General features: G+C 63.8%; 56 protein-coding genes. 26 read left to right on the forward strand and 30 right to left on the reverse strand.

All coding sequences use genetic code 11. The features are described 5' to 3' along the window. Positions 1-128 precede the first annotated feature (128 nt). Positions 129-1,718 (forward strand): beta propeller repeat protein, encoded by a 1,590-nt coding sequence (locus ACQ4W4_RS25550; protein WP_436544335.1) that lies wholly within the window; start codon positions 129-131, stop codon positions 1,716-1,718. 90 nt (positions 1,719-1,808) lie between these two features. Here the strand turns inward: ACQ4W4_RS25550 and phaR are convergent, their stop codons facing one another. Together phaR and phaC are read right to left on the reverse strand one after the other, a co-directional pair. Next, entirely contained in the window at positions 1,809-2,372 is a 564-nt protein-coding gene (gene phaR / locus ACQ4W4_RS25555) for a polyhydroxyalkanoate synthesis repressor PhaR (protein ID WP_092709520.1), read from the reverse strand. A 224-nt stretch (positions 2,373-2,596) separates the two neighbouring features. After that, positions 2,597-4,321, reverse strand: coding sequence for a class I poly(R)-hydroxyalkanoic acid synthase (gene phaC / locus ACQ4W4_RS25560; protein ID WP_436544336.1), 1,725 nt, complete (start codon positions 4,319-4,321; stop codon positions 2,597-2,599). 117 nt (positions 4,322-4,438) lie between these two features. On the opposite strand from phaC, the gene ACQ4W4_RS25565 reads away from it, so the two are divergent. After that, positions 4,439-4,660 carry a hypothetical protein gene (locus tag ACQ4W4_RS25565; protein ID WP_307789224.1) on the forward strand — a complete coding sequence of 74 codons (222 nt, stop codon included), beginning with the start codon at positions 4,439-4,441 and terminating at the stop codon, positions 4,658-4,660. 16 nt (positions 4,661-4,676) lie between these two features. Here the strand turns inward: ACQ4W4_RS25565 and pgeF are convergent, their stop codons facing one another. Beyond that, on the reverse strand, positions 4,677-5,462 hold the full coding sequence (gene pgeF, locus ACQ4W4_RS25570; protein ID WP_436544337.1) for a peptidoglycan editing factor PgeF: 786 nt from the start codon (positions 5,460-5,462) through the stop codon (positions 4,677-4,679). Beyond that, the gene (locus ACQ4W4_RS25575; protein ID WP_034781141.1) at positions 5,462-6,487 is read right to left on the reverse strand and encodes an RluA family pseudouridine synthase; all 1,026 of its coding nucleotides are present in this window, start codon (positions 6,485-6,487) and stop codon (positions 5,462-5,464) included. Before ACQ4W4_RS25575 ends, pgeF begins: the two co-directional genes overlap by 1 nt. 89 nt (positions 6,488-6,576) lie before the next feature. On the opposite strand from ACQ4W4_RS25575, the gene ACQ4W4_RS25580 reads away from it, so the two are divergent. Further along, positions 6,577-7,380 carry an outer membrane protein assembly factor BamD gene (locus ACQ4W4_RS25580; protein ID WP_436544338.1) on the forward strand — a complete coding sequence of 268 codons (804 nt, stop codon included), beginning with the start codon at positions 6,577-6,579 and terminating at the stop codon, positions 7,378-7,380. A gap of 37 nt (positions 7,381-7,417) precedes the next feature. Here ACQ4W4_RS25580 and yaaA read toward each other — a convergent pair whose 3' ends face one another. Beyond that, positions 7,418-8,188 (reverse strand): peroxide stress protein YaaA, encoded by a 771-nt coding sequence (gene yaaA / locus ACQ4W4_RS25585; protein WP_436544339.1) that lies wholly within the window; start codon positions 8,186-8,188, stop codon positions 7,418-7,420. Positions 8,189-8,218: 30 nt separating this feature from the next. On the opposite strand from yaaA, the gene ACQ4W4_RS25590 reads away from it, so the two are divergent. From ACQ4W4_RS25590 to ACQ4W4_RS25600, 3 genes are all read left to right on the forward strand, one after another. Continuing rightward, the gene (locus tag ACQ4W4_RS25590) at positions 8,219-8,653 is read left to right on the forward strand and encodes a putative toxin-antitoxin system toxin component, PIN family (RefSeq protein ID WP_436544340.1); all 435 of its coding nucleotides are present in this window, start codon (positions 8,219-8,221) and stop codon (positions 8,651-8,653) included. A gap of 83 nt (positions 8,654-8,736) precedes the next feature. Continuing rightward, positions 8,737-9,915, forward strand: coding sequence for a pyridoxal phosphate-dependent aminotransferase (locus tag ACQ4W4_RS25595; protein WP_436544341.1), 1,179 nt, complete (start codon positions 8,737-8,739; stop codon positions 9,913-9,915). A 41-nt stretch (positions 9,916-9,956) separates the two neighbouring features. Next, positions 9,957-11,060 (forward strand): HD-GYP domain-containing protein, encoded by a 1,104-nt coding sequence (locus tag ACQ4W4_RS25600; protein WP_436544342.1) that lies wholly within the window; start codon positions 9,957-9,959, stop codon positions 11,058-11,060. 35 nt (positions 11,061-11,095) lie between these two features. Here ACQ4W4_RS25600 and ACQ4W4_RS25605 read toward each other — a convergent pair whose 3' ends face one another. Beyond that, complete coding sequence (locus tag ACQ4W4_RS25605; RefSeq protein WP_436544343.1) at positions 11,096-12,190, reverse strand: serine hydrolase domain-containing protein; 1,095 nt, start codon at positions 12,188-12,190, stop codon at positions 11,096-11,098. A 93-nt stretch (positions 12,191-12,283) separates the two neighbouring features. On the opposite strand from ACQ4W4_RS25605, the gene ACQ4W4_RS25610 reads away from it, so the two are divergent. Beyond that, positions 12,284-12,982: a nuclear transport factor 2 family protein gene (locus ACQ4W4_RS25610; protein WP_436544344.1), complete on the forward strand. Its 699-nt coding sequence runs from the start codon at positions 12,284-12,286 to the stop codon at positions 12,980-12,982. A 114-nt stretch (positions 12,983-13,096) separates the two neighbouring features. On the opposite strand, the gene ACQ4W4_RS25615 is transcribed toward ACQ4W4_RS25610, so the two are convergent. From ACQ4W4_RS25615 to ACQ4W4_RS25700, 18 genes are all read right to left on the reverse strand, one after another. Next, positions 13,097-13,987, reverse strand: a complete 891-nt coding sequence (locus ACQ4W4_RS25615; protein ID WP_436544345.1) for an alpha/beta hydrolase — start codon at positions 13,985-13,987, stop codon at positions 13,097-13,099. Between the two features lie 87 nt (positions 13,988-14,074). Further along, positions 14,075-14,506, reverse strand: coding sequence for a hypothetical protein (locus tag ACQ4W4_RS25620; protein WP_436544346.1), 432 nt, complete (start codon positions 14,504-14,506; stop codon positions 14,075-14,077). Then, the gene (locus ACQ4W4_RS25625) at positions 14,503-15,150 is read right to left on the reverse strand and encodes a hypothetical protein (protein WP_436544347.1); all 648 of its coding nucleotides are present in this window, start codon (positions 15,148-15,150) and stop codon (positions 14,503-14,505) included. The genes ACQ4W4_RS25620 and ACQ4W4_RS25625 overlap by 4 nt, the downstream gene beginning before the upstream one ends. Before the next feature lie 74 nt (positions 15,151-15,224). After that, positions 15,225-16,283 carry a tetratricopeptide repeat protein gene (locus ACQ4W4_RS25630; protein ID WP_436544348.1) on the reverse strand — a complete coding sequence of 353 codons (1,059 nt, stop codon included), beginning with the start codon at positions 16,281-16,283 and terminating at the stop codon, positions 15,225-15,227. 17 nt (positions 16,284-16,300) lie between these two features. Next, positions 16,301-17,203, reverse strand: coding sequence for an ExeA family protein (locus tag ACQ4W4_RS25635; RefSeq protein WP_436544349.1), 903 nt, complete (start codon positions 17,201-17,203; stop codon positions 16,301-16,303). Continuing rightward, entirely contained in the window at positions 17,204-18,973 is a 1,770-nt protein-coding gene (gene mshL, locus ACQ4W4_RS25640; protein WP_436544350.1) for a pilus (MSHA type) biogenesis protein MshL, read from the reverse strand. It lies immediately after the preceding gene. A gap of 43 nt (positions 18,974-19,016) precedes the next feature. Continuing rightward, entirely contained in the window at positions 19,017-19,376 is a 360-nt protein-coding gene (locus ACQ4W4_RS25645) for an MSHA biogenesis protein MshK (protein WP_436544351.1), read from the reverse strand. Then, the gene (locus ACQ4W4_RS25650; protein WP_436544352.1) at positions 19,361-20,068 is read right to left on the reverse strand and encodes a type II secretion system protein M; all 708 of its coding nucleotides are present in this window, start codon (positions 20,066-20,068) and stop codon (positions 19,361-19,363) included. Before ACQ4W4_RS25650 ends, ACQ4W4_RS25645 begins: the two co-directional genes overlap by 16 nt. Beyond that, on the reverse strand, positions 20,065-20,739 hold the full coding sequence (locus ACQ4W4_RS25655; RefSeq protein WP_436544353.1) for a PilN domain-containing protein: 675 nt from the start codon (positions 20,737-20,739) through the stop codon (positions 20,065-20,067). The genes ACQ4W4_RS25650 and ACQ4W4_RS25655 overlap by 4 nt, the downstream gene beginning before the upstream one ends. Further along, positions 20,736-21,668 (reverse strand): type IV pilus biogenesis protein PilM, encoded by a 933-nt coding sequence (gene pilM, locus ACQ4W4_RS25660; RefSeq protein WP_436544354.1) that lies wholly within the window; start codon positions 21,666-21,668, stop codon positions 20,736-20,738. Before pilM ends, ACQ4W4_RS25655 begins: the two co-directional genes overlap by 4 nt. A 139-nt stretch (positions 21,669-21,807) precedes the next feature. Next, entirely contained in the window at positions 21,808-22,242 is a 435-nt protein-coding gene (locus ACQ4W4_RS25665) for a pilus assembly PilX family protein (RefSeq protein WP_436544355.1), read from the reverse strand. After that, entirely contained in the window at positions 22,239-23,138 is a 900-nt protein-coding gene (locus tag ACQ4W4_RS25670; protein WP_436544356.1) for a prepilin-type N-terminal cleavage/methylation domain-containing protein, read from the reverse strand. Before ACQ4W4_RS25670 ends, ACQ4W4_RS25665 begins: the two co-directional genes overlap by 4 nt. Further along, positions 23,135-23,665 carry a type II secretion system protein gene (locus ACQ4W4_RS25675; RefSeq protein WP_436544357.1) on the reverse strand — a complete coding sequence of 177 codons (531 nt, stop codon included), beginning with the start codon at positions 23,663-23,665 and terminating at the stop codon, positions 23,135-23,137. The genes ACQ4W4_RS25670 and ACQ4W4_RS25675 overlap by 4 nt, the downstream gene beginning before the upstream one ends. Further along, a complete protein-coding gene (locus tag ACQ4W4_RS25680) occupies positions 23,652-24,206 on the reverse strand; it encodes a prepilin-type N-terminal cleavage/methylation domain-containing protein (RefSeq protein ID WP_436544358.1) in 555 nt (184 codons plus the stop codon). Before ACQ4W4_RS25680 ends, ACQ4W4_RS25675 begins: the two co-directional genes overlap by 14 nt. Before the next feature lie 129 nt (positions 24,207-24,335). Beyond that, a complete protein-coding gene (locus ACQ4W4_RS25685) occupies positions 24,336-24,818 on the reverse strand; it encodes a pilin (RefSeq protein WP_436544359.1) in 483 nt (160 codons plus the stop codon). 64 nt (positions 24,819-24,882) lie between these two features. Then, positions 24,883-25,392 (reverse strand): type II secretion system protein, encoded by a 510-nt coding sequence (locus ACQ4W4_RS25690; protein WP_436544360.1) that lies wholly within the window; start codon positions 25,390-25,392, stop codon positions 24,883-24,885. After that, positions 25,389-26,624: a type II secretion system F family protein gene (locus tag ACQ4W4_RS25695; protein WP_436544361.1), complete on the reverse strand. Its 1,236-nt coding sequence runs from the start codon at positions 26,622-26,624 to the stop codon at positions 25,389-25,391. The genes ACQ4W4_RS25690 and ACQ4W4_RS25695 overlap by 4 nt, the downstream gene beginning before the upstream one ends. Before the next feature lies 1 nt (position 26,625). Continuing rightward, positions 26,626-28,329 carry a GspE/PulE family protein gene (locus ACQ4W4_RS25700; protein ID WP_436544362.1) on the reverse strand — a complete coding sequence of 568 codons (1,704 nt, stop codon included), beginning with the start codon at positions 28,327-28,329 and terminating at the stop codon, positions 26,626-26,628. 213 nt (positions 28,330-28,542) lie between these two features. On the opposite strand from ACQ4W4_RS25700, the gene ACQ4W4_RS25705 reads away from it, so the two are divergent. From ACQ4W4_RS25705 to ACQ4W4_RS25795, 19 genes are all read left to right on the forward strand, one after another. Further along, a complete protein-coding gene (locus ACQ4W4_RS25705) occupies positions 28,543-29,271 on the forward strand; it encodes an ABC transporter ATP-binding protein (RefSeq protein ID WP_436544363.1) in 729 nt (242 codons plus the stop codon). Further along, on the forward strand, positions 29,268-30,653 hold the full coding sequence (locus ACQ4W4_RS25710) for an ExeA family protein (protein WP_436544364.1): 1,386 nt from the start codon (positions 29,268-29,270) through the stop codon (positions 30,651-30,653). Before ACQ4W4_RS25705 ends, ACQ4W4_RS25710 begins: the two co-directional genes overlap by 4 nt. Positions 30,654-30,760: 107 nt before the next feature. Beyond that, positions 30,761-32,710: a secretin GspD/PilQ domain-containing protein gene (locus ACQ4W4_RS25715; protein WP_436544365.1), complete on the forward strand. Its 1,950-nt coding sequence runs from the start codon at positions 30,761-30,763 to the stop codon at positions 32,708-32,710. Next, positions 32,707-34,113: a tetratricopeptide repeat protein gene (locus tag ACQ4W4_RS25720; RefSeq protein ID WP_436544366.1), complete on the forward strand. Its 1,407-nt coding sequence runs from the start codon at positions 32,707-32,709 to the stop codon at positions 34,111-34,113. Before ACQ4W4_RS25715 ends, ACQ4W4_RS25720 begins: the two co-directional genes overlap by 4 nt. Before the next feature lie 7 nt (positions 34,114-34,120). Beyond that, positions 34,121-35,824, forward strand: a complete 1,704-nt coding sequence (locus ACQ4W4_RS25725) for a GspE/PulE family protein (RefSeq protein WP_436544367.1) — start codon at positions 34,121-34,123, stop codon at positions 35,822-35,824. Further along, the gene (locus ACQ4W4_RS25730; RefSeq protein ID WP_436544368.1) at positions 35,824-37,029 is read left to right on the forward strand and encodes a type II secretion system F family protein; all 1,206 of its coding nucleotides are present in this window, start codon (positions 35,824-35,826) and stop codon (positions 37,027-37,029) included. Before ACQ4W4_RS25725 ends, ACQ4W4_RS25730 begins: the two co-directional genes overlap by 1 nt. 21 nt (positions 37,030-37,050) lie before the next feature. Then, positions 37,051-38,625 (forward strand): hypothetical protein, encoded by a 1,575-nt coding sequence (locus tag ACQ4W4_RS25735; RefSeq protein ID WP_436544369.1) that lies wholly within the window; start codon positions 37,051-37,053, stop codon positions 38,623-38,625. Beyond that, complete coding sequence (locus ACQ4W4_RS25740; protein ID WP_436544370.1) at positions 38,622-39,305, forward strand: hypothetical protein; 684 nt, start codon at positions 38,622-38,624, stop codon at positions 39,303-39,305. Before ACQ4W4_RS25735 ends, ACQ4W4_RS25740 begins: the two co-directional genes overlap by 4 nt. Continuing rightward, positions 39,302-39,742 carry a hypothetical protein gene (locus ACQ4W4_RS25745; protein WP_436544371.1) on the forward strand — a complete coding sequence of 147 codons (441 nt, stop codon included), beginning with the start codon at positions 39,302-39,304 and terminating at the stop codon, positions 39,740-39,742. Before ACQ4W4_RS25740 ends, ACQ4W4_RS25745 begins: the two co-directional genes overlap by 4 nt. Further along, the gene (locus ACQ4W4_RS25750; protein ID WP_436544372.1) at positions 39,739-40,452 is read left to right on the forward strand and encodes a hypothetical protein; all 714 of its coding nucleotides are present in this window, start codon (positions 39,739-39,741) and stop codon (positions 40,450-40,452) included. Before ACQ4W4_RS25745 ends, ACQ4W4_RS25750 begins: the two co-directional genes overlap by 4 nt. Further along, entirely contained in the window at positions 40,449-41,159 is a 711-nt protein-coding gene (locus ACQ4W4_RS25755; RefSeq protein WP_436544373.1) for a type II secretion system protein, read from the forward strand. Before ACQ4W4_RS25750 ends, ACQ4W4_RS25755 begins: the two co-directional genes overlap by 4 nt. Next, positions 41,159-41,938 (forward strand): ABC transporter permease subunit, encoded by a 780-nt coding sequence (locus tag ACQ4W4_RS25760; protein WP_436544374.1) that lies wholly within the window; start codon positions 41,159-41,161, stop codon positions 41,936-41,938. The genes ACQ4W4_RS25755 and ACQ4W4_RS25760 overlap by 1 nt, the downstream gene beginning before the upstream one ends. Next, positions 41,938-42,657 (forward strand): hypothetical protein, encoded by a 720-nt coding sequence (locus ACQ4W4_RS25765; RefSeq protein ID WP_436544375.1) that lies wholly within the window; start codon positions 41,938-41,940, stop codon positions 42,655-42,657. The genes ACQ4W4_RS25760 and ACQ4W4_RS25765 overlap by 1 nt, the downstream gene beginning before the upstream one ends. A gap of 88 nt (positions 42,658-42,745) precedes the next feature. Continuing rightward, positions 42,746-43,318, forward strand: coding sequence for a prepilin-type N-terminal cleavage/methylation domain-containing protein (locus ACQ4W4_RS25770; RefSeq protein WP_436544376.1), 573 nt, complete (start codon positions 42,746-42,748; stop codon positions 43,316-43,318). A 27-nt stretch (positions 43,319-43,345) separates the two neighbouring features. Beyond that, a complete protein-coding gene (locus tag ACQ4W4_RS25775; protein WP_436544377.1) occupies positions 43,346-43,711 on the forward strand; it encodes a YgiW/YdeI family stress tolerance OB fold protein in 366 nt (121 codons plus the stop codon). 406 nt (positions 43,712-44,117) lie between these two features. Next, complete coding sequence (locus ACQ4W4_RS25780; protein WP_436544378.1) at positions 44,118-46,415, forward strand: PAS domain-containing protein; 2,298 nt, start codon at positions 44,118-44,120, stop codon at positions 46,413-46,415. Beyond that, positions 46,405-48,585, forward strand: coding sequence for a hybrid sensor histidine kinase/response regulator (locus ACQ4W4_RS25785; protein WP_436544379.1), 2,181 nt, complete (start codon positions 46,405-46,407; stop codon positions 48,583-48,585). Before ACQ4W4_RS25780 ends, ACQ4W4_RS25785 begins: the two co-directional genes overlap by 11 nt. Beyond that, a complete protein-coding gene (locus ACQ4W4_RS25790) occupies positions 48,582-48,962 on the forward strand; it encodes a response regulator (RefSeq protein ID WP_436544380.1) in 381 nt (126 codons plus the stop codon). The genes ACQ4W4_RS25785 and ACQ4W4_RS25790 overlap by 4 nt, the downstream gene beginning before the upstream one ends. A gap of 23 nt (positions 48,963-48,985) precedes the next feature. Next, positions 48,986-49,507: a GGDEF domain-containing protein gene (locus ACQ4W4_RS25795; protein ID WP_436544381.1), complete on the forward strand. Its 522-nt coding sequence runs from the start codon at positions 48,986-48,988 to the stop codon at positions 49,505-49,507. Positions 49,508-49,593: 86 nt separating this feature from the next. Here the strand turns inward: ACQ4W4_RS25795 and ACQ4W4_RS25800 are convergent, their stop codons facing one another. The 6 genes from ACQ4W4_RS25800 to ACQ4W4_RS25825 all read right to left on the reverse strand — a co-directional run bounded on the left by ACQ4W4_RS25800 (position 49,594) and on the right by ACQ4W4_RS25825 (position 56,022). Continuing rightward, positions 49,594-50,049 carry a MaoC family dehydratase gene (locus tag ACQ4W4_RS25800; protein WP_070222902.1) on the reverse strand — a complete coding sequence of 152 codons (456 nt, stop codon included), beginning with the start codon at positions 50,047-50,049 and terminating at the stop codon, positions 49,594-49,596. After that, positions 50,042-50,530, reverse strand: a complete 489-nt coding sequence (locus ACQ4W4_RS25805; protein ID WP_436544382.1) for a MaoC family dehydratase — start codon at positions 50,528-50,530, stop codon at positions 50,042-50,044. The genes ACQ4W4_RS25800 and ACQ4W4_RS25805 overlap by 8 nt, the downstream gene beginning before the upstream one ends. Then, a complete protein-coding gene (locus tag ACQ4W4_RS25810; protein ID WP_436544383.1) occupies positions 50,527-51,672 on the reverse strand; it encodes an acyl-CoA dehydrogenase family protein in 1,146 nt (381 codons plus the stop codon). The genes ACQ4W4_RS25805 and ACQ4W4_RS25810 overlap by 4 nt, the downstream gene beginning before the upstream one ends. A gap of 16 nt (positions 51,673-51,688) precedes the next feature. Then, a complete protein-coding gene (locus ACQ4W4_RS25815) occupies positions 51,689-52,879 on the reverse strand; it encodes an acyl-CoA dehydrogenase family protein (RefSeq protein ID WP_436544384.1) in 1,191 nt (396 codons plus the stop codon). Positions 52,880-53,261: 382 nt separating this feature from the next. Continuing rightward, positions 53,262-54,059, reverse strand: coding sequence for an ankyrin repeat domain-containing protein (locus tag ACQ4W4_RS25820; protein ID WP_436544385.1), 798 nt, complete (start codon positions 54,057-54,059; stop codon positions 53,262-53,264). Between the two features lie 373 nt (positions 54,060-54,432). Next, the gene (locus ACQ4W4_RS25825) at positions 54,433-56,022 is read right to left on the reverse strand and encodes an aspartate:alanine exchanger family transporter (RefSeq protein WP_436544386.1); all 1,590 of its coding nucleotides are present in this window, start codon (positions 56,020-56,022) and stop codon (positions 54,433-54,435) included. Positions 56,023-56,152 lie beyond the last annotated feature (130 nt).

Genomic DNA, 56,152 nt, shown 5'->3' on the forward strand with positions numbered 1-56,152 from the left:
ACAGGTCGTCAGGAAGAAGGGCTTTGGCCATGGCGCGCCTCCCGAAAACAATGTCAGGTGGGTTTGACCAACTTCGGGGCCGTTTGTTTCTCTGGACGACGTTTTGTTAGGCGCTCTAAATCAATCTCATGTCCTTTTCCAATCTGAAAGCGCGACGCTCGGCTGTCGCGGCTTGCGGTTTGACCGTATTGCTGCTGAGCGGCTGCGCCGTCAACACCTCGGTGGTCGATCCACTGAAAATGAGCGCACAGTCGGGAGAAACCCCGGTGGTCGTCAGCATCACGTCGAATACCAAAGATATTTACGGTTTCAACATGATCAAGTTACGCCGTGTGGTGGCGGGCGAGCAGCGCAGTGATTTCAAGCTGGTGTCCGCAAACCTGGTGATGAAAAAGGTCGAGAGCGCGATGGCAGGCGATACTTCCCTGTTCATTGGCGCACTACCGCCTGGCGAGTATGAATTTATCGAATTGATCGACACCCGGGCCAACAAGCTCCTGCATGTGTATTCGACCATCGTGGGAAGCTTCAAGATCGAAGCGGGCAAATCGGCGGATCTGGGCCGACTGATTGTGACACGCGGCAATTTCGGCGTGCAGTACGGCCGCAGCGCCCAGGTGGCATCGAATGCGGAATTGATCCGGCGCTTTGCCCCCGACTACAGCGCCATGTTTGGCGCCGCCGCCAGCCTAGGCTGGAGCACCCCACGCCAAGCGCGGGACGATGTCGAGCAATTTGCTCGCGCCCACCCTGCCGGGGCCGAGTGCGCCACCGAAATGCCCGATGGCCGGGTGGCCGCCGCCAGCCGCATGGGCGCCGTCCTGATACGCTCGACGCAAGGGCGATGGAATATCATCAATGCGCCGTCGGTGGAGTCGCTGTCTTGCGTATTTCCCGTGGACCTGCCCAATGCCGAGCTGATCGCGGTAGGCGAATCGGGCTCCCTGCTACGCAAAGCGCGTGACAGCGACAAGCTGCTTCCTGTCGATGCAGGCAACCTGCCGCCCGGCAATCTGCTGCGCATCGGTGGCAACCCCAACGATGGCTGGTACGTGATGCATCGCAAGGAAGGCGAATTGAACATTTTCCATGCGAATCAACTGGACGCCGGCGACTGGCGATCCGTGTACCATATCACCCTGCCCGGATCGTGGCTGCATGGCCCAGGCTTATTGTGGACGTGGCAAGACGCGGACCGGATCGGCTATGCGCTGGAGAGCGGCTTGATCGGCGAACTCGATTACCGCACGGGCAAGTTGACCGAGCGCTTTAGTCCGCACAAGAAAAGCTTGACGCAGTTTATCCATCAAGCCAATGGCACGCAAAGCGTTCTGGTAGCGGCTGGTCTGGGAGGACGGTTTCCCGACGCCTATGTCTCACGGGATCGCGGCCAGAACTGGACGACTATCGTTTCGCCATTCAAAGTCCTGATGTCGCCCGTGGCGCCGCTCAATGACGGCCGCTTGCTGATGGAGGCCGGCATGTATAACGATGGTGCACTGCTGGTCAGCAGCGACGAAGGCAAAACCTGGGGGCCGTATGCGCCATACCGACTGCGCCACGCCCCATTGATTTTCCCTTCCGGCCTGGCGCTCAATATGATGGAAGATTTCAAGGGTAATGTCAGCATCTACAGTTCCATGGACAATGCCAGGACATGGAAGCTCGAGCACTCCAACCAGGATCTGCTCTCCACGCTGCAACAACTGAGGCAATAGCATTCAGCATCCGCGGCGGCGGCATGACAGCCGCAAAGCACAACGGCACAGGAGGTCCTGTGCCGTTGTGTGGCCCGCAATGACTGCGGCTTACTTTTTGTCCGTGGGAGGAACCGGCGGAACAAATGGGAAGGTGCCGAACAGGTTCTTGCTCTGGTTCTGCATCTGTTCCTGCATCTGCACGAACAGGCTCTTGCTCTGGTCGATGTAGTTGTTCATCATGCCTTGCATCATCGGACCCTGGACATTCATGAACTGGGTCCACATTTCCGGGCTGAATGGCTTGCCTTCGAAACTGCCGGCCGACGTGCCCGTGAACTTGTGCTGGATATCGGTGAACGCTTGCACGTTCTTTTCCAGGTAGGATCCCATCATGCCCTGCATGGCGTGGCCATAGTAGCGGATGATCTGCGACAACACGCTGCTCGAGAACATGGGCGCGCCGTTCGCTTCCTCTTCCAAAATGATTTGCAGCAAGATGCTGCGCGTCAAATCTTCATTGGATTTGGCATCGACGACGGTAAACACTTCATTGTCCAACACCAGCTGCTTGACGTCCGTCAAGGTGATGTAGGAACTGGTTTGCGTGTCGTACAGACGGCGGTTGGGATATTTTTTAATCAGGCGGTCTATACTTTTTTTTGCACTACTCATCACAAGTTCCACTTATTGCGCCGCAGCGCATACTGAGTTAATCCGAAAAAAAAGCGAACGTGGGTCCGCTTTCGCACCTGCCTACGTTTTCCATTATAGAGTGGAAAACGGCTCCATTGCACATCAGGGTAGTAGATTCCCGCATTTATTGCAACGCAACTAAAAGTAGATTCCTGACAAGACCGACGATTACGCCGGCCTTGCCTGGCAAATCGTTTTGTGAATTAATCTGCCCTGACTTTAACATACCGTCCCGGCGCCGGCTCGATCGCCGCGTGGCGCTTGTTGCCCGGCTTGGCTGGCGCCTTCACCTGGGCGCCGCCGTGTTCGGCCAGGAAGGCCGCCCATTCGGGCCACCAGCTGCCCACGTGCTCGGTCGCGCCGTCCATCCACTGCTCGGCCGTCAAGGGCTTGGCTTTCGCCGTGCGGGCGCCCTTGCCTGCGTCGTTGCTCCAGTAACTGCGCTTTTTCTTCGACGCCGGGTTGATCACGCCGGCGATGTGGCCCGAGGCGCCGAGGATAAAGCGGTTGGCTTTCGGTTTTTTCGGGTTCAGCAAGGCCGTGCTGGCATAGGCCGCGCCCCAGGGCACGATATGGTCTTCGCGCGAACCGTAGATGAAAGCGGGCGCGTCGATGCTGCTCAGGTCGACCGGCTCGCCTGCCACCGTCAGCTTGCCCGGCACTTTCAGGCTGTTTTCCAGGTAAGTGTTGCGCAGATACCAGCAGAACATGGGGCCCGGCAAACCGGTGCCGTCGCCATTCCAGTACAGCAAGTCGAACGCGGGCGGCTCCTTGCCCTTCAGGTAATTCGACTGCACATAGTTCCACACGAGGTCGTTCGGCCGCAGGCTGGAGAACGTGCTGCCCAGGTCGCGGCCCGTCATAAGGCCGCCCTTGGCCAGGGTCTGCTCGCGCAGCGCCACCTGCGGCTCGTCGATGAAGACGTCGAGCGCGCCCGCATCGCAAAAGTCGAGGAAGGTGGTCAGCAGGGTCAGGCTGGCGGCCGGACTCTCGCCGCGCGCCTGGAGCACGGCCAGCGCCGTCGAGACGATGGTGCCGCCCACGCAAAAGCCGAACATATTGAGCTTGTCCTGGCCGGAAATGTCCTGCGTCACCCGGATGGCTTCGATTACGCCTTGCTCGACGTAATCGTCCCACGTCAGGTGTTGCATGCTCATGTCCGGATTGCGCCAGGACATGAGGAACACGGTATTGCCCTGCTCCACCGCGTAGCGCACGAGCGAGTTTTCCGGCTGCAAGTCAAGGATATAGAATTTATTGATGCACGGAGGCACCATCAACAGCGGCCGCTGGTGTACCGTGGCCGTCGTCGGCGTGTACTGAATCAGCTGGAACAAGGCGTTCTCAAACACCACCGTGCCCGGCGTGGTGGCCACGTTGCGCCCCACTTCGAAGGCCGATTCGTCCGATTGCGAGATGCGGCCCTTCTGCATGTCGGCCAGCATATTGCTCAAGCCCTTGGCCAGGCTTTCGCCCTTGGTCTCGATCAGCGTTTGCTGGGCGTCAGGATTGGTGGCCAGAAAGTTGGCGGGCGACATGGCGTCGACGATTTGCTGCACGGCAAACGCAATTTTTTGCTTCTGGTGCGGCGTCGCTTCCACGGCGTCGGCCATGGCGCTGAGAAACTCGGCGTTGAGCAGGTAGGCGGCCGCGTTGAAGGCCGACAGGGGGCTGGCGTGCCAGGCGGGCGCGGCGAAGCGGCGGTCTTTCAGTTCCGGCGCCTTGCCGGCCATGAAGTCGGCCCACAAGCCCGTCAGTTTGGCCACGTAGGCATTTTTCAGTTGCTCGATCGCTTCCGGCTTGATGCTGGCGCCGGCATCCTGCAAAATGCCGGCAATCGGATTGCCCTGGGGCTGCGGTACCATGTTGAACCACGTCTTCCACTGCTCAGGATTGCTGATCTGCGCCATCCATTCCTTGGTCATCATTTGAGGATCGGGCATGTTCATAAAATGTAAGTCCATTCAAGAATTAAAACGTAGTCAAAAAATAAGTAATTACTTCCGGGCCACCTGCATGCAAACTCTTACTGACTGCCACTACTCATGATGCTCATGACCGCTGTTGCCTGGATCTATGTCGTCGGCCTCATGGCGCTGACGGAACCGTCCATCGTCGCCGGGGTGATGACCTTCGTGCTGTACTGCGTCATCCCGCTGTCCATCCTATTCTATCTGACGGGCTCGCGGCGACGCAAACGCAAGGCTGAGCTAAAAGCGCGCGCGCTTGCCTCAGCAGACGATAAAACAAAAACGGCAGACACATAAGTGTCTGCCGTGCAGATTATTTGCGCCAGATCAAACTGGCCTGTCGTCCCGTGACGCCGTCGCGCCGGTACGAGTAAAACTGCGCCGCATCGCTGACGGTGCAGTACTCGCCTCCCGCCACTTGCGCCACGCCGTCGCGCAGCAGCATGGTGCGCGCCAGCGCATAGATGTCGGCCAGATACTTGCCCGGCTTGCCGGCGATGGCGGCGAATGCATCCGACAACACTTGCCGCTCGGCATCATCGCGTGCGCCGTCGCGGAACGCCTGCAGCACGTCCTGCCCCACTTCGAATTGCTGCGGACCAATGGCCGGCCCCAGCCAGGCGAGGATGTCCGTCGCGCCCTGCGCCCGCATATTCTCCACCGTGCGCTGCAAGACGCCGTTGGCCAGGCCGCGCCAGCCCGCGTGGGCCGCGCCGACGACCAGCCCATCGGTCGAACAAAACAATACCGGCAGGCAATCGGCCGTCATCACCACGCACACGGCGCCAGACTGCGTTGCCACGCTGGCGTCGGCATCGGGCACGCAGCCGTCCAGCTTGCCGGCATCGGCCACGGCCACGCCATGCACCTGCGACAGCCAGGCCGGCTCGGCAGGCAGTACGGCGGCCAGACGCGCGCGGTTGGCCGCCACGTGCGCGGGCTCGTCGCCCACGTGCGTACCCAGGTTCAAGCCACCACCGCCCTGCCCGTCACCATACGGCCCCTGGCTGACGCCACCCGCGCGCACGGTCGCCAGCGCGCCCACGTTCGCGGGCAGGCCGGGCCAATGAGGAGTGATATAAGGCAAGGCAGCCGTCATCAGACCTGTTCCGGCTCGGGAATGCCGGCCGTGGCGATCAGTTGGGCGAAATCATCGGCCAGCGGCACGATCCACTCGCACGCTTCCAGGGTGCCCGGATGCACGAGACCCAGGCGGCGCGCCTGCAGCGCCTGGCGCGAGAAGACGGACACCAGGTGCTGCTTGCCGTACACATAATCACCGACCAGCGCAAAGCCCAGATGCTGCATGTGCACGCGGATCTGGTGCGTGCGGCCTGTTTCCAGGCGGCATTGCATCAGACTCACGGGACGGCGGTCGAGTTCGCCGCTGCCGATCAATTCATAGTGCGTGATGGCGGGCTTGGCCGTGAAGTTTTCCGAGACAGCCATCTTGACGCGGTCGCGCGGGTGGCGCGCGATCGACGCATCGATGGTGCCCGCCATTTTCGGCGTGCCCCACACGAGCGCGAAGTATTCGCGCTTGACGGTGCGCGCCTGCAACTGGCGCACCAAATCCGTTTGCGAGGCCAGGGTCTTGCCGACGACCATCAGGCCGCTGGTATCCTTGTCCAGGCGGTGCACGATGCCGGCACGCGGCACGCCGGCCAGTTGCGGGCAGTGGTGCAGCAAACCGTTGAGCAGGGTGCCCGACCAGTTGCCTGGGCCCGGATGCACGACCAGTCCGGCCGGTTTGTTGATGACGATGATATGCTCATCTTCGTGCACGATGTTCAATTCCATCGCTTCCGGCTTAAAAGCCTCGTCTTCCGGCGCGCTTTGCGGCAGAATGACGATCTTCTCGTCGCCATAGGCGGTCATGTTGCGTTTGGCAACTTTTCCATCGACGGTCACGAAACCGGCTTCCAGCCACAATTGCAAGCGGCTGCGCGAGTATTGCGGCACCAGCTGGGCGATGACTTTATCGAGGCGGTGGCCGCAGGCGTCCGGCGTCAGTTCCAATGTAATCGGGGCCATTTCCTCGAAGACGTCGTCGGCGGCAAAATCGCCGTCAAACGCCTCTTCGGCAGCATGGTCAGAAAGGGAGTCAAACGCGGGGTCAGCCAAATTAGGCTTCGGAGTTAATATCACAGCATTCCCATCGGCTATAATCAGCCTATTGTAAAATCTTGGTTAAAACCTTCTTGCAAAACGTCATGCAAAAAAAATTATCGTTGGTAGTCGCTTCAGTCGTTCTGCTCGGCATGTCCGCTTGCAGCTTGTTGCCTGAAAAAGTGGATGAGACCAAAAACTGGTCCGTTACGAAATTATACTCGGAGGCGCGTGAAGAAATGGCCGGGCAGCACTATGAAGCTGCAATCGGTCTGTTCCAGAAGCTGGAGGCTAACTATCCTTTCGGCAACTATGCTCTGCAAGCGCAGATGGAGATCGCTTACGCGTATTATAAGTCGGGAGACCAGGCGCAGGCATTGGCTGCCGTCGAACGCTTCATCAAGTTGCATCCGAACCACGCCAATGTAGACTATATGTACTACTTGCGGGGCCTGATCAGCTTTAACGATCAGATCAGCTTCCTGAACTTCCTGTACGAGCAAGACCCGACCGAGCGCGATCCGAAAGCCACGCGCGAAGCGTTTGCGGCCTTCAAGCAACTGGTCGACAAGTTCCCAAATAGCAAATATGCGCCCGATTCGCTGGCCCGCATGAACTATTTGATCGATGCCATGGCGAAATACGAAGTGCACGTGGCGCGCTATTACTACCGCCGCGGCGCCTACCTGGCCGCCGCCAACCGCGCGCAAACGACGGTCAAGGACTTTGCCGCCTCGCCCGCCATCGAAGAAGCGCTGTTCATCATGTACCGCTCGTACGACAAGCTGGGCTTGACCGACCTGCGCGACGATGCCTTGCGCGTGCTGACCAAAAACTATCCGAACACGGCATTCCTCAGCCCGGAAGGGGTGAACAAGGAACGCAAGTGGTGGAAGTTCTGGCAGTAAGCTGCAATAAAAAACCGGGCTAGCCCGGTTTTTTTACTTATACACCCACTTTGCGCCGGAACACCCAGCTGGTATCGTTCGACGCTTCCGGCACGAAACCGTAGCCGTCGATGTCGAACTGCTTGAGCTGCTCGGGGTCGCGGATGGCGTTGACGGCCGCATAGCGGGCCAGCATGCCGCGCGCACGCTTGGCATAGAACGAGATGATTTTATATTTGCCGTTCTTCCAGTCCTCGAACACGGGCGCGATGACGGGCACGTCCAGCTGGCGCGGCTTGACGGATTTGAAATATTCTTCGGAAGCAAGATTGACCAGCACCTTGGCGCCCTGCTCTTTGGCCGCGCGGTTCAGGCCGTTGGTGATGGTGTCGCCCCAGAATGCATACAAATCCTTGCCGCGCGTGGTCGACAGGCGCGTGCCCATTTCCAGGCGATGCGGGTGGATCAGGTCCAGCGGGCGCAGCAAGCCGTACAGGCCCGACAGGATGCGCACGCGCGACTGGGCATAATCGAGCTGGGCCGGCTGCAGGCTGCGCGCCTCGAAACCGGCATACACGTCGCCGTTGAAGGCCATGATGGCCTGGCGCGCGTCGTCCAGCTGCGGTGTCCAGGACGCGTAACGGGCCACGTTGAGGGCCGACAAGGCGTCGGAAATGCCCATCAGGCTGCCCACTTCGGCCGGCGAGAACTGGCGCATGCGGGCTATGAGCTGGGCGGAATGGTCGAGAAAATCGGGGGTGCTGTGCAACGTGGTCGTTGGCGGCGTCTCCAGGTCGAGACTCTTGGCGGGCGAAAGCACGATCAACATAAATTATCACTACAGAATAGAATTGCCGACATGATACCTGCTCCACAAAAACTCGTTCTCGACACCAACGTTTGCCTCGACCTGTTCGTCTTCAACGACCCGCGCTGGGCGGGCCTGCTGGCGGCCATGGAAAGCGGCGCCGTGCACGCCATCACGCGCGAAGATTGTCGCGCGGAATATCTGGTCGTCTTGCATTACAAGCACCTGCCGCTCGACGAGGCCAGCCGCGCCGTCGCCGCCGCCCGCTTCGACGCCCACATCCGCGTCGTGGCGCCGCCCGTGTCCGGCGTGCGCCTGCCCGTCTGCACGGACAAGGATGACCAGAAATTTCTCGAACTGGCGCGCGACGCCAACGCCGACATCCTCATCACCAAGGACAAGGCGCTGCTGAAACTGGCCCGCAAGACGGCCAAGGCCGGCATGTTCAAGATCATGGTGCCGGAAGGCTGGGCCTTGCCGGGCTGAGCTGTCAAAGCCCCGCACGCGACGGGGCGCGCTGCGCTAGAATGGGGAACGATTCCACTTTCCGCGCCGCGACCCTACCGTTCATGAACAGCCCGTCCCTGCCCCACCTGACTCCCACCCTGACCACCCGCTTGCCTCTGGTGGGCACTACCGTGTTTACCCGCATGTCCAGCCTGGCGGCCCAGCATGGCGCCGTCAACCTGGGCCAGGGCTTTCCCGACTTCGATTGCGACCCGGCCCTGGTCGAACGGGTCAGCGACGCCATGCGCGCCGGCCACAACCAGTATCCGATGATGACGGGCGCCGCGCCGCTGCGCGAAGCCATCGCCGCCAAGATCGCCAGCCAGTACGGCCACGGCTATGATGCGGGCACGGAAATCACCGTCACGGCCGGCGCCACGCAGGCGCTCACCACGGCGATCTTGTGCTGCGTGCACCCGGGCGACGAAGTCATCGTCATCGAACCGGCCTACGACAGCTACCTGCCCGCCATCGCCCTGGCCGGCGGCGTGCCCGTGCTGGTGGCCATGCAAGTGGGAAAGTCCGGCTACAGCGTGCCGTGGGACAAGCTCGCTGCCGCCGTCAGCTCAAAAACGCGCTTGATCATCATCAATACGCCGCACAATCCGACGGGCACGATCCTGCGTCCTGCCGACGTGGCCGCGCTGGCCGACATCGTGCGCGGCACGCAAATATTGATCCTGTCCGACGAGGTCTACGAGCACATGGTGTACGACGGCGTGCCGCACGCCTCGCTCGCGCGCAATCCGGAACTGGCGGCGCGCAGCTTCATCGTCTCCAGCTTCGGCAAGACGTATCACGTGACGGGCTGGAAAGTCGGCTATGTGGCGGCGCCCGCAGCCCTGACGGCGGAATTTCGCAAGGTGCACCAGTACAACGTCTTTACCGTCAACACACCGATGCAGCACGGTATCGCCGGCTACATGGCCGACCCGCAGCCCTACCTGGATTTGCCCGCGTTTTACCAGCGCAAGCGCGACCTGTTCCGCGACGGCCTGGCGGGCAGCCGCTTTACCCTGCTGCCGGCCGACGGCACGTATTTCCAGTGCGTGCGCTACGATGCCATTTCGCAAGAGACCGAAGCGCAGTTCGCCGAATGGCTGACGGCGGAAATCAAGGTGGCCGCCATTCCCGTGTCCGCGTTTTACGCGCAGGGCAAGGAGTCGGGCATCGTGCGCTTCTGCTTTGCCAAGCAAGACGAGACCTTGCGCCTGGCGCTGGAGCGCCTGCGCAGCATTTAACGACAGTATTTCTCCGCCCCGGCGGAGCAAAGGATGACAGCATGGTACAGCGTCGCATCGGCCCGGCCGACCTGGTTCCCGGCGAACCCCTGCCCTGGGATCTGTTTCTGGCTGACCACAGCGCCGGCCCGCAACTGCGCAAGGGGCAGATCATCACGGACGGTGCGCAGCTGGGACGGCTGATGCAACTGGGCCTGTATGTGGGCGCGCCGGAGCAGCCGTCCGTGTTGCGCTTGCTCAATGAAGCGGCGCAGCGCCTGGAACGCCTGCTGCTGGCCTTGCGCAGCGAAAGCAATGCCGAGCGCGACGTGCGCGACATCGCCCGCGAACTGCTGCGCGCGCTCGAACACGATGCCGACATCGCCCTGGCCAGCATCCTGCTCAACCAGATCGCCGGCAGCTACGCCGTGCGCCACTGCATCGAAACGGCCTTGCTGGCCATGCTGGTGGGGCGCAGCATGCACAAGTCCCACGATGAACTCTTGTTGATCGGCGCGGCCGCGCTGACGATGAATGTGGGCATGCTGCGCCACCACGACAGTTTCCAGGACCGGCGCGGTCCACTGAATGACGAAGAAATGCGCATCGTGCGCCAGCATCCGCAGGAAAGCACGGAGCTGTTGCGCTGCGCCGGCGTCGACGACGAGGAATGGCTGAGCTGCGTGCTTTTGCACCATGAAAACGACGACGGCAGCGGCTACCCGCAGGGGCGCACGGCCGACGAAATCCTGCAAAATGCCAAGCTGATCGGCCTGGCGGACCGCTATTGCGCGCGCGTCTCGGCGCGCAACTACCGGCGCTCCATCGTGCCCGACCAGGCGCTGCAACACATCTTCCTCGACCAGGGCGTGCCCGTCGACCCGCTGCTGGGGGAACGGTTCGTCAATCTGCTGGGCAAGTATCCGCCCGGCACCCTGGTACGCCTGCGCAGCGGCGAACTGGGCGTCGTCACGCAGCGGGGCGCCGGCCACGTGCATCCGCTCAGCGACCCGCTGGGCGCGCCGCTGGCCGCCGCCCAACTGGCGCAGATGACGCCGCGCGACACGGGCGACAGCCAGTTCGCCATCGTCTCGTCGCTGCATGAAGACGATGCGGGCGTGCACTTCAGCATGCGCAATGTGTGGGGCGACGAGGCGCGCTTGTAGCGCTGCTGGTGAATGAATGGCCGAGGTAGCCCTTGCTATTTCACAAGATTGCTACTCATTACTATCTCTCTTATTTTTATTTCAAAATAGTAATGAAGGCTACTTTCTTCGCTATACTGATTTTCCAGGACAACAACATCGACATCTTTTTCCGGAAAATACATTTTAATTGAAGCAAATCCCAGCCCTTTGCCGGAGTGACCTATGTATTTAACCGGCGTTTTGTCGCTGACATACACACCGTAGCCATAACCATGTTTTTCATCGCCGAAGGCGACATGCTGGCTGGATATATCATAACTCGTCATCAACTTGTAGGTTTCCGGCTTTAAAATCTTTCCCTGATGAAGTTTCTCATCCCAGATATTCAAATCTATTGCGTTTGAAACGATACCCCCTGCCGGTATGAAGTCAATCCAGCCATTCCTCTGAACGGGATGCTCCCTCAAGGTGAATACATTATTGGCATTGACATATCCCTTGATGACCTTATTGTCTTTATTTTCCTCATAGCAAAAGCTGTTGTGCATGCCCAGCTCCTGGAACAAGGCATTTGCCGCCTCGATAAACTTTTTCCCGCTGACTTTTTCAAAAATCCTGCCCAGCATTGAGTAAGTTGTCACGCCATATAAAAAATCCGTTCCGGGCTTGAAGCTGAGCGGCTTGTCAATCTCGGTTATTCCCGCCGAAAAGTTGAGCAACTGATGCACGGTCACTGTATCCGCCCAAGCCTGCGGCAAATCCGGCAGGTAGCGCCTGACGGGACTGTGCAAATCGATCTTGCCTTTTTCAACTTCCCTCAAAATCAATACAGCCGTCATCTGCTTGCTGTTCGACATGATCCTGAAATTATCGTCGATCCTTAACGGTACTTTATTTTCAATATCCGCATACCCAAGGACTTTTGCGTATGCCGTTTTCCCATTTTTGGTGATGAGAATGACGCCATTAAAACTTCGTGGATTTTTTTCCTGTACCAACTGATCAATTCTGGCAGAGTAGTCATCATCTCTCGCCGTACGGGAGTTGTCTCCAGCCCGCGCATGCGCGAACAGGGAGATTGTCAACAAAAGAGAGGACGCAAGTATCTGCGGCACAGTCATTTTTCCATCAGCAGCAGAAGTTTTCATGGGATATCTCGCGGGCTGGTTTACTATTTCCAGTAAGAATTGATGATAGTAACATTTGGCAGTGGGATGGATGTTGCGCCCACAGGCTTCGTCGTGAAAACCGCTGATGGCGCGTACGCCGTCCGGGCGGCGAGCCTGCGGCCGGGGCCGGTAAACTGCATTTCAATCCACCGATCAAGCGGCCTGTCGCAATGGTGTGCGGCAGCAAACGGCAACGCGATAGCATACGCGTGGATATCCTCGCCTGAGGCTGTCCAGCGGCCGGTGTTCGATTCTGACGATGCTGACAGGGATCGAATGCTGCTCAATGACCTCGATCAGGATGAAATACGCATGAAATTGACCCTTTCACATATTCTTTCTACCAGCCTGCTTTGCGCCTTGGGCGGGCTTGGTGGCGCGCATGCGGCTCCCGCTGACGCCGAACTGCTGGCCTTGGTGCAGCGCCATGCGCAGGCCCAGAACAGTTTTGATCAGGCCACCCTGAAAGCCACCACGGCCGAGAATTATGTGGAAATCTCGCCGGTCGGCGAGGTGGATACGCGTGAGAAAATGCTTTCCTTCTATGCGCCGGAGCAGAAGCGGCCAAGTCCTCAACTCCAGGTCGATGAACCGGCGGTGCGCCTGTTTGGCGATACCGCGCTCATCTCGGCACGGCTCTCCTACCGCCTCAATCAGGAAGGGGCGGCGCGGACCTTCGCCATGCGCGCTGGGTATGTTGCCCGGCTTGTCGATCATCAATGGCTGCTGGTCAGCGCGCAGTACACCGGCATCCGCCCGCCGAAGCAGTGAAACGGCATTCTTCAGGACGGATGCCGGGCGCAGGGGGCGGACACGGCCCCACCCCTGCGGCAGGCTCCGATGTCAATTTGTATCCCGGCATTCAATCGGCCTGCGCCGGACTCTTCATTTTGCGGACGTCAAATACGCCCGCAGGCCCTGCGTGAGCACAAAAGGAAACACGCTCGCGTGATCTTCATCCTCGAAGACGCGCAAACGGGTTTTCAAGCCGGGAAACTTGTGCGATTTCAACTTGCCGTCAAACTCGCGCAAGTCGGCCACCATGTCGGCGTCTTCCTCCGAACGCGAACGCTTCTTGCCCGCCGCCAGTTTTTCCAGGCCGCCGATGCCAAAGAACACGGACGCGGGCAAGTCCTTGTGGCTGGCGGCATACGCCTGCTCGCGGTCGAACATCACGCCGGCGTCGTACCACAGCGACGGGCTGCCAAGGATGTAGTGCTCGAAGGTACGCGGTTCGGTCAGCAGGAATTGCAGGCCCAGCAGGCTGCCGTAGGAATGGCCGATAAACACCTTGCGCTGCATGTTGACGCGGTAATGTTGCGAAATAAAAGGGAACACCTCGCCCGAGACGAACTGGCCATACGCCTTCGCTTCGCCGAACGCGGGCTGGCGCCCCGGCATGTCCGAGCGATAGTCATGCTTGCGCGGCGTGGTGGGCGTGTAGTCGCGGCGGCGGCTGTACACCCCGCCATCGCCATTGGCGTATGACAGTCCCACCACGATGACTTCTTCCATCCCTGCATGCTTGTTCAGGCGCTGCGCGATATTGCGCACGACGGGAAACGCATAATTGGCGTCGGTGACGAACAGCACCGGGTAACGCTTATTTCCCTGCCGATAGGAATCGGGCAAGGCGACATACAGCTGATAGTCGCGCTGCAAGGCTTGCGCGCGGATGTCGCGCACTTCCGTATTCTCAAGAACATAGCTGGCGGGGGCGGCCAGGGCACTGTTGCACAGACAGCAGAACGCAAAGAGCAGGCTAAACGATTTCAAATGGATTTCCTTCCTTATCACAGTAAGCATGCGACAGCCACATCAATGTCGCAGGGAATTTCGCAGGCGAGGTCGGCAACAATACCGTCAAAACTCGCCAGGCATGATCAAATCTTGCGGCAACGAAACAGGCACGATCGCCAGTAACGCAGGCGGAATAGATTGGGCGGCTTGCAGCTCATCTTCCGCCAGGCATTGATACTTGACGATGAAATGCGCTACATGGCTCAGATACTGCTCGATCAGATTACGATACGGCTCACTGACACGCTCCGGCTTCAACGCCAGCAGCGCCCCATGCGCGCGCTGAAGGAAGATCGGGATCATATAATAGTTCTTGCTCAAGAAAAGTCCCGTCACCTGGTTGACGTAGCACACCAGGGCATAAGTCGGACTGGCCATGCGGTAACACTGATCCGGGCAAAGGCGCGGCGAGTTGATATGTTCCTGGTATCGCTTGATTTCCTGACGGGCGTCTTTCGCACCTTCGCGTTCATTTCGCACGGCGTTTCCTTTCATGCGTATTCATGAGCAAGGTCTGCCACATGCAGGGGATGAAACGAGATAAGGTCGCCGTATTTGGCCGCCGGATGCTGCGGAGCATTCTCAATAGTGCCGGTGTACCAGCCTTCCTCTTCATCGATGCCAGTCACTAACACCCACATTCTTTCGCACTGGCCATCTTCGCGTGCACCATCTTCGGCGGCGAAAAGAAAAACCAGTTTCACGCACGAACCGATGGCAAGTTGCTCGCGCACTTCCGCAGGCGGAGGCTTGATATCTGTGAAATACTGGGCAAGCCAGATGGCGTCTTCCAGGTAATAGCCATGCTCCGAAAACGAGGGAAACGGATTGTCCTTGAAACGCTCCCAGTTTCCTGCGCCTGCATTCCATTGCGCGCTCCAGCCATAGGGCAAGTCATACAGGCGCGCCAGCAAATCATCGGCACCTATCATGTATGCCAGACTGACGATTTTAACGGAGCTCGATACCGTTGCGCCTGGCGCGCCATGGAATTGCCAATTCCCTTCGTAATCATGGGACACATGCACGACGGGAGCACCATTCAATACCTCGGTGGTCGTGAAGCAGGCAGTATTGGGGGCATCGGAGAATTTCCAGGCAGTGGTCATCTTGTTTGCGGGATCATCCGCTTCAGTCATGTGGTACTGATCCATCCCCCACTGCCTGCGATGTCGCTGGCGGGGGAGATGAAAGTGATGCGCTCGGCTAGCGCTTATTTGGTGGCAACCGCCGTCAGCTGCACCAGCTTGCGCTCGACAAACGCCTGCAGCTGCGGCGACAGAGTTTGCAAGCCCTTGGCGCGCACATATGCCTGGCGCGCCTGGGCCGGGTGATTGTCCGCTTGCAAGGCGATGCCGAGACCCATCCACCAGACGCTGTTGTCGGGCGCCGCCTGCAGGGCCAGCTGATAGTGTTCCGACGCTTCGCGGTAGCGCTGCTCGCGCTGCAGCACGCCGGCCAGGAAGGCGTGGTATTCGCCGCTGTCGGCGGCGTACGGCAAGCTGCGCATCAGCGTGTCGAGCGCGGCCGCGCCGCCGTTGGTTTTATCGAGCTGCAAACGGGCCAGCATCATCGCTTGCGCCGGCTGCTTCGGGTCCAGCGCCAGGCTCAGTTGCAACTGGCGGGCCGCCTCGTCGGGGCGCTGCGCTTCGAGCAGCAGGCGCACCAGGGTTTCGCGCGCGCCCTGGTGGCGCGGGTCGATCTGCAGGGTCTGCTGCAAACCGAGCAACGCTTCGGAGAGGCGGCCATCCTGCAACTGGGCCAGCGCGCGCCGGTATTCATTCTCCACGCGCTGCTGCGCAGTCACTTGCTTGCCGTCGATGAGGCGTTCGCTGGCGGCGGGCGCTGCCGTCCTTACAACGGGCGCAGCGGCAGGCTTGGCGGCTTTTTCCGTGGTGTGCCTTATTTCGGCTGGCCGGGCCTTGGCCGGAACCGGGGCCGGGGCAGCGTCCACGGCCTGGAACGCGGGTTCGGGTTCCGTCGCCGGGACAGTCGCTGCCGGCACTGGCACAGGTGCAATGGGAACAGACACAGGAACGGGAACCGGCGTGCTGGCCACGCTGACCAGCACGGGCGGCACGGGCGGGCGCTTCAGGTAGACCCAGCCCAGGGCGATGGCGGCGGCCGTCAAGCCGGCCGCGCCGCCGAAGACCAGCGCGCGCGGCAAGCTCCGCTCGCGTTCGGGCACGGAGCGGATGCCGGCCGCGTCGCCCCGTCCATCGGGGGTGCCGCGCGCATCGAGGTCTTGCAACATCTTGTTAATCAGGCTCATCTACAGGCTCATCTTCGTCATCGGTTCAATAAAGTCCAGCTCACGCCGCAGGCGGCGGCCAGCACGCCGGCGCCGGCCAGCCACGGCCAGGGCTTCCGCCAAAAGCGGGGCTTGCTGGCCAGGGTATCGCTGGCGGCCAGCGCCACGTGGCGGGCGCCCACTTGCTGCCGGCCTTCGCCATACGCCACCATCAGCGCCTTGTGCGCCATGATGTTGATCAGGCGCGGGATGCCGCCGGAAGCCTGGTACAGCTTGCGCACGCCGCCACGGCTGAACAGCCGCGCGCCATCGAAACCGGCCACGCGCAGACGGTGCGCAACATAGAAATCCACGTCGTCGCGCGACAAAGGTCCCAGGTGGTAGTGAAAGGTGATGCGCTGCGCCAGCTGGCGGATTTCCGGCAGGGCCAGCTTGACGTCGAGTTCGGGCTGGCCGAACAGCACGATTTGCAGCAGCTTGCGCTTTTCCGTTTCCAGGTTCGTCAGCAGGCGCAGCGCTTCCAGGCTGTCGACGGGAATCGCCTGCGCTTCGTCCAGGCACAGCAGCACGCGCTTGCCTTGCGCCGCCAGGTTGAGCAAGCGCAAGTTGATGGACTTGAGCAGCTGGTGCTGATCCGCATCTTTCTCCAGCAATACATCGAGGTCGTCCGCCAGCGCCAGGATCAGCGATCGGGGCGGCAGGTTCGGATTCGGGATATAGGCCGTGACGAAGTCCGGCCCCAACGATTGCATGAATTTGCGGCACAGAAAAGTCTTGCCGGTACCCACTTCGCCAGTGATCTTGATGAAGCCCTCGCCATTGCGCGCCGCCACCAGCAGGGTGTTGAGCGCCTTCTGCGACTGCGGGCCGTTGAAGAAGAAACTGGTATCGGGCGTGAGGCCGAACGGCGCCTCGCGCAAGCCGAAATGGGCCTGGTACATTTAGCGCCGCTCCGACGGCCGGCGCGGGTCGAGCGCCTCGATGCGCTTGCCCGAATCGAGCAAGTCCTCGTTCCAGCTGTTGGCGCCGTCGACGATGGTGGGCTTGATCAGCACCACCAGTTCGCGCTTCTGGATCACCTGCCCCGTGTTGCGGAACAGCGCGCCCAGCACGGGAATGTCGCCCGCGCCCGGCACTTGCGAGCGGTCCGACGTCGTCGCCTGGCGCATCAGCCCGCCAATCGCGACGATGCGCCCGTCCTGGCTGCGCACCATGCTGTCCATCTCGGACGTGCTGGAAGCGGCCAGCGGCAGCTTGAGCGAACCGGCGCTGCCCAGGTCCACTTCCTTGTTGACGGTGGTGACCTGGCTGACGGAAGGATGCACGTGCAGGATGATGTTGCCGTCGGCATCGATCTGCGGCGTCACGTCGAGCACCACGCCGGAAAAGAAGGGCTGCAGGGTCACGTTGGGGCTGGTGGTGGCGCCGCTGGAAGTGGTATTGGTGGTGGTCGACACGCCCGTCACGTAAAACTCGTCCGTGCCGATCTTCAGCACGGCCTTCTGGTTGTTCATGGTGGCGATGCGCGGGCTCGACAGCACGTGCACGGTGCCCTGCGATTCCAGGAAGGAAATCATGGCGGCGAAGTTGGCCGTCTGGAAAGCCAGGCCGAACATGGAGCCGGCCGCCGTGGCCGCCGAACTGAGGCCAAAGCCGCTGCTGGCCGTCAGACCGCTGCCGTTCGTCATGTTGGGCGGCTGGCCGCCGTTGAAGGGCAGCGGCGCCAGGGTGCCGCCCGGCTGGATGAAGCCCGTCGAGATGCGGTTCGTGTGGCCGCTCTTGATGGAAGCGAACGAAGCCCAGTTGATGCCCGTCTGGAAGTTGTCGTTGAGCTGCACTTCGAGGATTTTCGCTTCCAGGATGACTTGCCGGTCGACGGACAATTGCGTTGCCTTCAGGTACATGTCGACATTGCGCAGCTCTTCCGGCATGGCGCGGATGACGATCACGCCCGACTGCGGGCTGAGCACCACCTGCCGCCCGCCTTCGGTGCTGCCAACGATGGCTTCGAGCGACAGCTTCAGTTCGCGCCAGAAATCCGCGTTCGAGGTGGTGGTGAGGTTGCTGCTGTCTTCGCCCGGCACGAGGCCGCCCGCGTTCTGCGTGTTGTTGCCGCTGTTGCTGCCGTTGCTGCCGTTGCTGCCCGTGCCGCCCGACACGGTCGGCCCCACGGACGCGACCGAGGTCGACGACACGCGCAGGTTGGAGCTGCCCTTGCGCACACCCGTCAGGTAGTTGACATGGAACAGCCGCGTCTGCATGGTCAGGGGCTTGATGTAGATCTGCGTGCCCTCGACCTTGTAGTCGTAGCCATACAGTTCGCGCACGGCGTCAAGCGCCTGGAAGAGGGTGACATCCTTCAGATTGGCGGAAATCGTGCCGCCGATGTCGGGGTGGACGAGCATGTTGTAGCGCGTGCCGGCCACGATGGAAGTGAAGAACTGGCGCGCCGGCACGTTGTTGAAAGCCACGTTGAAGCGTTCGTCGAGCGCGGCGCGGGCCTTCGGCAGCTGCTGCGCCAGGGCCGCCACGGGCGGCAGCAGGGCCGCTTCCACGGCATCGGGCTGGGACGCCGGCGTGGTGGTGGCCGCCGCACCCTTGACGGCGTCGGTGATCGCATTGTAGGTATCGCGCTTGACGGGGGCGACATTGCAGGCGCCCAGGCCCACGCTGACGCCGATGATGGCCGCCATCTTGCTGATACGAATCATTGCAGCTCCACCGTTCGACTTGTCTTTGTTCATAAGCATGTTTTCATTTCCGTTCCGTCTTGCTGCTCGGATAGAGCTTGACTGTTTCCAGCGACTTACCTTTTCGCAATATCACGGCCGTTTCCTGGATCTCCACCACCACGGCATTGCCCACCTTGCTGCCGGGACGCACGATCTGCCCGTCGATGACGGCGATGCGGCGACCGCCCGGCTTGCTGGAAATTAAGACCGACTCCAGCCGGGGCCGCGCCGGCGCCGCCGGCACGCCGGCCTGCGGCGCGTGCAGCGCGGCCGGCGGGCGCGTGGGATCGTCGAGAGCTTGCGCCCGGGCGCCGCCCACCGTCAAGCCCAGCAGGAGTAGCGCGGCGACGTGGCGCACTGCGGGCATCACAGGGCCATCCATGTGTCGTCCAGGCCCAGGGTGTACAGGGTCAGGGTCAGGCGCGCCACGGGATAGGCATCGGCCTCCAGCCGCGCCTTGCCCCAGAAAACCTGGGTCGGCATCGTTTGCAGCGCTTGCATATAGTTCACCATATCGGAATAAGAACCTTCCACCACCACTTCCACGCCATGGCGGTGCAGGACCTGGGCGGCAGGCTGGGGCTTGGCGGCGGGCGCGCCGGCCGCCGCTGTGGAAGACGCGGGCGCGGGTGCGGCGGCAGGCGTCTCGCCCACCACGCCGGAAGGCAGGGTCTTCATCGACACCAGGCGCAGGCGCGCATGCTGACGCAGCAGGCTTTCCAGCAGCTGCAGCATGCGCTCGGGCGCCACCAGGCCGCTTTGCATGTGCCGCAGCCCATCCTTCAGCCGCGCCGTTTCCGCCAGCAGCACCTGCAGACGGGCGCGGGCGGCCTGGTCCGGGTCGTTCTGGCTCGCCTCGACGAGCAGGACGATTTCCTTGTCCACGCCGGTCATCAGGCCCCGGTTTTGCGCGATGCCGGCCGTGAGCAGGGCATGCCGGCTGAACAGCGGTTCGAGCACCATGAAATAGCCGCAGAACACCAGCGCCAGCGCGCAGGCGGCAAACACCATGACGCGCTCGCGCAGGGTCAGGGCGTCGAACTTGTCGGCCCATTGCTTCCACTGCTGTTTCATCGGCGCGCTCCTTCCGCTGCGGCCGGCGCCGCTGCCGCGGCTGCCGCGACGGCCGATGACTGCAGGCTGAAGCGCACGTATGGGGGCGCAGCGGCCGCTTTTCCGGGCTCGGCCGGGGGCGTATCGGGCTGGCCGATATCGAGGCTGGCGAAAGTCTTGCCTTTGAGCACTTCCTGCCGTCCCAGGCTGGCGATGTAGGCGGGCACCTGGGACGGGTGCAGGGCATTGCCCTGCAAACCCATCTCATTGCCGGCGCCGACGATGCTGACGCCCGTGAGCCACACGCCATCGACCTTCGCTTGCGCAAAGGCGCGGAAATAAGCGGCATAGCCGCGCGTATTGCCCAGGTTGCCGCTGGCCAGCACGTCGGCCGCATGGCGCAGCGAGGCGCGGTCCGCCTCGGCGCCGGCCAGCTGGCCTTCCAGCGCGGGGTCCTTGCGGCGCGGCGGAAAATCCTGCAGGACCTTGTCGCGGCGCGCTTCGCGCTGCTTCAGCTGCGCCTTCACGGCCGCCTCCTCGCGCTGCAGGCCGGCGACCTGGCGCTGGCCGTACCAGGCGAGCGCCGCCAGACCCACGGCGAGCAGGCCCAGCGCCTGGGCCGAGGTGGCGGCGGAGACGCGGTGCGCCTTCTTTTCAAACTTGGGATTGAACAGGTTGATTTGCTGGCTCATGCGCCCTTCCCTTCCTCGCGCAAGGCGGCGCCCAGCACCTGGAAGTAGCGCGCCTGCGCGCCCGCGTCCAGCAATTCCGGCACGGCCGAGAAATCGAAGACACTGGCCAGGTCCAGCAATTCCACCGGCATGTATAGGTTGTCGGACAGGTAGCCGTGCAAGCCGTCGGCGCCGCCGGCCGCCAGCAGCAGGCGCGCCACGGAAATGTAGTGGAACTGGCGGTCGAAGTGGTCGAATGAGCGCTGCAGTTCCAGGGTGATGCGGTCATGGAAGGCGCTGGCGTCCGCTTCGCGCAGCTGCGCCAGGGTGACGTCGATGCGGCGCGCCTGGTATAGCTCGCCGTTATGGCTCATCGTCAGCAAGCCGCCGTCGGCGTCAAAGCTGAGCATGGCCAGGCCCCGTCCCGGGGTTTCCAGCAAGGTGGCGATGTTGCGCTGCGCCATCTCCGGTATATCGATGGCCGCCAGGGCGATCTTGCAGTCGGCATACAGCGCCTGGCGCCGCGATACGGCGCTGTCGCGCGCGGCGACGGCGAAGACGCTGCCGCGCGCGACGCCGTTCGGGTCGCCGGGGATATCGACTACGTCTATGGTGGCTTCGGCCAGGGGAAAATCGAGCATGTCCTTCAGGCGCCAGCCCACGGCCGTCTTGCGCTCCTCGGGCGGCACGGCCGGCGTCTCCAGCGCCAGCAGCTGGTATTCGCCCGCCGCCAGCAGGCTGGTGCAGCGCCAGGACGGCGCCTGCAGCTGCTTGCCCAGCTTTTCCAGCACGTCGGCGCCAGCGGGCCGCGGCGCGGGCTGGAAAGCCACGCCCCGGACGACCGGCTTGCCGCCGGCCACGCGCGTGACGGTGGCCGCGCTCACGCCGTCGCTGGCAAATGCCGTCGCCAGCCATCCATCGTATTTTTTTGCTCTAGCGAATAAACCCATGCGACCAATCCATGTAAGTGCCTGTCACGATCTTGTCGCGCAGATAATGCATCAGACCAATTTTAATTCATCACGTCAACTTTTCCGTGTAAAAACAGCGGTTTGGCGATTTATTTTTGCGCCGCTTGACCGGCTCCGTTCAATCCGACAACACCGCCTGTATGCGCCGCTGCACATAGTCGGCATTATTCTGCGGATTCGGGCAGGCGCCGCCGCCCGGCTGGTTGCAGGCAGTGGCCGTCAGGGTCCAGGTCCGAAGGCTGCCCGGCCCGGTGGCCAGCTGGCATTGCACGGTGACGGTAAACGGCGACAGCGAGGTACCGGCAGGCAAGGCGAACGACTGGGCGGCGGCACATTGCCCGTTGATCTGGCGCCGGTAGACGGCCCACTCGATGCCCGCGCGCGCCGCCTGGTCGGCGCGCGCGCCCTGCACGTCGAGCGCCGACTCCACCTGCTGCATGGTAAACACGCTGGTCATGGCCACGCCGAGGCCGGCCAGCACGACCAGCAGGAAGATGGCCGTGACCAGGCTGAAGCCGCGCGCGCGGCGCGGGAACGGAGGCGAGGGTTTCATGGCGTGTTATTCACCTGAACTTGTTGCACCAGGGTCACGGTGCCCGTATTGCTGCCCGTCGCCCCCAACTGCAGCATGACGGAGACCAGCCCCCGCTGCTGGTTCGCCAGCGCGCTGTAGCTGAACAGGCAGGACTGGACCTGGTCCGCCAGCAGGGCTTGCACGCCGGCGCCCGAAAGGGGCACGGCAGCGGTATCGGCCGGCTGCAGCGCCGCGATCGCATAGCGGGAATAGCGGCGCAAGGTGCGGCTGGCCGGGTCGCAGACATAGGTGACGGGCGTGGTGACGACCTGGAAGCGGCGTGTCGGCGAAGGCTGGGGCACCGCCTGCGCCAGGAAGGGATTGCTCTCCAGGGTGACCGTGCTGCCATTGACGGCCGCGACCCTGGCCAGGTTGCAGCCTTGCGGGCCGCTGGCGCAGCTGTAGGCGTCGGGCAGGTTGATGCCCAGGTTGTAGACGGCGATGAAGTCGCCCGCCGCGACGGCTTGCACGGTGCTGCCGCTGTTGGCCGGCGGCGCGCCGACGATGGTAAATTGCAGCGGATTGGCCACCGGCGTGCCGGCATCGAAGGCCAGCACGGGACCCAGGCCGGGCGGATCGTCCTCGGCCAGGTAGCGGCCGCCCGACTTGGTCAGCAGCAGTTCCAGATAGCGGCCGTTGCCCGTCACGCGTACGCTGTTGGGCAAGGCCAGGCGGATGTCGCGCGCCATGCGGCGCGTGGCCGTGTCCGCCAAGTCGGCCAGCGCGGCGCGCGCATTCGCGTCGATATAGCCCTGCACGGGCAGGCGGATGAACATGGCCACCATGGCGCCGACGATGCCCGTGATGACGATCACGATCACCAGTTCGACAAGGGTAAAGCCGCGCGCGCGGCGCCGGGGAAAAGTGTTCATCATGGAATGCTGTTGGGCGCGTAGCGCGTGCGGTAGCCGTCGAGCACCACCTGCGGCTGGCCGCGAAAGGCGACGGCGACGCGGATCTGCAGCGATTCGCTGGCGGCAATGCCATTCAGGGCGGCAGGCGTGACCGTCACGACGGCGCCATAGCCGGCCGGAAAGGCATTGCCGGCCGCGTCCGTCGTGTAGGCGGCCGCCTGGGCATAATCGCTGACCTGGTCGTAGGGCCGCGTGCCGCGCGCCGCCGGCCCCGTGGTACAGCCGGCAGGACTCGTTGCCGTGGCCGCCGCCGGGTCGTTCAGCGCGCAAAAGGTGAAGCGGGCCGCCTCGATTTCATCGAGCATGCCTTCGGCGATGACCAGCGCCTGCTTGCGCAATTGCGGGTCGGCGCTGTTGTTGCCGGTCCAGGACAGCACGCCCAGGATGCCGATCACGGCCACGGAGACGATGACGATGAAGATCACCACCTCGACCAGGGTCACGCCGGCCTGCGCGCACCGGGCCGCACGGCGCCTAGCGGTGCACATAGCCGGTCTCCGCTTCGACAAGGATCGTGTGTTGCTGGCCGCCGCCGCCCACGGTGAGGGCCAGCGCGGCGGCAAAGTCGCCAAAGGCCGTGTAATAGGGGCGGCCCAGCGGGTCGAAGAAAAACCCGGCCGCCCCGCTGGTCAGCTTGAGCGCATCGGGACGCCCCACGCACAGCCAGTTGCTCTGCCCGGCGCAATACTGCAGCGTGTACTTGCCGCCGCTGTTGCCGCCGGCCGGCGGCATGACGCGGCTGGCGGGCGTGTCGCAGGCGGCCGTGAAGCACACGGCGACGCTGTTGCCATCGAGGCGCACGTACACGGGGCGGTTTTGCGCGATGGCCAGCTTTTGCGCATAGCGCAGCATGCCGACGGCCTGGTCGGCCAGGCTGCGCGCGTCAAATGTTTCGCGTTGGAAAAACCGGGCGCCTGCCACTCCGGCGAGAATGGCCGTCAATACCAGTACCACTACCAGTTCGACGATAGTGAAGCCGCGCGCGCGACGGACCACGGCAGAAAATGCGACCCTGCTGACTGTTGACATGCGTGCTGGCAAGAGTGGATGCAAAAGAAATACCCGTAAAAAAAGCCCAACTGGCTGTCGCCGGACAGTTGGGCTGATGCTGCAGCGGGACAGTACCATGCCTGTCCCCAGGCTGGCTTAGCGCGCGTCTTAGCCGCAGTTCGCCTGGCTGGCGTTGATCGTGACGACAGGCGGCACCACTGGCGGGCCTGCGGCTGCCGGGGTGTACACCACGGTGCAGGCTGTATGCGCCTGATCCGGGGTGACCGTGACGACACCACCCGTGTACGCAAGCTGATAGTCACCGAGACCGCCTGCAGCAGCAACGATGCCAGCAGCGTCAGCGGTAGGGTAGCCATTTGCGCCCGTGATGTTCATGCCTTCCATGGTCACTGTCGGCGTGGCACTGTCGCTGCTGGCAACCAGCCATTGTGCGTGATACATGGCCGAAGCCGCGCGCAGGGAACCCGCGGCAGCCTGCATTTTCGCAAAACGCGCATCAGCTGACAAATTGCTAAAACGCGGGATCGCCGTTGCCGCCAGAATGCCCAGGATGACGATGACCACCACCAGCTCGATCAGGGTGAAACCGCCCTGCGCGCCGCGCTTCAGATTACGTAAGGATTTATTCATACCAGCTCTCCAAAATCAATATAAAAACATGAAACCAACACATGAAACCATCGCTGCGCGGCGCTCAGTTGGCGACCGAGTCCGGCATTTTCCACACCACAATATCTGGTTCCTGGGCGAGCTTTTCCACATCGGCGTCTGCACCCGGCAAGATTACCTTAAATTTCACTGCATCAACCCTCGTCCTGGAAAAAATATTGCCATTACTTAACAAATAGATGACTTTTTGTTCTTTTCTGTCGTAGAGCCAATTGCCTGCCGGGAGTTTTTCCAGCTCCGGGCCGTAAAATTCTCCCAGGTAATTGGATGGCGTTTCCGCCAGCCAGTCGAACGGGTTTTGCCGCGCCAGCGCGGGCAGTTGCGTGCGCCGGCCTTCCAGGTGCAGCTGCAGGGCCTTGACGCGCAATCCCGTGCGCAGGCTGCCCAGGGTCTGCGCCACGGTCACGCGCTCTGCCTCGTGCTGATAATACGCAACCCGGGTGAGGAACACCGTCAACAGGATGGCGAACACGCACGCCACCACCGCCAGCTCGAACAGGGTATAGCCGTGCTGGCGGTGGCGGGGCGGCATCAATGCAGGGCCGCCTTGCCCAGGTCCCAGATCGGCAGGAAGATGCCCAGCGCCAGCACCAGCACCATGGCGCCGAGGAAGACGATGAGTATCGGCTCGATCTGCGCCGACAGCGTCTTCAGCTCATAATCGACTTCGCGCTCGTACATCTGCGCGATCTCGTCCATCAGGTCGTCGAGCGAGCCCGATTCCTCGCCCACAGCGATCATCTGCAGCACCACAGGCGTAAACACGTTCGCCGCCACCGAGGTGCGCAAGATGCTTTCGCCCCGCTCGACGCCGTCGCGCATCTGTTCCACGCGCGAGCACAGGTAAGTATTGTCGACCGTCTGCGACACCACCGTCAGCGCCTGCACGATGGGCACGCCGCTGCCGCTCGACAGGGCAAAGCTGCGCGCGAAGCGTGACATCGTGCCCTTCAGGACGATCTTGCCGGCGATGGGCATGCGCAGCTTGGCGCGGTCCCACTTGAAGCGGCCATCCTTCGTGCCCAGCCAGGCGCGCCAGCCGAAGAAGGCGCCCGCGGCCAGCATCAGCATCAGCGGCCAGTAGTCGATGGTGAAGCGCGATGTGCCGATCAGGATGCGCGTCATCAGCGGCAATTGCGCATGGAAGCTGGCAAACACCTTCTCGAACTGGGGAATGACGAAGATATTGACGACCACCATGGCCGCGATCATGGCGAACAGGACGAAGGTGGGGTAGCGCGTGGCCGATTTCACGCGGGCGCGCATGTCGCGGTCGAATTCCAGGTGGTCGAACAGGCGCAGGAACACTTCGTCGAGGCGCCCCGTCATCTCGCCCACGCGCACCATCGACAGGTAGAACGGCGTAAACACCGTGGGATGGCGCGCCATGGCGGCCGACAGTTCGCGCCCCGCGTCGAGCGACTCGCGCACATCCTTGATGATGCGGCCGAACGCGGGGCTGATGGCGGACTCCTGCAAGCCGGCCAGGCCGCGCATGATGGGCACGCCCGCCTTGAGCAGGGTGTACAGCTGGCGGCTGAACAGCTGCACATCCATCGGCGTGACCTTCTTCTCGGTCAGCTTGTCCCACCAGCCCAGCTTGCTGGCGCCCGCCCCCGTCACCGTCTGTTTGGTGACGCTGATGTCGACGGGTGTGCTGCCGCCCGCCATCAACTGGTCGGCCACGGCGCCGCTGTCGGCGCCTTCCATCACGCCGGTCAGCAGTTCGCCGCTGGCGCTGCGCGCCTTGTAAGCAAAAAACGCCACCTCAATCCTCGCTCTGGTTGCTGATGCGCATCGCTTCCATCACCGTCGTGCGGCCCTGCACCACCAGCTGCACGGCGTGGCGGCGCAGGGTTTCGCCGGCCATCTGCGCCGTCGCCACCTTCATGAAGTGGGACGGATCGGCATGGTTGGCGGCGTCGGCCACGGCGCGCGTGATTTCCAGCAATTCATACACGCCCGTGCGGCCCCGGTAACCCATGCCATTGCAATGCGAGCAGCCCTTGCCGTGGAAATACTGGTTGCGCTCGACCAGCTCGCCCAGTTCCAGGCGCAGCCATTCGTATTCGTTGGGCGTGGGCGCGTACGGCGTGCTGCAGCTTTCGCAGATCACGCGCACCAGGCGCTGCGCCAGCACGGCTTGCAGCGAGCTGCCCACCATGTAGCGGGGCACGCCCATGTCCATCAGGCGCAGCGGCGTGCTGATGGCGTCGTTCGTATGCAGCGTCGACAGCACCAGATGGCCCGTCATGGCGGCGCGCAAGCCGATCTGCGCAGTTTCCTGGTCGCGCATCTCGCCGACAAGCACGATGTCCGGGTCTTGCCGCAGGGCAGAGCGCAGCACTCTGGCAAAGTTCAGCTCGATCTTGTCATTGACTTGCACCTGATTAATGCCGGGCAAGCGGTACTCGACGGGGTCTTCCACCGTGATGAGCTTTTTTTCCACGGAATTGAGTTCGGCCAGGGCGCAGTACAAGGTCGTCGTCTTGCCGCTGCCGGTCGGCCCCGTCACCAGCACCAGGCCGTTCGGGCGGTTGACGATGGCGCGGAAGCGTTCCACCAGCTTGGGCGGCATGCCGATGGCGTCCAGGCGCAAGGTCGTGCCGCCCTGGTTCAGCAGACGCATCACCACCGATTCGCCGTACTGCGTCGGCATGGTCGAGATACGCACGTCGATGCGCTGGTTTTTTACGCGGATGGCGAAACGGCCGTCCTGCGGCAAGCGCTTCTCGGAAATATCGAGGTCCGACATCAGTTTCAGGCGCAGCGCCAGCGAACTGGCGATCTTGCTGTCCGCCTCGGTCTGCAGGTGCAGCACGCCGTCGATGCGGAAACGGATCTGCAGCCGGCCTTCCTGCGGCTCGATGTGGATGTCCGAGGCGCGTACCTGCGTGGCATCCTCGAACACCGATTGCAGCAGCTTGACGATGGGCGCCTCTTCCAGGCCCGGGTTGGCGGCCAGCGCGCCAAAGTCGACGGACACGTCGCCCAGGTCCTGCTCCAGCTCGCGCGTCAGGGTGGAGATATCCTCCGTGCGGCGGTAGATGCGGTCGATGGCGGCCAGCACTTCCGTCTCATTGACGACGGCCAGTTCGATATGGCGCTTGACCAGGCGCGAGATTTCATCGTACGCGAACAGGTCGGTGGGATCGGACATGCCGACCAGCAAGCCTTCGCGGCGGTCTTCCAGCACCAGCGCGCGGAAGCGCCGCGCCTGGGTTTCCGGCAGCAGGCGCACCAGCTCGGGACTGATGTTGAAAAACTTCAGGTTGATGTAGGGAATGTCGAGCTGGCGCGCCAGCGCGCCCGAAATCTGCTCTTCCGTGACAAAGCCGTGCTCGACAAAAACGCGGCCCAGCTTGCGTCCCGAACGCTTCTGTTCCGTCAAGGCCTGGCCCAACTGTTCTTCCGTCAGCAACTTCTGCTGCACCAAAATTTCACCGAGCCGGACTTTCTCTGGCCTTGCCATTGCTTACTCCTCGACAAACAAATTCCACAGAAGATACACGCCCGCGGCGCGCACAAGCATTTTATTCCAGAACCTGTTGTTTCTTAAAGAAAATACATTCCATCATTTGATTTTTGCGCATTTCAACACGATGCAAGGAAACACTTGCCGCCCGCCTGCGCCCATGGCAATAATGGCGGTCGTTTCCCGCCTTCCCTGCCGACCATTGCCCCTATGAACGCCTGCGCCATCGAGTTCCACAACGTACATCTGCAGCTGGCGGGCAGCGCCGTGCTGCGCGGCGTCGACCTGCAGGTACGCACGGGTGAACTGTTCGGCCTGGTCGGCGTGAATGGCGCGGGCAAGACTTCCCTGCTCAAATGCCTGCTCGACTTCTGCACGCCAGAGCGGGGCGAGATCGCCATTTTCGGCCAGCCGCACCGGCATGGCGCGGCGCGCCAGCCCCTGTCGTTTCTGCCGGAACGTTTCCAGGCGCCCTATTTCCTGACGGGCGGCGACTTCCTGCGCTACCTGTCGCGCCTGCACGATGCACGCCCCGATGCGCAGGCCGTGCGGCAAGCCCTGGACGCGCTGGACCTGGCGCCGGACGCCTTGCTGCGTCCCGCGCGCGCCTATTCGAAAGGCATGATGCAGAAACTGGGGCTGGCCGCCTGCCTGTTGTCGGGCAAGCCGCAACTGGTGCTGGACGAACCGATGAGCGGACTCGACCCGAAGGCGCGCGCGCAATTCAAGCAGGTGCTGCGGCAAGCCCACGCACAGGGCCGCGGCGCCCTGCTCACCTCGCATGCGCTGGCCGATGTGGAAGAATTGTGCGACCGCATGGCCATCCTGCATGCAGGCCGCATCGTATTTACGGGCACGCCCGCCGAATGCCGCGCCCGCCATGGCGGTACGGAAGACGCCAGCCTGGAGCAGGCTTTTCTCAATTGCATCGCGGCATGAACACCGACACGCAGGTTTCCAGCCACTACGCACCCTCGCCGCACGGCATGTATCTGCGCCATTTCGGCTTGCGCACGGCGCCGTTCGGCATCACGCCGGACCCGGCCTTTTTTTATACGGGCAATGCACGGGGCGAATTGCTGGCTGCGCTGCTGTATGCCGTCACGCAAGGCGAAGGCATCATCAAGCTGACGGGAGAAGTGGGCAGCGGCAAGACCATGCTGTGCCGCATGCTGGCCGAACGCCTGCCGCCCCAGGTCGACGTGCTGTACCTGCTCAATCCCTGTCTGGAGCCGGACGAAGTCCTGCACGCCATCGCCGCCGAACTGGGCCTGGCACTGGACGGATGCCGCGCAGATGCCGCGCTGCGCGCCCTGCACGACGAGCTGATCGCCAGGCATGCGGCCGGACGCCAGGTGGTGCTGCTGGCCGAAGAGGCGCAAGCCATGCCGGGCGCCACCCTGGAAGCGCTGCGCCTGCTGACGAACCTGGAAACGGCCAGCCACAAGCTGCTGCAAATCGTGCTGTTTGGCCAGCCGGAATTGCAGCACACCCTGAACTTGCCCCAGTTCCGCCAATTGAAGGAACGCATCACCCACAGTTTCACCGTGCCGCGCCTGCCGCAAACCTTGCTGAACGATTATCTGGCGTGCCGCCTGGCCGCCGCCGGCCGCATGGCGCCGCTCGCTTTCACGCCTGCCGCCCTGCGCCGGCTGGCGCGCGCGGCGCAGGGCATTGTACGCAGGGTCAATATCCTGGCCGACAAGGCCTTGCTGGCCGCGTTTGCGGACGATGCGCAGGAAATCAGCGCGCGCCACGTGCGCCTGGCCATTGCCGACAGCCCCTTCCACCGCCCGCCCTGGCATGCGGGCAAGCTGCTGGCGGGCGTCTTGAGCGCGCTGATGCTGCTGCTGGCCGCCGCCCTGCTGTGGCAATGGCTGATGCCGGGCCAAACAGCGGCTATCGCCCCCCCGGCCGCCGTCCCACGCGCAGCGCTGCCAGCGCCGACAACGCTGCTCGACAGCAAACTGGCCGAATCGCGCGACTGGCTGGCACGGCAAGGGCCGCAGCAACTGGTGCTGCAAATCGCCAGCCTGCCCGCTACCGAAACAGCTGCGGCGGAAACTTTCCTTCAGCAGGCGCAGCAAGCGATCGGCCTGCGCGACCTCCACATATTTCGCCTTCCTGGCGCAGCGCCCGCGAGCGCCATCGCTCGCCTGGACATCGTCTACGGCAGCTTCGCCAACCGGGCCAGCGCCGAGGCCGTTTGGGCGAGGCTGGCCCCCACGTCGCCACAGAAAATATTGCTGAGCGACATAGATAGTATCCGCACGGAAATGAAAGCCGCGACACCGCCACAAACAGCGCGTGGCACGCCCTGACTTTATTTAGGTATATTGCCTGCAGGGCCCGCACAGTCGATTGCTTTTAGGCGATCATGCTGGGTAAAATTACAAAAGCACAACATGACTCCAAGGGCGAACTTTTCATGAATCAACACCCTATTCCTGTGCTGGCCTCCTGGGTCGCCCTCGCCTGCGGCACCGTGCTGTCCGGCTGCGCCACGCATCAAATGCCGCTGTCGCCTGCCCACCTCAATGCCGCGCCCGTCGCTGGCGGCGCCATTCCCGAACCGGTGCAGCAAAGCAGCGCGCTGGCCGCGCCCTTGCCCGCGCCCAAAGTGGAAACTTACAGCGTCACCGTGCACAAGGTGCCCGTGCAATCGCTGCTGTTCGCGCTCGCGCGCGACGCGGGCATGAACGTGGACATCCACCCGCAGATCGAAGGCAGCGTGACCCTGAATGCACTGAACCAGACCCTGCCGCAATTGCTGGCCCGTATCGGCAAGCAAGTCGATATGCGCTACGAAATCGATGGCAAGAACCTGACGGTGCTGCCTGACGCGCCCGTATGGCGCAATTACAAGATCGATTACGTCAACATCGCGCGCAGCACCAACAGCAGCGTGAATATCGCTACACAAATTTCCACGGCGGGCGGCGGGTCGAACAACGCCAGCAATCCCGTTGGCAGCACGCAAAGCAGCGGCGGCAATGGCAATAACAATTCGACCACCCTGGTGGTGAATCGTTCGGAAAATAACTTCTGGTACAGCCTGGAGAAAAATATCCGCGACCTGCTGCGCGACACCACGCTCAACGACGTGCAGGTCGACCCGCTGGCGCAGCTGAACCAGCAATTGACGGCCGCACAGGGCAATACGCCAGGCCAGCAGGGAGCGGGTCAGCCAGGTCAACCGGGCCTGCAGCAGAATCAGGGCGGCAACCAATACGGCAGCCAGGCGCCGATGCAGACTGGCGGCCAGTATGCGCCAGGCCAGCAGACACCCAACCAGAATGCGAATCCTGGCCAGCCGCTCGACGCGAACGGCTTGCCGCTCTTAAAACTGGCCAACAAGGGCAGCCCCTCGTCCGTCGTCGTCAACGTGGAAGGCGGCTTGATCGCCGTGCGGGCCACAGGGCGCCAACACGAAAAGATCGCCGAATTCCTCGATGCCGTGTTGCACAGCGCCAAGCGGCAAGTGTTGATCGAGGCGACCATCATCGAGGTGCGCCTGAGCAATGAATATCAGCAAGGCATCAACTGGTCGCGCCTGACGGGCAGCCTGAGCCTGAACCAGGGCCGTGTCGGCACCCTGCCCCTGCCCAGCGGCGTGCTGCCGGGTACGTCGCCCGGCATCTTCGTGCTCAACTACATGAAGGACAGTTTCAGGACCACCATCCAGCTGCTCGAATCGTTCGGCAAGGTGAAAGTGCTGTCCAGTCCGAAGATCAGTGTGCTCAACAATCAAACGGCCATGCTGAAGGTGGTCGACAACAATGTCTTCTTTACCATCAAGGTGACGCCCGCCGTGATCAGTTCGACGGGCACCATCACCACACCCGCCACCTATGAGTCGAAACTGGAAACGGTGCCCGTCGGCTTCGTCATGAGCGTCACGCCGCAGATTTCCGACAGCGACGAAGTCACGCTCAATGTGCGCCCCACCATTACGCGCATCGTGGGCTATGTGCAAGACCCGAATCCGGCCCTGGCCACGGCCAGCGTGATCAGCCGCGTGCCCGTGATCCAGGCGCGCGAACTGGAGTCGATCATGAAAGTGGGCAATGGCCAGATCGCCGTGATGGGCGGCCTGATGCAGGATTCCATCGACAATGCCAAGGATGGCGTGCCCGGCCTGTCCAGCCTGCCCGTCGTGGGCAATTTGTTTACCTATCGTAATGAGGCAAGCAGCAAGACGGAGCTGGTGATCTTCATGCGCCCCGTCGTGGTCAAGGATGCCAGCATCGACGGCGATTACCGCGACTACCGTTACCTGCTGCCCGGGCAGGCGCCGCTCAACAGCCAGCCGTACACGGATGGCCCGCCGGCGCCGGCCGTCCAGCCGCAGGCACGCCTGCAGGGAGACGTCCCATGAGCTTGTTGATGCAGGCGCTCAAGAAAGCCGAGCGCGCCAAGCAGAACAGCCTTTCCGACGAAGAACTGGAAAAGCCGTCCGAAGCCTACGACCAGGTGCTGGAACTGGCGCCGGCCGACGCCCCGCCGCCCCGTCCCGCGCCTGCCGTGCCGCCGCCCGTGCAGCCGGCAAGCAGCTTGCGCCTGGAACCGCTGCAGGACGCTCCCGCGCCGCAGCCCGCGTCCAGTGGCGCGCAGCCCGGTCCGCAACCTGGCCCGCCCCCCGAGCCGCCGCGCGCCCGTCCGGAACCGCCGCCCGCCAAGCCACGCGCCAGCCGCAGCAATCCGCCGCCGAAAGGCCCCACCGGCCCCATCAGCGTCGACCCGGCCACCGTGCGCCTGGCCGTGCTGCTGGCGATCCTGCTGCTGGTGGCCGGCTCCATGGCGTACTGGTACTGGCGCGCCAGCAGCAGCCCCGGCGCGGGCGCCAACCTGCCCGGCGTACCCATGCCGCTGACGGACGCCCCGGGCACGGCCGGCGTTGCCGGCCCTATCGTGGTGCTGCCCGGGGCCGGCGGCGTTCTGCCGGAAGCCCCGGCGCCCGCACCGGTGCCGCAAGACGCGCCGCGCGAACAGCGGCCGCCAGCCGGCGCGGCGGAACAGCAGGCGATGATCCAGGCCGCCGCGCAAGCGGCCGTGGCCGCCCAGCTGGCGCAACTGCCGCCGCCTGCGCAGCCCAGCCTGCCACCGGTGGCCGCGCCCGACAATAGCCAGATTCAGGTGCTGCGCAACGAGACGGCGCCGCAAATCAATCCAGGCGTGCAGCAAGCCTACCAGGCCTTCAACGGGGGCCAGCTGGGCCTTGCTCGCCAGCAATATGAAAGCGTGCTGCGGCAGGATGCCAACAACCGCGACGCGCTGCTGGGCCTGGCAGCCGTGGCCCTGCGCGAGAACCAGGGCGCGCAAGCGGCGTCGCTGTACGTGCGCTTGCTCGAGATAAACCCGGACGATGGCGTCGCGCTGGCCGGCCTGATCGGCCTGCGCCAGGGCGACGTCGTGCAGAGCGAAGCAAAACTGAAAGCCATCCTGGCCCGTACCCCCGACAGCGGCCCCGTGCTGTTTGCACTGGGTAATGTGTATGCCAAGCAGCGCCGCTGGAACGAAGCGCAGCAGCAATTTTTCCGCGCCTATGGCGCCGCGCCCGGCAATCCCGACTATGCCTTCAACCTGGCCGTGGGCCTGGACCGGTTGAACCAGCCCCGGCTGGCCGCCACGTATTACCAGCGCGCCCTGACCCTGGCGCACACCACGCCCGCCGCCTTCGACCAGGCCGTCGTGCAAACGCGTTTGCGCGAACTGGCGGCCCCCGCAGCGGCAGCAGCGGCCCCGGCCGAGCCTGCCACCATCCCACCCCGTCAGGAATAAGCACTACATGGCAGAACAGGCAAAACTTCCGCTGGGCAAATTACTGATCCAGAAAGGGGTGATCAGCGAAGACCAGTTGCGTATCGCCCTGATCGAGCAGCGGCGCAGCAGCGAACCGCTGGGCAAGCTGCTGATCACCCTGGGCTTCGTCACGGAAGCGACCGTGCGCGAGGCCCTCAGCGAAAACCTGAAACAGGTCAGCGCCGACCTGTCCAGCCTGGTGGTCGACGCCATCGCCCTGAAGCTGATTCCGAAGGACGTGGCCAAGCGCTACCGCGTTTTCCCTATCGTCTACGAACGGCAGGCGGACAATCTGATCCTGGCCATGGCCGACACCAGCAACATCGTCGCGCTCGACCAGATCAGCGCCATGCTGGTCAAGGGCATCACGATTTCCACCGTGCTCGTCAACGAGTCCGACATCTCGCGCGCCATCGACCAGTACTATGGCTTTGAATTGTCGATCGACGGCATCCTGCACGAAATCGAAACGGGCGAAGTCAGCTATCAAAGCATGGCCTCGCCATCGGACGAGTACAGCCAGCCCATGGTGCGCCTGATCGACGCGCTGCTGGCAGACGCCGTGCAAAACGGCGCCTCGGACATCCATTTCGAGCCGGAACAATCATTCCTGCGCATCCGCTACCGCATCGACGGCATCCTGCGGCAAATCCGCAGCCTGCACAAGTCGTACTGGCCGGCCATGGCCGTGCGCCTGAAGGTGATCTCGAACATGAATATCGCCGAGGCGCGCGCGCCGCAGGACGGGCGCATCACGATCAAGTTTTCCGGGCGGCAAATCGATTTCCGCGCGTCGGCGCAGCCCACCACGCATGGTGAAAACTTCGTGCTGCGCGTGCTGGACCGCCAGAAAGGCATCGTGCCGCTGGACTCGCTGGGCCTGGCCGAGGCGGAACTGAACCTGTTGAAACTGATGATCGCGCGGCCGGACGGGGTGATCCTCGTGACGGGGCCGACGGGCAGCGGCAAGACCACTACCTTGTACTCGATCATCAACCATATCAACACGGAAAGCGTCAACATCATGACCCTGGAAGACCCGGTCGAGTATCCGATGAACATGATACGCCAGACCTCGGTCAACGAATCGGTCAAGCTAGGCTTTGCCGACGGTATCCGCTCGATGATGCGGCAAGACCCGGACATCATCCTGGTGGGCGAGATCCGCGACCGCGAAACGGCCGAGATGGCGTTTGCCGCCGCCATGACCGGCCACCAGGTGTATTCCACCCTGCATACGAACTCGGCCATCGGTTCCATCTCGCGCCTGCTCGACATCGGCATCCTGCCCGACATCATGGCTGGCAACATCATCGGCATCGTGGCGCAGCGGCTGGTGCGCCGCTTGTGTCCGCATTGCAAGGAAACCGTGATCGCCGACGACGTCGAGCGCCGCCTGCTGGGCCTGGCGGCAAGCGATGCGCCCGCGTCCATCTGCCGCGCCGTCGGCTGCGAGCGCTGCGCGCACCAGGGCTACAAGGGCCGCCTGGCCATCATGGAAATCCTGAAGATGACGGCCGAACTGGATGAATTGACGGCGCGCCGCGCCAGCTTGCGCGAACTCAAGACCGCCGCGCGCGCGGCCGGCTTCAAGGGCATCGTCGACGACGGCGTGCGCCGCGTGCTCGAAGGCGTCACCACGCTGGAAGAAGTGGGCCGCGTGGTCGATCTGACGGAAAGGCTGGCCTGATGGCGCAATATGTCTACCGCGCCATGGATGCCGCCGGTGCATTGATTCCCGGCAGCATGGAGGCGGCGAACGTGCCGGACCTGGAAGCGCGCCTGCACCGCATGCAGCTGGACTTGATCGACTGCAAGATCACGGGCCAGTATCTGGTCTTGCTGGGCAAGCGCGTGATCCACCGCCGCGACCTGATCAATTTCTGCTTCCACATGGAACAATTGACGGGCGCGGGCGTGCCCATCCTGGAAGGCTTGAACGACTTGCGCGAAAGCACGGACCACCCGCGCCTGCGCGAAGTCGTCACGGATCTGATCGAAAGCATCGAAGGCGGCTTGCCGCTGTCCGGCGCGCTGGCCCAGCATGCCGACATCTTCGATGCCACGTTTACCAGCCTGATCCTCGCGGGAGAACAGAGCGGCAAGATCGCCGAAGTGTTCAAGAACCTGTCGGAAAGCCTGAAATGGCAGGATGAACTGGCCTCACAGACGCGCAAGATCATCATGTACCCGATTATCGTGGCCATCGTCGTGGCCGCCGTGACGTTTTTCCTGATGATCTACCTGGTGCCGCAATTGACGGCGTTCATCCGCAACATGGGCGGCGAGCTGCCGCTGCATACGCGCGTGTTGATCTTTGTATCGAATGTGTTCATCGATTACTGGTATGTGCTGCTGGCCTTGCCCGTGCTGCTGTTTTTCGGCCTGCGCTCGCTGATCCGCCGCAGCTCGGCGGCCCGCTACGCCTGGGATGGCCTGAAGCTGCGGCTGTGGCTGGTCGGCCCCGTGCTGCACAAGATCATCCTGGCCCGCTTTGCCACGTTTTTTGCCCTGATGTATGCTTCCGGCATCACGATACTCGAATGCATCCGCCTGTCCGAAGGCATCGCCGGCAACCAGGTGGTGGCGGCCGGCCTGCGCCGCGCCGCCCAGCTGATCAGCGAAGGCTACGGCGTGACCGCCGCGTTCCAGCACACGGGCATCTTCCCGCCGCTGGTGATCCGCATGCTCAAGGTGGGCGAGGCCACGGGCTCGCTGGACACGGCCTTGCGCAATGTCAGTTACTTTTACAACCGCGAAGTGAAGGAATTGATTGAAAAAGTGCAGGCCATGATCGAGCCGGCCATGACGGTCATCCTTGGCCTGTTGCTGGGCTGGATCATGCTGTCGGTGCTGGGGCCGATCTACGACACCATCAGCACGATTAAAACCTGAGACCCGAGACCTGAGACCGCCGTGTTCCGCAAACAATTACTCTACATCACCAGCGACGCGCTGTGCGCCTACGACTGGGACCACGGCGTGCTGGGCCAGGGCCAGGCCTTCCCCGCCAGCGCCGCCGGACTGGACGGTTTCGCCGCGTGGCTGGAAGATCCGCAGGGACAACGGCTCGACGTGCCCGCCTACCTGCTGACGGACTTGATCGAGGAAGATTTCCAGCGCCAGTTGCTGCCCCACGTGCGCGGCAAGGCGGGCCGGGCCCTGCTGGAGCGGCGCAAGCAGCAATTGCACCGCGACACGCCCTACCGGGGCAGCACCCTGCTGGGCCGCGAAAGCACGGGCCGCCACGACGACCAGATGCTGTTCTTTGCGCTGACCAACCCGTCCTTGCTGCAGCCGTGGACGGAGGCGCTCGAGCACTTGCGCGTGCCCGTGGCCGGCATTTATTCGACCAGCCTGCTCAGCATCGCGCTGGTCAAAAAGCTGTCGATCACGCACGAACACTTGCTGCTGGTGACGCAGCAGTCGGGCGGCTTGCGGCAAAGCTACTATGAAAAGGGCCAGCTGCGCTTTTCGCGCCAGACGGCCACCATCGCGCTCGACGGCGTGGCCGTAAATATTGCGCTGGAAACGGAAAAAACGCGGCAATTTCTCACCAGCACGCGCATGCTGGCGCGCGGCGACGTCTTGAATACCGTCATCCTGGCGCCGGCCCCGCAAATCGCCAAGCTCGAACTGCTGTGCGACAACGGCGTCGAAGTGGCTTACCACTTCATCGACCTGCAGCTGGCCGGCGAACGGGTGGGCTTGCGCCGGACGCCGGCGCTGGCCGACGAATTGCTGCTGACTTTGCTGGGCAAGCATCCGCCGTCCAGCCACTATCCGCCCGGCGCGCTGGCCCGCTACTACCATTTCCAGCGCGCGCGCAAGACGCTGTATGGCACCAGCACGCTGATCGGCGCATCGGCGGCCCTGTGGTGCGCGATTAATTTGCTCGGCGGCATAGCCGACGGGGCCGCCATCGAACGCCTGACGCAGGAAACGGCGTCCTATCAGGAGCGCTACCGCAGCGTCATGTCGACCCAGCCGCCGGCGCCGGCCAAGACGCAGAACATGAAAGTGGCCGTGACCCTGGGCCACATGATCGCCACCCAGGCGCCGGAGCCGGGCCGGCTGCTGGGCATGCTGAGCGCCGCGCTGGACCAGGCGCCGCAAGTCGCGCTCGGCCAGCTGCACTGGCATGCGGGCCAGGCGCCAGCGCGCGCGGCCGGCGGCCAGCCGGCGCAGCAGCAACAGCAGCGGCAAAGTACGGGCGCACCGGCCGGCAGCGCCCTGGCCGGCATTCCCGTCGCCCCGCCGCAGGCCTTGCGCCTGGAAGCGGACGTGGCCATGCCGAACAACGATTACCGGGCGGCCCTGGCGGCCATCACGGCCTTCGCGCAAGCCCTGGCCCGCCAGCCGGGCATGCAGGTGACGATCGAGGAAACGCCGCTCGACCTGCGCCCCAGCGCGGCCCTGTCCGGCAAGAGCGCCGTGCCGGCGCCGGCCACTCAGGCCCGCTTCACCCTCTTGCTCGCGTGGCAGCCATGAGCGGCCCCGTCAAACAGCCGCCCCTGCCCGGCATGCAACGGACCGGCACGCCCGCGCGCGCGCTGCCCGCCTGGCTGGGCGAACTGCATCTGATACGCCGCGCCCTGCTGTGCTTTGCGCTGACCTTGCTGGCCAGCGTGGTGCTGCTGAGCCTGAGTGCCGCCTATCGGGCGCGTGAAGCGCAGCAGCTGGACCTGGCCCAGCGCACGCGTTCGGCGGCCGCCCTCCTGTTCAACCATGCGGAGGCGGAAAAGCAGGAAATCCGCGCCTACGAACCGCAATTCCTGGCCTTGCGCCAGCGCGGCCTGATCGGCGAGGAAAACCGCCTGGCCTGGATCGACGCCATCCGCCGCAGCCAGGAACAGCGCAAACTGCTGCCGATCAGCTATGACATCAGCCCGCAGCAAGGGCTGCAAGTACCGCTGCCCATGGTGATGGGACAATATCAGCTGCGCGGCAGCCGCATGCGCCTGCAGATGGATTTGCTGCACGAGATGGATTTGCTGAACCTGCTGGACGATTTGCGCCAGGCCGGCTATTTCGCCGTGCAGGATTGCACGCTCAAGCGCCACGCTGCGGCCGGGGCCGGTCCAGGCAGCGGAGCGGCGCCCACCCTGGGCGCCGAATGCGAGCTGCTGTGGCTGACTCTGGGCAGCGCGCCCGTGCCGAGGCGGCCATGAGCTGCCCCCTCATCCTGCGCCCCCTCGTCCTGTGCGTGCTGCTGGCCGGCGCCGCGCTCACGGCCCAGGCACAGTCGCCGCAGCTGGGCCGTTTGTTCCTGTCGCCCGAACAGCGCGCCCAGCTCGACGCGCAGCGCTATGGCCCGCCGGCGCCCGATCCGGCCCTGGCGGCGCCCCCGGCCCCGCCGCCGCCACCGCCGCCTGCCCCGCCCGTGGAATTAAATGGCGTGGTACAGCGCAGCAGCGGCCGCTCTACCGTCTGGCTGAACCAGGAAACGCAAAACGAGCCGCACAACCGCCTTGCGCGCGATAAGTCCGGCACGCCCGGCGCCCTGACCTTGCGCCTGTCGAACGGCCAGGTGGTGCTCCTGAAAGCGGGCCAGCGCTACGATCCGGCCAGCGGCCGCGTCAGCGAAGCGGACGAGGTGCAGCCATGAGGCGCCAGCGCCAGCGCGGCGCGGCGCTGCTGCTGCTGGTGGCCGTGCTGGGCCTGGGCGCGGCAACCTTGCTGATCAACGCTTTTAGCCGCAATACGGCCGAAGCCGAACGCCAGCAGCGCACCCTGGCCACCCTGGCGCAGGCGCGCGAAGCCTTGCTGGGCTTTGCCGCCACGAATGGCCGCCTGCCGCGCCCGGCAGCGTCCGCCGTCGACGGACGCGAACGCCCCGCCGACTGCGCCGACGACGCCGAATGCAGCGGCTTTTTGCCATGGGTCGCCCTGGGCGTGGACGGCATTGATGCCTGGGGCAAGCTGCTGCGCTACAGCGTCACGCCGGAAATGGCGCGCGCGCCCATCGTCTCGTTTTCCGCTGTCGCCAACAGAGTCGTTCTCAGGCGCGACGGCCGCGGCGAATTCGCCTTCGTGGCGGGACAGGACCAGTGCGACGTCAGCGCCCAATGCCTGCCCGTCGTGCTGTTCTCGCAAGGCAAGGATCACTACGGCACGGCCGCCAGCGGCGTGGCGCAGATCAACACGGCGCGCGGCAATATCGACGAAGCCGCGAACGACAGCGCCAGCCGCCGCTTCATCCACCGCCCCGCCACCGAACTTGCCACGCTGCCCGGTGGCGCCTTTGACGACATGCTCACCTGGATTACCTTGCCGACCCTGTACCAACGCATGCGCGCCGCGCGCAACCTGCCATGAGCGCCTTCCATCCGCGCCGCCAGGGCGGCTTTTCCCTGATCGAGATCGCCATCGTGCTCGTCATTGTCGGCCTGATGATAGGCGGCCTGGTCACGCCGTTGACGGTGCAGCTGGAGCAACGCAAGGTGGCCGAGACGCAACAGGCGCTGAATGAAGCAAAGGAAGCGCTGACGGGCTTTGCGCTGCGCTACGGCTACCTGCCGTGTCCCGCCATCTCCGCCGGCAATGGCCTGGAAGACCGGCGCGGCGCCCGCTGCACGGGCGAAAAACGTGCGGGCTTCCTGCCCTGGGCCACGCTGGGGATGCGCCAGGGCGACAGCTGGAACAATCTGTTCCGCTACAGCGTGACGCCGGCCTTCAGCGACAGCGAGCAGCAATTCAACCTGGGCACGCCGCGCGACATCAGCATCGTCACGCGCAATGGCGGCGCGCTGCTGCAGGCGACGGCGTTAAGGGACATCCCCGCCATGATCATGTCCCACGGCAAGAACGGCTTTGGCGCCACCGGCGTGCAGGGCCAGCGCCAGGCTGTTCCTATCAGCAACAATGTCGATGAGCGTAACAATGCATCGAACGCCACCACCGTCATCAGCCGCGCCGCCAGCGGCCCGCAGCAGCCGGGCGGCGAGTTCGACGACCTCGTCGTCTGGCTGTCGCCGAACATCCTGTTCAACCGCATGGTGGCGGCGCAGAGGCTGCCACGCTGATGCCCCCATCCATGCTCCGGCCCGCCCTCACCATCGCCCGCTACACGCTGCTCGAAGCGCTGCGCAGCCGCCTGCCGTGGCTGTTCGTGCTGGCCGCCTGCGCCGCCGCCGGCCTGGCCGGCTTCCTGCAGCAACTGGCGCTGACGGAAAGCGGTGCCGTGCAGGCGGGACTGCTGGCGGCCGCCTTGCGCCTGGCCGGCGTCTTCCTGCTGGCCACTTTCATCATCACCAGCATGGCGCGCGAAGCGGCCGACCGGGGCCTCGAGCTGCTGCTGGCGTTACCCATGCCGCGCGCAGCCTACCTGCTGGGCAAACTGCTGGGCTATGCGGCGCTGGCGGCCGTGCCCGCCTTGCTGTTCGGTCTGTTGATGGCGCTGTTCGCCGCGCCCGCGCAAAGCGCGCTGTGGGCGCTGTCCTTGCTGGGCGAATTGTGGATCGTCGCCGCCTTCAGCCTGCTGTGCGCGGCCAGCCTGCAGCAGGCCCTGCCGGCGCTGGCCGCGACTAGCGGCTTCTATGTGCTGGCGCGCATGCTGGGCAGCCTGCAGTTACTCGCGCACGGCCCGCAGGCGGGCGACTCGCTGGCGCAGCGCGCCATGGCAGGCGCCATCGACGTGCTGGCCCTGCTATTGCCCCGCCTCGACGCCTTTACGCGCACCGAGTGGCTGCTGTACGCGACCGGCGACTGGCAAGCCCTGGCCGGCGTTGCGGCGCAAACGGCCATCTATGTGGCCTTGCTGGCCAGCTGCGCGCTGTGCGACTTCTACCGCAGGAACATCTGATGGCCGCCGCCCAGCGTCCGTGGTCGAGCGTGCCGCGCCCCCTGTGCTGGCTGCTGGCGGCCTGCCTGCTGCTGCAACTGGGCTGGCGACTGGCGCAGCAGCAGGCACCGCCACAGGCGCGTCCCCTGCCCGCCGCGCCGCCGGCAGGCGTGGCGCGCCTGGCCAGCCTGGGCGAGCCGCTGGCCATGTCCAAGGCCATGCTGCTGTACCTGCAATCGTTCGAAGACCAGCCCGGCGTCAGCCTGCCGTGGCGCGAACTCGATTATGACCGCCTGGCCGGCTGGCTGGAGACGGCGCAAACGCTCGATCCGCGCAGCCGCTACGCGCTGGTAGCCGCCAGCGAAGTGTATGCCGGCGTGGCCGATCCGCAACGCGCGCGGCGCATGCTGGCCTTTGTCGCCGCCAGCTTCGCCGCCGATCCGCAGCATCGCTGGCCCGCGATGGCGCAGGCGGCGCTGGTGGCCAAACACCAGTTGCATGACCTGCCACTGGCGCTCGGCTATGCGCGCGCCTTGCGCCGGCTGGCGACAGGGCCGCAAGTGCCAGCCTGGGTGCGCGAGATGGAAGCGTTCATCCTGGAAGACATGGACCAGCTCGACAGCGCACGCCTGGTGATCGGCGGCCTGATCGCCAGCGGCCAGATCAGCGACCCGCACGAACTCGCTTTCCTCGCACGCAAGCTCGATGCACTGGCCGACAAGAAAAAGGCGGCGCCATGAGCCGCCGTCCGAAATGCCATGCGCGCACGGCGCCAATTGCAGTAAACTGCCATACCAGTCCCCAGCACTTTTTTCCAAGGAAATCCCCATGCTCCCACGCCGCCAGCACGGCTTTACGCTCGTAGAAATCGCCATCGTCCTGGTCATCATCGGCTTGCTGCTCGGCGGCGTGCTCAAGGGACAAGGCTTGATCGACAGCGCCAAGGTGAAGAACATCATCCAGCAATCGAATGCGCTGACGGCCGCCGTCAACGCCTACCAGGACAAATTCCGTGCCCTGCCCGGCGACGATATCCAGGGCACCGTGCACGTGCCCAATTCGGCCGGCAACGGCAATGGCGACGGCCAGATCGGCGACGGCCAGCCGCGCGAATTCACGCTGGCGCCACAGCACCTGGCGCTGGGCGGCTTCATTACCGGTTCCTACAACGGCACCTCGCAATTCATGACCAGCGCCCAGGGCGGCGCCGTCTACCTGTACAACGACGAAGTGGGTGGGCGCGCCGGCAACGGCATCCGTTTCGACAACCTGCCCGAAGGCTACGCCGAGCAGATCGACAGCAAACTCGACGATGGCGTGGCCAGCACGGGCAGCGTCCGGGCGAACATGCCATATGGAAATACCGGTGCTATCATCCCCCGCACCGCCGTGTTTTTCTGACACGCCAGTCACTATCGAAGGAATACCATGCCACTGCACCGCACACTCATCGTTTCCCTGGCCGCCGCCTGCGCCTTGCTGGCCGGCGGCGCGCACGCCCAGTACGTGGGCCCGACGACCGGCCCCGCCGCGCCCGGCAGCGTGGCCGCCATCCTGAAAAATCCCGTCGACGACCAGGCCGTCGTACTGCGCGGCCATCTGCTGCGCAAAGTGGGCAACGAGAAGTACACGTTCTCCGACGGCACCGCGGAAATCCGCGTGGATATCGACGACAAGGTCTTCATGAACCGCAAGATCGACGCCAGGACCCGGGTGGAAATCCGTGGCGAAGTGGAAAAGGATTTCATGGAAAGCCCGGAAATCGATGTCGACGTGCTGACCGTGGTGCAATAAGCATCGCCGCCCTCCCGCCACCATGGCGGGAGGGATACCCCCTCCTCTGTATGCCTCGCGCAACCTTTTTTCCGTCCTAGAAACTAAGTAATCCTCGGGAAATTATTGTGAATTTATGACGAACAGAACCGGATGCTGTGCAAGGCGCCTGCAGTGACGCAGTGCGAGCACTGCTAGCTGCGGGCAACACCGCACAGCGCCGGTTATGGAAGTCAGAAATCACAATAATTTATTGGGGCTTACTTATACTTGTCAGCACAATCAATTTCGTCTAGCATCTTTTCATTCAAGGTCAGCCAGCGCCAGCGTCAGCCTGCCTGTCGACTCATCCATTCTGGGAGCTTTCCGGGTGCAAGATTTGCCTTCGATACGCTCAAGAATTTCATGGCTGGTGCTCGCCTGGGTCATGCCGACGGCACTCGTATTTCTGCTGCTTGTGGCGCAAAGCTACACGCGCGAACGCGACCATGTCGTCAGCGAAACGGCGCAAGCGGCGCGCGCCGTCTCTGCCGCCATCGAACGCGACCTGAGCGGCGCCCAGATGGCCGCGCGCATCCTGGCCGCCTCGCCCGCACTGCAAGACGACGATATCGGCGCCCTGCGCGCCCTGGCCGTCAGCCTGCTGCAGCCGGGCCTGGCCGTCAGCGCCTTCATCGTCTCCGACGCGAAGGGACGCCAGCTGATCAATACATCGCTGCCCGCCAGTCAGGCACCGCCTCCCTTGCCGCAAAAATGGGCCGCCAGCATGGACCGCGCGCGCGACTACGGCAAGCCACGGCTGACCAGCCTGCTGACGGCGCCGGACGAGGTGCCGCGGCTGGCCCTGAACCAGCGCTTGCCGCGTAACAAGGGACCCGCCTATGTGCTGACGGCGCTGTACCCGCCCGACTACCTGCCCTTGCTGCTGCGCGAGCTGGACCTGCCCGCCTACCTGGGCGCGGCCATCGTCAATGCCGACGGCATCAACGTGGCGCGCACCCTGGCGCCGCAGCGCTATGTGGGGCAGCGCAGCGCGGCGCCCCTGCTGGAACAGATACGCCAGGCGCGCGAAGGCGTGCTGCGCCATGCCACCCTGGAAGGCATCGACGTCTACACGGGTTTTCGCCGCGCCCCGGACGGCGCCTGGACGGTGGCCGTCACCATGCGCACCAGCACGGTGGCCGAAGTCCTGCTGGGCTCCGTTGTCACCGGTTCCCTCATCCTGGCTCTGCTGCTGGGTACCGGCTTTGCCCTGGCCTGGCGCGTGGGCGGCCGCCTGGCCAGCACCCTGCAGGAACTGACCTTGCAAATCCATGCCCTGGCACAAGGCAAACCCCTGGTCGCGCACCGGCACGCGGACCGCGAATCGGCCGACATGGCAGCCGCGCTGGGCACGCTGGAACGCGACTTGCGGCGCCACCGCACGCAGCTCGAAAGCCTGGTGAGCGAGCGCACCCTGGCCCTGGAAAAATCCACGCGCCTGCTGGAAACCGTCTACGCGACGGCGCCCATCGGCATGCTGTTCGTGGGCCTGGACTTGCGCATCGTCATGATCAACCAGTACCTGGCCGCCATCCACGGGGCCAGCGTGGCGCAGCATCTGGGCCGTCCCGTGGCCGCCATGCCGTTCGACGAGGCCGTGCGCATGGAGGTGGAACGCTGCGTGCGCCAGGTGCTCGAGACGGGATCGCCCATCGTCGACCTCGAATTGCAAGGCCATGGCGGCCAGCGGCGCGAACAGCTCAGTCACTGGATCGTCTCGTATCACCCGATTTTCGGCCCCGAGCGGCAGTTGCTGGGCGTGTCGGGCCTGTGGCTGGACATTAGCGAGCGCAAGCGCAGCGAAGCGGAATTCCGCCGCTCGAAACACCTGTTCGGCACCATCATCGAAAACATCCCGGCCATGGTGTTCGTCAAGCGCGCCGACAAGCTGAGCTTTGAAATGGTCAACCGCCATGCGGAACTGACCCTGGGACGCTCGCGCGAGCAATTGCTGGGCAAGACCGACCACGACTTCTTCCCGCCGCAGCAGGCGGCCGCCTTCGTCAGCGCCGACCGCAAGCTGCTGGCCACGGGGCAGATGGTGGAAATCGAACAGGAGCCGATCAACACGGCCGACGGCACCACGCGCCACTTCACCACGCGCAAGGTGGTCTTGCGCGACGATGCGGGGCGCGCCAGCCATGTGCTGGGGGTGTCGATCGATATCACGGAACGCAAGCGCGCCACCGAGGTGCTGCACGCCACCACCTTGCGCCTGGAACAGAGCGAGCGCTTCATCCGCACCGTCACCGACAACCTGCCCGGCATGGTGTCGTACTGGGGCGCCGATCTGCGTTGCCGCTTCGCAAATAATTTCTACAATGAATGGTTTGGCCGCAGCAGCGCCGAACTGGCCGGCATCCACATGAGTGAATTGCTGGGGCAGGAACTGTTCGATGTGTATGCGCCCCATGTCGAGGGCGTGCTGGCGGGCCGGCCGCAAAGCTTCGAGCGCGACCTGCTCGACCCCACGGGCCAGGTATGCCATACGTGGACCAATTACATCCCCGACGTCGACGACGGCGGCGGCGTGCGCGGCTTTTTCGTGCTGGCGTCGGACGTGTCCGAACTCAAGCGCACGGAATTGCGCCTGCACGAACTGAACGAGCAGATGGTGCGCGCGCGACAAGGCCGAGGCGGCCAGCACGGCGAAGAGCGAATTCGTCGCCAACATGAGCCATGAAATCCGCACGCCGATGAACGCCATCATCGGCCTGGCGCGCCTGCTGGAAGAGTCGCCGCTGGAGCGGCGCGAGCGCAGCTACGTCGCGAAGATCCAGATGGCCACGCAATCGCTGCTCCATATCGTCAATGACGTGCTCGATTTTTCCAAGATCGAGGCGGGACAGATGGTGCTGGAACAGCGCCGCTTCCAGCTCGAACACCTGTTGGGCAGCGTCGGCGTGCTGCTGGCCAGCAGCGCCTGGGCGCGCGGCGTGGAGCCCGTGTTCGTGCTGGCCCCGGGCGTGCCGGACGAGCTGATCGGCGACGCCCTGCGCGTGGAACAGATCCTGATCAACCTGGTGGGCAACGCCGTCAAATTCACTTCGCATGGCGAAGTGGTGCTGTCCATCGGCATGACGGCCGAGGATGCGGCCAGCGTGACCCTGGAGTTTTCCGTGCGCGACACGGGTATCGGCATCGGCGCGGCCGAGCAGGAACGCATCTTCGACGCATTTTCCCAGGGCGACAGCGGCACCAGCCGCAAATACGGCGGCACGGGGCTGGGGCTGGCCATCTGCCGCCGCATGGTGGAATTGATGGGCGGCACCCTCAGCGTGAAAAGCGCGCTGGGCCAGGGTTCCGACTTCCGCTTCCGCTGCCGCTTCGGCAAGGCGCCGCCGCCCGAGCCGCGCGGCAAGAGCGCGCCCAGGGCCCTGTCGCTGCTGATCATCGACGACAACGCCAGCGTGCGCGCCATGCTGGAAGGCTGGTGCGCGGCGCAGGGCTGGCACAGCCGCAGCGCCGACAGCGGCGCGGCCGGCCTGGCGCTGCTGCGCGCCCACGCCGGCGGCGGGCCGGCGGCCGACATCGTCTTGCTGGACGCGGCCATGCCGGGCATGGACGGCATTTCCATGCTCACCGAGGCGCGCGCCGACGAGCACCTGGCGCTGCCGCCCGTGATCATGCTGGTGGCCGACCAGGACAGCGAAAACCTCGAACACCTGGCCGACAGCCTGATGCTGGCCGGCATCGTCTCGAAGCCGGCCACCCCGGCGCGCCTGCTGGCAGCCGTGACGGCCGTGCGGGATGGACGCAATGGCCGCAGCGCCCCGTCCGCGCTGCCCGTGTCCACTCCCCTGTCGGGCTTGCTGGAAGGCATGCGCGTCCTGCTGGTGGAAGACAATGAAATCAACCAGGAAGTGGCGCAGTACATCCTGCTGCACTCGGGCGCGCGCGTGGCCGTGGCCGCCAACGGCAGACTGGCCGTCGACTTGCTTGCCAGCACGCCGGACGCCTGGGACGTGGTACTGATGGATTTGCAGATGCCCGTCATGAACGGCTACGACGCCACCCTGGCCATCCGCGCGCTGGGCTTGCCGGACCTGCCCATCGTCGCCATGACGGCCAATGCCATGGACGAGGACCGTCTGCGCGCCATCGCCAGCGGCATGAATGCGCATGTGGCCAAGCCCATCGATGTGGACGACATGATCGAGACCCTGACCCGGCTGGTGCCGGCACTGCCGGGTACGGGCACTGGCGGCAGCGCCATGCCGGCCGCGAACTCTGTCGCGTGGATGCCCGATGTGCCGGCCGCGGTGCCCGGCATCGACCTGGCGGCGGCCCTGCACCGCTTCGGCGGCGATTACGGCGCCTTCCTGGCGCTGCTCAAGCGCTTTGAAAATTCGCAAGGCGACGCCGTCGAGGACACGCGGCGCCTGCTGGCCGCTGGCCAGACGCGGCAGGCGGCGCAGCTGCTGCACCGCGTGTGCGGCGTGGCGGCCAACCTGGGCGCCGCGCACGTCGCCAGCCTGGCAGGCGAGGCGGAAAAAACGCTGAAAACGGCGCAGTCGCACGCGACACCCGCCTTGCTGGGGCAGCTGGAACTGGCGATGGCCGAAGTCATCGAGGCGGCGCGCACCCTGCCCTCGCCCCTGCGGCGCGGACAGGGTGCGCCAGCCGCGCCCGGCAGCGCGCCGCTCGACCTGCGCGCCGGCCTGGCAGACTTGCTCGTCCTGATCCGCAACAATAACCTGAAAGCGCTGGCCCAATTCCACGCGCTGCACCCCGCCCTGCAACAATCAGACCGGGAAGCGGCCCTGGCGCTGGCCAACGCGATAGAAACCCTGAATTTTTCCGACGCGGAAAAACTCGTGCTCGATCAGCTGAAACGAGAGGAAAACAAGTGAGCTGGACCAACCTTGCCATGAACGGGCGCATCCTCATCGTCGATGACGCCATGGAAAACATCCAGATCCTGCACCAGTTGCTGCGCGAGGAACACGACGTGCTGTTCGCCCTGAGCGGAGAAAAGGCGCTGGAAATTGCGCATAATCAACTGCCGGACCTGATCCTGCTCGACGCCGTCATGCCCGGCATGGATGGCTATGCCGTATGCAATGCGCTGCGCGAATCGGCCATCCTCAGCGCCATTCCCGTCATTTTCGTCACGGCCCTGAACCAGCCAGAGGACGAGACGCGGGCGCTGGAAGCGGGCGCCGTCGATTTCATCACGAAACCGTTCAACGCGGCCGTCGTGCGCGCCCGCGTGCGCAGCCAGAGCTGACCATCAAGCGCCAGGCCGACGCCATGCGCGAGCTGTCGCTGACGGATACGCTGACGGGCGTGGCCAACCGGCGCAGCTTCAATGACACGATGGACAGCGAATGGCGGCGCTGCGCGCGCGACGGCGTGCCGATGGCCCTCATCATGGCCGATATCGACCACTTCAAGGATTACAACGACACGTATGGTCACCAGGCGGGCGACCTGTGCCTGCAGCAGGTGAGCGCCGCCCTGCGCCGCTGCGCCGTGCGCCCGCCCGACCTGCTGGCGCGCTACGGCGGCGAGGAATTCATCATCCTGCTGCCACAGGAAACGCGCGACGGCGCTGAAGTGGTGGCCCAGCGCATCCTCGACGAAGTGCGCGCGCTGCACATTCCCCACGCCAGATCGAGCGCCGGCCCGCACGTCACCGTCAGCCTGGGCATGGCCAGCGTCATGCCCACCGAAGGCATGGACCCCAGCGCCCTGATCCGCGCCGCCGACGCCCTGCTGTACCGCGCCAAGCATACGGGGCGGGACAGGTATTGCGCGGCGGACGGGGGGTAAAGAGGAGGCGCGCGCACCTGCGTCGGCTTACGCCCTGCGGGCTAAACCGACCTACGCCGACCTACGATGTGGGCTCAGCTTGCCACTCAGGGATAGCAACGCATCAGAAATTCCGCCACGCACACGGGTTTCGTGTCGCCTTCCCTCTCCATGGTGACGGCCCAGTTCACTTGCGCCCCTTCCGGCACGTCCTCGACAGAGAGGATGTCGAGCCGCGCGCGCAGGCGGCTGCCCACGGGCACGGGCGCGGGGAAGCGCACCTTGTTGAGGCCATAGTTGATGGCCATGCGGATGCCGGCCATGTGCAAGGCGCCCTGCAGCATGGCGGGCAGCAAGGACAATGTGAGAAAACCGTGCGCCACGGTGCAGCCGTACGGCGACTCGCGCGCGCAGCGCTCGGCGTCCACATGGATCCACTGATGGTCATCCGTGGCGTCGGCAAAGGTGTCGATGCGCTGCTGCGTGATGGTGAGCCAGTCGGAGACGGCCACGTGCTGGCCCGACAAGGCCTGGAAACCGGCGATGCCGGCGATATCACGCATGGTTTACTCCCGCCGGACGGCGGCCGAACATGCCCATGCCTTCGACGGTGGTCACCACTTCGCCATGCTGGTTGCGCACGCTCCACACGGAAATGACGATGCCGCGGTCCGGCTTCGACGTCGACGGCCGTACTTCCTTGACCAGGTAGGTCAGCTGCAAGGTGTCGCCCGCGCGCACGGGTTTGAGCCAGCGGATGCTGTCCAGGCCGGGCGAGCCCATGCTGGACGAATGCTTGAGCAGATTGTCCACCACCAGGCGCATCATCATGCCGCAGGTATGCCAGCCGCTGGCGATGACGCCCTTGAAGATGGTTTTTTCGGCTGCCGCATGGTCGACGTGAAACGGCTGCGGGTCGAAATCCGTGGCGAAGGCGATGATTTCCGCCTCCGTCACGTGGCGCTGGCCCAGGTCGATTTCCAGGCCTTGCGTAAAGTCTTCGAAATACCAGTGTTTCGGGGCGATAGCGGTCGATGCGGTCATGCGGTCTCCGTCGGCAAGAAGCCCGGCTGGGCGATAAAGCGCTCGATGTGATGGTTCACGTCGCCCAGGGTCAGGGCGATCATGGACAGGCGCTTGAAATGGTGGGCGGCAGGCAATTCGTCCGTCACGCCCATGCCGCCATGCAATTGCACGGCTTGCTGGCCGACAAAAGTGGCGGCCAGGCCCACCCGCGCCTTGGCGGCGGACACCGTGCGGCGGCGCTCCGCCACGTCGTCGCTGTCGGCCTTGGCGGCGGCCAGCATGGCCATCGAACGGGCTTGCTCCAGATGGATGAACATGTCGGCCATGCGGTGCTGCAAGGCCTGGAACTTGCCGATGGGCGCGCCGAACTGCTGGCGTGTCTTCAAGTAGTCGAGCGTGGCGGCGAAGATGGCGTCCATGGCGCCCACGGCTTCCGCGCACAGCAGCGCGGCGCCGTAATCGAGCGCCGCGTCGAGCACGGGCCAGCCCTGTCCCGCCGTGCCGACGAGCGCGTCATGCCCCAGCACCACTTGCACGAGGGTGACGGTGGCGGCGCGCTGGCCGTCGATCGTGCGGTAGTCGTGCACAGTGACGCCCGCCGCGTCGACGGGCACGAGAAACAGCGAGATGCCGTCCGTCTCCGTCTGGCCGCCGCCGCTGCGCGCCGACACGATCAGCGCACCCGCCTGGGCGCCATGGATGACGACGGTCTTCTCGCCGTCCAGCACAAAACCGTCGCCGCTGGCCGTGGCCGTCGTGGCGATGTCGTGCAGGTCATGGCGCGACTGGCGTTCACCGAGCGCGCACGCGAGCTTCAGGCTGCCGCTGGCGACCTGTTCCAGCACCGCATCGTGGCCGCCTGCCAGGGTCAAAAAGCGCGCCCCCAGCACGGTGGCGAAATACGGCTCGACCACGAGGCCACGGCCCAGCTCCTGCATCACCAGCAACATGTCGACGGCCGTGCCGTCGAAGCCGCCCGCGCCGGCCGGCAGCGGCAGGGCCGTCATGCCCAGCTCGGCCAGGGTGGCCCAGGCGGCATCGGACGTGCCGGTGGCGGAATGAATGATGGTTTGCCGCGTTTCAAACGGGTAATCCTTGTCGACCCAGCGCCTGAGCGCGTCGGCGAATTGCTGCTGTTCCTGATTAAAATGGAAGTCCATGTCGTCTCCTTCTGGCTTACAGGCCCAGGATCATCTGCGTGATGATGTTTTTCTGGATTTCATTCGAGCCGCCATAGATCGATGTCTTGCGGTAATTGAAGTAATACGCGGCCAAGGGCGCTGCCAGGTCGTCGCCGGCGCTGCTGTGCGGCGCGCCGCCGTCAAGAAATGCCGGGTCAAAAGGCAAGGCTTGCGGGCCGATGGCTTCGACCATCAGTTCCGTCAGTTGCTGCTGCAGTTCCGAGCCGCGCACCTTCAGCATCGACGCCTGCGGCCCCGGCCCCTTGCCCTCGTCGCTGATGACGCGCAAGACCGTCATTTCCAGCGCCATCAATTCGATTTCCAAGGTGGCCACCTTGGCGGCAAAGGCGGAGTCGTGCAGCAGCGGCGCGCCGCGCTTGGTCTGCTGCATGGCCAGCTGCTTGAGGAAAGTCAGCTCGCGCTTGGAGCGGCCCACGGCGGCGATGCCCGTGCGCTCGTGGCCCAGCAGATACTTGGCGTAGGTCCAGCCCTTGTTTTCCTGGCCGACCAGATTGCTGACGGGCACGCGCACGTTGTCAAAGAAGACTTCGTTCACTTCGTGTTCTTCGTCGAGCATGATGATGGGGCGCACGGTGATGCCCGGCGTCTTCATGTCGATCAGCAAGAAACTGATGCCTTCCTGCTTGCGCACCGTGCTGTCCGTGCGCACCAAGCAAAAGATCATGTCCGCATGCTGGCCCAGGGTGGTCCAGGTTTTCTGGCCATTGACGATGTAATGGTCGCCGTCGCGCTCGGCCGTGGTTTTCAGCGAGGCGAGGTCGGAACCGGCGCCCGGCTCCGAATAGCCCTGGCACCACCAGTCGTCGCAGTTCAGGATGCGCGGCAAGTAGTATGCTTTTTGTTCGGCGTTGGCGAAGGCCATGATGACGGGCGCCACCATGTTGACGCCGAAGGGCAGGATGGGCGGTGTGGCGGCGCGCGCGCACTCGTCTTCCCAGATGTGGCGCTGCACGGACGTCCAGCCCGTGCCGCCGTATTCGACGGGCCAGGCCGGCGCGGCCCAGCCTTGTTGCGCGACAATCTTGTGCCAGCGCACATAGTCGTCCTTGTCCAGACGCAGATGCCGGCGCACCTTGCGCTGCAAGTCCGCCGGCAGATGGGTGTCGAGGAAGGCGCGCACCATGTCGCGGAAAGCCGTCTCCTCGGCCGTGTAATGCAGGTCCATGTCTGTCTCCTTGTTCTTATCGGTTGCCGTGATGACTGCACGCAAGGAAGCTCAGCGCACAAAAAAGCACGACCGTTCTCAAGGATTGTACAACAGATTGGGAATGGCGCCAGGGGTTTTACATGGGCTGGCGCCATGAGGGAGAAGTGGCTGGAATGGGCGGGAATCGGTGTAAGCTGGAAAGAGATGACCAGCGGCTGTGGCTGGCAATTCATTCCCACGCCGGCGTCATTGGATTTGCTCCGAAGGAGCCATCCAGTGCCATGCCAGCCTATCCATCGATTCGCCGACCTGGCGGCAACATTAAAAACTCAGCGGTATCACACCGACCGCCAAGCCGATTCTTCTTTCTTCATGGGTGGCGGGAACAGCACACGCATTTCTATTTCACACGCAATTCATCCATGGCCCGATAAACACGTCCCCACACATCGCGCCTTTTAGCGACTTGCAATGGGGTCAAACCGTCGATGGACGGAGCGTTAATATCCGCACCGGATTCAATAAGGAATTTCACGAGCGAGACATTTACTCCGTCCGCAGCATAGTGGATAGGTTGCCAGCCATTCTTATCCTGGGCATCGATCTTTGCGCCAGCATCCAGCAATACTTTAACAACCTGTTCGTGTTGCAAGGTGTGGCTACGCTCATATCCCTTATCCACAGCAAAATGGATAGGCTGTATGCCATTGTTATCTGCATGGTCAACTTTCGCCCCGGCTGCCAACAACAGCTTGGCCGCTTCCGCATTTCCACTATAACAGGCTCCAAATAATGCTGTCTTGCCAGCCTTGTCAGTAGCATTCACATTGGCAGAAGCCGCAATCAGCATCTGCAAAATCTCCAGGCTGCCTTTCTTTTCAACAGCATGCATGAGGACAGTATTTTCGTACTTCCCACTTTTTTGCTCGATATTGGCTCCAGCATCGATTAATATCCTGGCCATCTCTGTATAGCCGCGCATGGCTGCGAAATCAATGGCGCGTGCCCCGTACTTGTTGGCAGCATCAACGTGCGCCCCTTGCTGCAGCAGTCGTACCACTTCTTTGGTGTCGCCCTTGTATGCCGCCTCATTGAGGTCATTATCAAGTGAGTCGCCTGCATAAACGGTAGACGAGACAAACATTGCCAAGCACGACAGCAGCACGACGAAAACTGACTTTATATTCAAGACATTCATATATTTTATTTTTCCTTTATTTGACATCCGCACGGCGAATCATTACCACTGCCAAAATGAGTCCATCAGTAAATCATTGCACAGGGAATTATTGCATTTTACGCAATTCCCGCGCACGTGTCCACCGCAAAGCTGGCAGTGTCAATTTGCCGCTTCCATATGAACCGGGGCGTCACTTGCAGTCACACGATAAACAGATCCCAAGTTGGCCGAATCCGAAGTTATCTGAACTACATAAAACCAGGAACCGTTCTTTATAAGACTACAGGACGGAAGTTGTGGTCGAGAAGCGCAACTGTTTTGTAGGCGCACTCAAGGAAAGTATCAAAGAATAGCAGTGTGGCGTACTTGGCAGATCCACTCATACAGGAAATCACCCATACAAATGCAGCAGCACCTGGACGGCCACAATCTTGACGATGGTCATGCTGGGGAAAATCATCGCATAGCCGAGGTTCGGGCGGTCCGACCTGGCCAGGCGGTTGGCGAACACCAGGACGGCCGGGTTGCCCGTAGCGCCGGCCGCGATACCGAGCAACTCGGGAAACGGCAGGCGCAGGAAGACCTTGCCCAGGATCACGACGAGAGCCACCACCACCAGCACCGTCACGGCCCCCAGCGCCAGCATGGGCAAGCCATCGGCGCCCACCTGCTGTACGAAGGGCAAGCCCGACGCCATGCCGACGGAGGCGAGGAAGATCGTCAATCCATAGTTGCGCATGACCAGGTTGGCCGACAGCGGCAGGCGCCAGCTGATCTTGCCCACCCTGCCCAGGCGTCCCAGGATCAGCGCCATCACCAGCGGACCGCCCGCCAGGCCCAGGATGAACGAGCCTATCCAAGGCAACGGTATCGGCACCAGACCCAGCAGCACGCCCAGCACCATGCCCATGCCCAGCGACACATAGCTGAACTCGGCCGTAGCCGTGATGGAATTGCCGAACAGCTTGCGCACGTCGGCCGCATGTTTCGCCGGCGCGATGGCCATCACCCGGTCGCCGAATTCCAGCGTCAGGAACGGGTGCGGCAGGATCATGGCGTCACCGCGGCGGATGAAGGCGATCTGCAAGGGAAAATCCTTGGACAGGTTCAGCTCGCCCAGGGGCACGCCGACGATTTCCGCGTCCGACACGAACACTTCCGTGCCGTCGAATGCGCTGCGGTCCTTCATCAGGCGGCCCGGATCCAGGTGGCCCAGCGCCGTGCGCGCCGCCTCCACGCCCGCCACCGTGCCCGACACCATCAGCGCGTCGCCCACGCCCAGCACCAGGCCCGGATCGGGCAAGCGATTCTGGTGGCCCTGACGCACGCCGATCACTTGCACGCCCGCCAGGGGACCGTCGGCCAGTTCGGACAGGGCCGCGCCCGCCAATTTCGCTTCATCGATGGTAATTTCCGACACGACGATGGGCGCCGGCGGCGGCGTCAGCACGGGTTTTAAGATGCGCCCCGCCAGGTACAGGCCCAGCATGGGGCCGACAACGCCGAACGGATACGCCACGGCATAGCCGACGGCCGCGTCACCATTGCCGTGCGACGCTTCCAGCGCCGCCTGCAGCGCGGCCGTGCTGGTCATGGCGCCGGCAAACACGCCGCTGGCCATGCGCAGCGAAATGTCGATCCACTGCCCGCCCCAGACGGAGACGGCCAGGCCGCCCATGACGGCGGCAAAGGCGATCAGATTGTGTTTCTGCCCCGCCCCGCGCAAGCCGGCGAAAAACTGCACGCCGTACTGCACGCCTATGCCATACAGAAACAGCAGCAAGCCGATGGAGCCGACCATGGGCGGCGGCACGGCACCGGGAGCAAAGGCGCCCAGCGCCAGCCCCGCGAACAGCACGCCGCCCACACCCAGCGAAAAGCCGAACACGCTGATGCGCCCCAGCGCATAACCGGCGCCGATGACGAGAAACAGGGCGAGGATGGGCGTCGACTCCAGCGTGTGGCGAAATAATTGAAGCATCAGGCAACCTTGGTCTGGGGAAGGCCCAGTTTAGCATGCACAAAAGCAACACCATACCTCGTTGACAAGCAAGCGTGTGCGGCGACCGGCAGCGTAAAAAGGGCAAAAAAAAGCCCGCTGCGGGAGCGGG

This window comes from Janthinobacterium glycogeni (assembly GCF_051380725.1).
Taxonomy (GTDB): domain Bacteria; phylum Pseudomonadota; class Gammaproteobacteria; order Burkholderiales; family Burkholderiaceae_D; genus Janthinobacterium.

Bases quoted from the DNA above. Each gene is read 5' to 3' on its own strand.
- ACQ4W4_RS25550 (WP_436544335.1), top strand. From the start codon at position 129: ATGTCCTTTTCCAATCTGAAAGCGCGACGCTCGGCTGTCGCGGCTTGC.
- phaR (WP_092709520.1), bottom strand. From the start codon at position 2,372: ATGAGTAGTGCAAAAAAAAGTATAGACCGCCTGATTAAAAAATATCCC.
- phaC (WP_436544336.1), bottom strand. From the start codon at position 4,321: ATGATGACCAAGGAATGGATGGCGCAGATCAGCAATCCTGAGCAGTGG.
- ACQ4W4_RS25565 (WP_307789224.1), top strand. From the start codon at position 4,439: ATGATGCTCATGACCGCTGTTGCCTGGATCTATGTCGTCGGCCTCATG.
- pgeF (WP_436544337.1), bottom strand. From the start codon at position 5,462: ATGACGGCTGCCTTGCCTTATATCACTCCTCATTGGCCCGGCCTGCCC.
- ACQ4W4_RS25580 (WP_436544338.1), top strand. From the start codon at position 6,577: ATGCAAAAAAAATTATCGTTGGTAGTCGCTTCAGTCGTTCTGCTCGGC.
- yaaA (WP_436544339.1), bottom strand. From the start codon at position 8,188: ATGTTGATCGTGCTTTCGCCCGCCAAGAGTCTCGACCTGGAGACGCCG.
- ACQ4W4_RS25590 (WP_436544340.1), top strand. From the start codon at position 8,219: ATGATACCTGCTCCACAAAAACTCGTTCTCGACACCAACGTTTGCCTC.
- ACQ4W4_RS25595 (WP_436544341.1), top strand. From the start codon at position 8,737: ATGAACAGCCCGTCCCTGCCCCACCTGACTCCCACCCTGACCACCCGC.
- ACQ4W4_RS25600 (WP_436544342.1), top strand. From the start codon at position 9,957: ATGGTACAGCGTCGCATCGGCCCGGCCGACCTGGTTCCCGGCGAACCC.
- ACQ4W4_RS25605 (WP_436544343.1), bottom strand. From the start codon at position 12,190: ATGAAAACTTCTGCTGCTGATGGAAAAATGACTGTGCCGCAGATACTT.
- ACQ4W4_RS25620 (WP_436544346.1), bottom strand. From the start codon at position 14,506: ATGAAAGGAAACGCCGTGCGAAATGAACGCGAAGGTGCGAAAGACGCC.
- ACQ4W4_RS25625 (WP_436544347.1), bottom strand. From the start codon at position 15,150: ATGACTGAAGCGGATGATCCCGCAAACAAGATGACCACTGCCTGGAAA.
- ACQ4W4_RS25630 (WP_436544348.1), bottom strand. From the start codon at position 16,283: ATGAGCCTGATTAACAAGATGTTGCAAGACCTCGATGCGCGCGGCACC.
- ACQ4W4_RS25635 (WP_436544349.1), bottom strand. From the start codon at position 17,203: ATGTACCAGGCCCATTTCGGCTTGCGCGAGGCGCCGTTCGGCCTCACG.
- mshL (WP_436544350.1), bottom strand. From the start codon at position 18,973: ATGATTCGTATCAGCAAGATGGCGGCCATCATCGGCGTCAGCGTGGGC.
- ACQ4W4_RS25645 (WP_436544351.1), bottom strand. From the start codon at position 19,376: ATGGATGGCCCTGTGATGCCCGCAGTGCGCCACGTCGCCGCGCTACTC.
- ACQ4W4_RS25650 (WP_436544352.1), bottom strand. From the start codon at position 20,068: ATGAAACAGCAGTGGAAGCAATGGGCCGACAAGTTCGACGCCCTGACC.
- ACQ4W4_RS25655 (WP_436544353.1), bottom strand. From the start codon at position 20,739: ATGAGCCAGCAAATCAACCTGTTCAATCCCAAGTTTGAAAAGAAGGCG.
- pilM (WP_436544354.1), bottom strand. From the start codon at position 21,668: ATGGGTTTATTCGCTAGAGCAAAAAAATACGATGGATGGCTGGCGACG.
- ACQ4W4_RS25665 (WP_436544355.1), bottom strand. From the start codon at position 22,242: ATGAAACCCTCGCCTCCGTTCCCGCGCCGCGCGCGCGGCTTCAGCCTG.
- ACQ4W4_RS25670 (WP_436544356.1), bottom strand. From the start codon at position 23,138: ATGATGAACACTTTTCCCCGGCGCCGCGCGCGCGGCTTTACCCTTGTC.
- ACQ4W4_RS25675 (WP_436544357.1), bottom strand. From the start codon at position 23,665: ATGTGCACCGCTAGGCGCCGTGCGGCCCGGTGCGCGCAGGCCGGCGTG.
- ACQ4W4_RS25680 (WP_436544358.1), bottom strand. From the start codon at position 24,206: ATGTCAACAGTCAGCAGGGTCGCATTTTCTGCCGTGGTCCGTCGCGCG.
- ACQ4W4_RS25685 (WP_436544359.1), bottom strand. From the start codon at position 24,818: ATGAATAAATCCTTACGTAATCTGAAGCGCGGCGCGCAGGGCGGTTTC.
- ACQ4W4_RS25700 (WP_436544362.1), bottom strand. From the start codon at position 28,329: ATGGCAAGGCCAGAGAAAGTCCGGCTCGGTGAAATTTTGGTGCAGCAG.
- ACQ4W4_RS25705 (WP_436544363.1), top strand. From the start codon at position 28,543: ATGAACGCCTGCGCCATCGAGTTCCACAACGTACATCTGCAGCTGGCG.
- ACQ4W4_RS25710 (WP_436544364.1), top strand. From the start codon at position 29,268: ATGAACACCGACACGCAGGTTTCCAGCCACTACGCACCCTCGCCGCAC.
- ACQ4W4_RS25715 (WP_436544365.1), top strand. From the start codon at position 30,761: ATGAATCAACACCCTATTCCTGTGCTGGCCTCCTGGGTCGCCCTCGCC.
- ACQ4W4_RS25720 (WP_436544366.1), top strand. From the start codon at position 32,707: ATGAGCTTGTTGATGCAGGCGCTCAAGAAAGCCGAGCGCGCCAAGCAG.
- ACQ4W4_RS25725 (WP_436544367.1), top strand. From the start codon at position 34,121: ATGGCAGAACAGGCAAAACTTCCGCTGGGCAAATTACTGATCCAGAAA.
- ACQ4W4_RS25730 (WP_436544368.1), top strand. From the start codon at position 35,824: ATGGCGCAATATGTCTACCGCGCCATGGATGCCGCCGGTGCATTGATT.
- ACQ4W4_RS25740 (WP_436544370.1), top strand. From the start codon at position 38,622: ATGAGCGGCCCCGTCAAACAGCCGCCCCTGCCCGGCATGCAACGGACC.
- ACQ4W4_RS25745 (WP_436544371.1), top strand. From the start codon at position 39,302: ATGAGCTGCCCCCTCATCCTGCGCCCCCTCGTCCTGTGCGTGCTGCTG.
- ACQ4W4_RS25750 (WP_436544372.1), top strand. From the start codon at position 39,739: ATGAGGCGCCAGCGCCAGCGCGGCGCGGCGCTGCTGCTGCTGGTGGCC.
- ACQ4W4_RS25755 (WP_436544373.1), top strand. From the start codon at position 40,449: ATGAGCGCCTTCCATCCGCGCCGCCAGGGCGGCTTTTCCCTGATCGAG.
- ACQ4W4_RS25760 (WP_436544374.1), top strand. From the start codon at position 41,159: ATGCCCCCATCCATGCTCCGGCCCGCCCTCACCATCGCCCGCTACACG.
- ACQ4W4_RS25765 (WP_436544375.1), top strand. From the start codon at position 41,938: ATGGCCGCCGCCCAGCGTCCGTGGTCGAGCGTGCCGCGCCCCCTGTGC.
- ACQ4W4_RS25770 (WP_436544376.1), top strand. From the start codon at position 42,746: ATGCTCCCACGCCGCCAGCACGGCTTTACGCTCGTAGAAATCGCCATC.
- ACQ4W4_RS25775 (WP_436544377.1), top strand. From the start codon at position 43,346: ATGCCACTGCACCGCACACTCATCGTTTCCCTGGCCGCCGCCTGCGCC.
- ACQ4W4_RS25780 (WP_436544378.1), top strand. From the start codon at position 44,118: ATGCCGACGGCACTCGTATTTCTGCTGCTTGTGGCGCAAAGCTACACG.
- ACQ4W4_RS25785 (WP_436544379.1), top strand. From the start codon at position 46,405: ATGAGCCATGAAATCCGCACGCCGATGAACGCCATCATCGGCCTGGCG.
- ACQ4W4_RS25795 (WP_436544381.1), top strand. From the start codon at position 48,986: ATGCGCGAGCTGTCGCTGACGGATACGCTGACGGGCGTGGCCAACCGG.
- ACQ4W4_RS25800 (WP_070222902.1), bottom strand. From the start codon at position 50,049: ATGCGTGATATCGCCGGCATCGCCGGTTTCCAGGCCTTGTCGGGCCAG.
- ACQ4W4_RS25805 (WP_436544382.1), bottom strand. From the start codon at position 50,530: ATGACCGCATCGACCGCTATCGCCCCGAAACACTGGTATTTCGAAGAC.
- ACQ4W4_RS25810 (WP_436544383.1), bottom strand. From the start codon at position 51,672: ATGGACTTCCATTTTAATCAGGAACAGCAGCAATTCGCCGACGCGCTC.
- ACQ4W4_RS25815 (WP_436544384.1), bottom strand. From the start codon at position 52,879: ATGGACCTGCATTACACGGCCGAGGAGACGGCTTTCCGCGACATGGTG.
- ACQ4W4_RS25820 (WP_436544385.1), bottom strand. From the start codon at position 54,059: ATGAATGTCTTGAATATAAAGTCAGTTTTCGTCGTGCTGCTGTCGTGC.
- ACQ4W4_RS25825 (WP_436544386.1), bottom strand. From the start codon at position 56,022: ATGCTTCAATTATTTCGCCACACGCTGGAGTCGACGCCCATCCTCGCC.